The organism is Actinokineospora diospyrosa (genome assembly GCF_024171925.1).
Taxonomy (GTDB): domain Bacteria; phylum Actinomycetota; class Actinomycetes; order Mycobacteriales; family Pseudonocardiaceae; genus Actinokineospora; species Actinokineospora diospyrosa.
Map to the genome: position 1 here is coordinate 57,672 of NZ_JAMTCO010000021.1, position 57,671 is coordinate 115,342.

Here is a 57,671-nt window from a genome sequence, read left to right on the forward strand (position 1 = left end):
CAGGAGGGTGTTGAGGGTGCTGGCCTGCCACGGGGCGACCTGGTCGCCGGGGGTGCCGTCGAAGTGCGTCCAGTGGAAGGTGGCGGTGCCTGCCCACGACCCCGCGAACAGCACGGCGTTGGTGGCGACGTCGAAGAGGGTGGACATCATGTCGTCGTTGGTCACCGGGACTCCTCAGTGGTTCGTGGTCGTTACTGCTTCGTGGCGTTGATGCCATCGTTGACCAGCGGTCGACCGCGGGGCCTGGTGAACAACCGCCTCGCTCTCGGGTCGCACCCGGCCCGCAACCGGCGGACCGTTCAAGTCTCAAGTGGACAGTCGTGAAGGGACTGTCTAGCGTCGCGCAATGTCACTGGAGTGCGGAGTTTGGTGCCGACTGTCCCTTGTGGGTGACACACGATCGTGCCATCTGGGCTGCGCCGCGCGAGGTGGTTGACTACACCGGAGTGGGGACGGCACCGGGCTGGTGGACGAGACCGGCAGGCAGGAGGCTCGGGTGGCTCGGGTGTTGGTGGTCGACGACGACGCGGATGTGCGGGACCTGGTGGTCGGGTGGCTGCGGGTGGACGGCCACGACGTGGTCGACGTCGGTAGCGGGGCGCTGGCCCTGGGGTCGGTCGAGGACGGTGGCCTGCCGCAGCTGGTGGTGTTCGACGTCCTGATGCCGGGGATGGACGGGATCTCGATGCTCGGGCACCTGCGGCAGCGCGACGGCGACCTGCCCGCGATCGCGCTGACCGTGCTGTGGTCGAGCGCCGACATCGCCCGCGTCCGCGACGCCGGGGCGGTCTACCTGCCCAAGCCGTCGAACGGGGGCGAACTGCGGTCGGTGGTGCGGCGCCTGCTGTCGGCCGGGACCGCGGAGCCGGGCGGTAGACGATGACCGTGGCCGCCTCGCTCGCCCGCACGGCGGGGTTCGCCGCCCTGTTCGTGGCGGCGACCGTGGCCGGGCGGCTGACCGTGCTCGACTCGGCCAGCCTGAGCCTGGTGTGGCCCGCCGCCGGGGTCGCCGTGCTGTGGTTCTGCGCGCAGCGCGACTCCCCGGTCATGTGGGTCGACGTGCTCGGCCTCGCGCTGATCACCGTGCTGGTCAACTCCGCCACCGGCGCCACCCCGGCGCAGGCCGCCGTCTTCGTGGTGTCCAACCTGCTGCAGGTCTGGGTGTTCGTGACCCTCGTGGTGCGCTGGCGACCGGACATGTGGACCCTGGGCCCCGGGGGCGGCCTGAACGGCCTGCGGGACCTGTGGGTCATGCTGGTGAGCGCCTTCACGGCCGCCACCACCGGCGCCGCCGTGGGGCCGACCGCGCTGTGGTTGATCACCGGCCACTACTCGGGGATCACCACGGCGGTGTGGATGGCCCGCAACGTCGCCGGGGTGCTGCTCGTGGGCATCATCGGCCTGTGCGCCGCCCGCGCGGTCGCCGCCCGCCGCGCGGACGCGGTGAACAACCGCCGTGCGGACGGGACGAGCGGCTGGCGGGTGGTCGAGTACGTCGCGGTGTCGGTGTGCTCGGTGATCGGCTACCTCATCGCGTTCGCCAGGGACGAGAGCCTGCCGGTGGCCTCGATGCTCATCGCGCTGACCGTCTGGGCCGCCGCCCGCCTGTCCACCACCTACGTCGCGCTGCACACCGGCGTCGTGGCCACCATCGCCGTCGTGTTCACCCTGCACGGGCAGGGCCCGTTCGCCGTGGTGCCCGCGCACGCCGGTCGCGCGCTGCTGGTCCAGCTGTTCGTGATCATCGTCGCCGTGGTCGGCCTCGCGCTGGCCCTCGGCCGCGACGAGCGCGACCTGCTGCTCGCCGAACTGGCCGAGGAGAAGGAGCAGGCGGCGCTGCGCGCGCAGCTCAAGCGCGCCATCATCGACTCGATGGCCGACGGCGTGTCGGTGGTCGACTCCACCGGCCGGGTGAGCCTGCGCAACCCCGCCGCGGTGCACCTGCTCGGCGGCAAGACCAGCCCGGACGACATGGCCGCCGCGGGCGCCCACTACGGCGTGTTCAACCTCGACGGCTCCCCGCTCTCGGCCGAGGAGCTGCCCTACTTGCGGGTCCTCGCAGGCGAAGCCGTCGGCGACATGGATCTGCTGATCCGCAACGACGGCGTCCCCGAGGGCCGGATCGTGCAGGTCAAGGCCACTGCGCTGCCCGAACCCGACGGCGGCCGCAGCGCCGTGCTGGTCTACCACGACGTCACCGCCGAACGCCGCCAACGCGACGAACTGGCCTCCTTCGCCGGTGTCGTCGCCCACGACCTGCTCAACCCGCTCAGCGCCGTCGACGGCTGGAGCGATGCCGCCAACGAGGCGCTGCGCCAGGCCGGGACGGACCCGGCGGTCGAGCAGGCGCGCTCGGCGCTGGTCCGGGTCCTGCGCGCGTCGAGCCGGATGCGCGGGCTCATCAACGACCTGCTCGCCTACACCACCGCTCGCGACGCCTCGATCGCGCCGGTCCCGATCGACCTCACCGCCGTGGTCGCCGACACCGCCGCCGCCCGCACCGACGCCGCCGTGGCCGCGGCCGAGCCGGTGCCTGAGTTCAGCCACGACGCGCTCGACCCGGTCCAGGCCGACCGGGTGCTGCTGCGCCAACTCCTGGACAACCTCATCGGCAACGCGATCAAGTACACCGCGCCCGGGGTCGTCCCCGAGATCACCATCAGCACCACCCGGCGCGCGGCGGTGGTGACCATGGAGATCGCCGACAACGGCATCGGCATCCCCGCCGGACAGCACGAGCGCATCTTCGGCTCGTTCCACCGGGCCCACGTGGACACCGGCTACACCGGGACCGGGCTGGGACTGGCCATCTGCAAGCGGATCGTCGAACGCCACGGCGGCACCATCACCGCCACCGACAACCCCACCGGCGGTTCGCGGTTCATCATCACGCTGCCCGCGGCGATCGACGTCGACTACGCGCCGCCGGTGCCGCGCGCGAGCGACGCGTCGCGGGTGGCGGGCCGCTGAGCCGCTATCGAGTCTCGAACCGCGCGACCAGCAACGCGATATCGTCCTGGGTCGGCGCCGCGTCGACGAGGGCGTCCATCACCCGCCCGCACACCGCCTCTGGACGCTCCGGGGTCACCGCCTCGGTCAACCGGTCCAGGAACGGGTCCAGCGCCTTGCCCCGGCGCTCCACCAGATCGTCGGTGTAGAAGGCCAGCACCGCGCCGTCGGGCAGGTCGAGCACGGTGTCGCGCCGGGGGCGCCTGCTGTGCAGACCCAAGCCCACCGGCGGATCCGGGGTGATGGCGGCCAGCACGCTCGGGCGCCCCGGAACAGCCAGCACCGGCGGCGGGTGGCCCGCGGAGGAGACGGTAACGGTCCGGTCGGCCAGGTCGATCACGGCGTAGGCGACGGTGGCCATGCTGCTCTGCTCGAAGTGCGACACCTTGCCGTGCAGCTTGGTCAGCACCTGCGCCGGGCTGTCGTTCTCCAGCGCGTAGGCGCGCAACGCGCTGCGCAACCGCCCCATGACGACCGCCGCCCCCAAGCCGTGCCCGGCGACGTCCCCGATCACGACGCCGACCCGACCGCTGGGCAACTGGAACACGTCGTACCAGTCGCCACCCAGACCGGCCACGGCACCGGGGACGTACCGGGCCGCGAAGCTCACCCCGGCCACGTCGGGGAAGCGGGTCGGCAGCAGGCTGCGCTGCAACGCCGTGGTCGCCGCGCGTTCGGCGCTGGTCGTCTCCGCCTGGATCGCCAGCGCGACCCGGTCGGCGACCAGCAGCAGCAGGTGGGTGTCCGCCTCGGTGAACTCGCGCACGGTCAACGATCCGACGTGCAGCACCCCGATGAGTTCCTCGCGCACCAGGATCGGGACGCCCAGCAGCGCGCGCAGCCCCTTGCGCCACAGCGCCGGGCTGGCCACGGTGGTCTGGTCCACCCGGTCGAGGATGACCGGGCGCCTGGTCGCCGCGACCCGGCCCGCGAACCCGGCACCGAGGTCGATGGTCACCCCGTGCCTGATCTCTTCCTCGATCCCCAGCGTGGCCCGCACACTCAGCCGCTGCGTGGTGGCGTCGTAGAGCAGGATCGTGGCGGTATCCACCTCGAACAGCTCCCGCACCCGGGCGAGCAACGCGAGTAGTGACTCGTCCAGCTCCATGTGGCGCAACTCGACATCGGTGATCGCTTCGAGCACGCTCACGCGGTCGGTCGGGCTGGAGGTCGCGGACACGACGCGCAGCCTAACCGCCGACCGCCCGAACGACGCGCCGTGGATCACGCGCCACGCGGTCGGACCAACCACCGGTCTTCTTGCCGCGCCCCACTCGGCTCATACCGACACGGCCCGTGTCCGCATCCCGCCTGGCTGCTTGCCTGCGCCAGCGAGCACCCGCCCCGGCCGCGGCCTTGCCCCCACCACCGTCCCCGAGCCTCGCCGTCGTCGCCCCCGGAGTTGTCCACAACCCCTCGCGCTGTCCACAGCTCGCGGGCGAACCCCTTGACAGGCCCCGAAAAACGGTAGGCTGGAAGCGGGTGGCCCCCGGGTGGGTGGGGCTCTGCCGTCCGCCGGGGTGGGGAACTTTCGGGGTGGGACGGCGTCGGCTTGCGACAGTGGTTCCGGTGCGGGGACGGGGCGTGGGGGACTGGGTTCGGGGGGACGGGGTGTGTGGGGGACGGGGGTGGACTGGGGAGAGCCCAGGTGCGAGGCAGAGTGGGCCCGCGCGCAGGGCAAGGGCGTGGGCCCGAAGTCGGCTGATGGGCCTGCCGCAGGCGGATAGGGCCGCCGGTGGTGGGTGAGGCTACCGGCGGGGTGGGCGTTCGGTGGGTGGTTGGACCACTCGGGCGGGCTGACCGGCAGCGGGGGTCAGCGGGCCGGGTGGTGGCGGGGTAGGCGGACGGTCACGGTGATGCCGGGGTCGTGGTGGTCGAGGGTTATGCCACCGTGGTGGGCCTCGACGATGGTTTGGGTGATCACCAGGCCGAGGCCGGTGCCGGGGATGGTGCCGTGCCGGACGTTGCCCGCGCGGAAGAAGCGGGTGAACAGCTTGTCGCGCTCCTCGGTGGGGATGCCGATGCCGGTGTCGGCGACGCTCAGTTCCGCGGTGTCGTGGCGGTGGGCCAGCCGCAGGGTCACCGTGCCGCCGTCGCGGCTGTACTTCACGGCGTTGGAGACCAGGTTGTCCACGACTTGGCGCAGGCGGTGCGGGTCCGCCTCGATCACGAGCTCGTCGGGCAGGTCGAGGTCGATCCGCAGCTGTCTGGTGTCGGCCGCGGGTCTGGCCGCGTCGGTGGCGGCGGTGACGATGGTCGACAGGTTGACCTCGCTCAGGCACAGGGTCGCGTGCCCGCTCTGCAGCGCGGCCAGGTCGAGCAGGTCGTCGACGACCGCGGTGAGCGTGCTCGCGTTGCGGTGCACGACCTCCAGCATCCGCGGGGTGTGCTCGTCGGTCGGCCCGTCGAGCAGCAGTTCGCTGTAGGCCAGGATCGAGGTCAGCGGGGTGCGCAGCTGGTGGCCGACCAGCGTGATGAAGTCGTCGCGGGTGCGGTCGAGCTGCGCGGCCAGGCCCGCGGTGTGCCGGTGGGTGGCGAACCGGCCGATCTGGCTGCTCACCGCCTGCACCGCGTCGGTCAGGTCGGCCCGGTCCTGCTCGTGGGTGTCGGCGAAGCAGGTCAGCACGCCGACCAACCCGCTGCCGTGCACGGGAACCGCCAGCGCCGCGCACAACCGCGGGTGCCGCGCGTCGCGCACACTGGGGACCCACAAGGCTTTCCCGTCCGCCCACACCGAGCCGGTGATGCCTTGGCCGCGGAACACCGGACCGGTGAGCGACGCCCCTGGGGACAGGTCCGCCGCCGCCCACTGCCCGGCGAGGTGCAGCTTGTCGGCGACCGCGTCCACCAGCCACAGCTGCGCGTACGGCCACGCCAGCGCCGCGGCGACCGCCTCGGCGAGCGCGGGAGCCGCGTCCAGCAGGGTCTTGGCCGACGCGAGCGCTTCGGCCACGCGCAGCTCGCAGGCCCGGAAGCGCTCGGCGCGCCGCTGCCTGGTCACCTCGTGGAGCACGACCACCGCGCCCGCCGCCTGGTGGTTCTCGTCGCGGATCGGGGTCGCGTTGGCCAGGTAGGTGCGCGCGGGTGCCCCGGGCGGTTTGATGATCACGTCGAGGTCCCGGACCGGCTGGCCCGCCAGCGCCCTGGCCAGCGGGGTGTCGCCGGGGGCGAGCCGCACGCCGTCGCCGGAGTGCAGGGCGGCGCCCAGGTTGTAGATGTCGGCCTGGCGGCCGTCGTCGGGCAGCGCGATGGCCTGGTGCATGGCCTGGTTCATCAGGATCAGGGTGCCCCGCTGGTCGCAGGCGGCGACCGGGCTGTGCATGTTGTCGATCACCGCGTGCAGGAAGTCGCCAGGCGAGCGGGTGTGCTCGGCCGCGTCGAGCAGGGGCGCGGCGAGCTCGGCCGTGCGCAGCAGCGCGATCAGCTCGTCGTCGGTCCAGCGCCGCTCGCCGGTGTCGGCGACCGCGAGGGCGCCCACCGCCCGCCCGTCGCGGTCGCGCAGCGGCACCCCCAGGTAGGCCCGCACGGCGCCGCGCCGCACGGTGCGGAAGTCGGCGTAGTCGGGCGACCCGGTCGCGTCCTGGACGACCAGCGGGCTGTCCACGCTGACCACCACCGGGCACAGCGACTCGGTCAGCGGCGCCCGCCTGGTCGAGGTGAGCGGCTCGCCGATCCCGAAGCAGCCCGCGAAGTGCACGTCCTCGCCGCCGACCAGCGTCAGCATCCCCATCGGCGCGCCGACGGCTTGAGCGGCCAACCGGGCGATCCAGTCGGCGCGGCCCGAGTGCGCGGGGATCGCCAGTTCCACCCGCCGCACCGCGGCGAGTCGCTGCGTCCCCGTCAGTACCGCCCCGTCGATCGCACCGGCCACACCAACACCCCAAACGATGATCCTCGTGTCTGGCCGGTCCCGGACCCGCCACCGTCCGGCACAGCATCCCCCCAGGTGATCGAATCGGCCACTCAGCGGCGACCCCGCCCGGCAGCGGTCCCGCTTCCTTTACCGGCGGGCGGGCCGCGGCGCCCGGATTGTCCATTGTGGAGTGGGTGCGGGCGGGGAAGTCGGTGCCGGGTGGTAGTTTCCGGACATGGATCACGGGGTGGCGCTCACGGAGCGGGTCATCGAGTCGGTGCGGCGGGACCCGGGGCGCTCGCTCTACGACTACGTTCCCGTGCCGTGGGTGGTGGGTGAGCTGCGGCCGATGTCCCCGGCAGCCCTCGCGGAAGCCGTGTTCCCGTCCGGTCGGCCGCTGTCACCCAGTTTGCGAACCTGGCTCGCTTTCGACGTGGGCCTGTTGGCGCGGCACGGCTGGTTCACCCCCGACGGCGCCTTCGCCCCGCGCCCGCTGGACCGGTTGGTCGCCGAGGAGCTCAGCCAACCCTGGGCGGAGGACTTCGCCGCCCTCAACGACCGCTTCCCGGAGTGCTTCCTGCTGCCCGGCGGGTCGGATTCCCGGCGGCTGCTCGCCGTCGGTGAACCGGACTCGGTGGGGGAGTACCCGGTGCTGGCGCTGGACCTGGACGACCTGCCGTTCCTGGGGTTGATGTACCCGGGCTTCGACGTCTACCTCGGGCACACGGCCGGTTTCCTGACGATCCCCGGCCCCGGCTACACCGGGTTGTCCGAGGACCCCGTCCACGGTCGGCGGATGCGCGAGCACGCGGGCCACCGCTTCGACGGGGACCTGTACGTCCAGTTCCCGTTCTGAGTGCGGTGGCCCGCGGCCGGGCCAACACGACAAAACCGCGACAGCTACTCGGCAACCGCTTCCCGCGCCAGGCGGAAAGGGTGTTGGGTTGGCGGCGCTATCCGATCACCGTTCGTCGGAAATGAGTCGCCGGTTCAATGCGAGATCAGGACCCCGCCGCGTCACCGCGGGCTGTGCGGCGCTGCTGCTCGGCGCGTTCCCGGCAGCGGCGCAGGAACTCCTCGTCGGCCGCCGCGTCGGTCGCGGCGAACCGCCCCGGCCGGTCGTACTCGGGGAACCGCGGCGCGGTCCGCTCGTACGCGGCGGGGTGGCGGGACCGGTCCCGCGCCGACTGGATCCCCTGCGGGCGACCGGCGATCAACCAGAGCAGGGACCCGACCAGCGGGAGGACCAGCACGATCAGCAACCAGCCGAACTTCGGCAGGTTGCGCGGTGCGCCGTCCGGCGTGGTGATCACGTCGACCAGGCAGAAGATCCACAGGGCCAGCGTCGCGAGCCCGAAAACACCACCGAAGTAGAACACGTCTGCTACCCCCAAGTAGAAACGGACGGGCGCCATTCTAGGGGCACCCCGCGCGGGCGCCGGAACGCCCCCCGCCGTTGGTGAATTGCGGTCATGTTCCATTTCGGACCACGCCGAACATGACCGCCGCAGGCCGGAACACCGCCTTCGCTGACGGCCAAAGGGGCAGGACCGCGGACCGCGGTCAGGACGATCCTGACGCGCGCGGGGGTGGTGGCGCGCGAACTCAGGGCGCGAGAACAAGGGAGTCGAGTGCATGGCTGGAGACATCAACCTCAACGAACAACTGGTGGCTCGCGCGGACGGCGCGACGCACGCGGTGGCGCACGAGTACGGCGAACTGGTGGTGGCCGCGGTGCCCGAGGGCACGGTCGCCGCGCTGGCGGTGGACGAGGACGGGCTCGACGAACTGGCCTCGATCGGGCTCGCCGCGCTGCGGTTGCGCGAGTCCGACGACTACGCCGAGGCCAAGGCGCAGCGGCCGTTGGACGGGGCGAACTGGGGCGACGGCGACGCCCCCGACGCCCCGGACGGGGAAGTCGCCGCCGAGTCCTTAACGGACAGTGAAGCGGGTGCCGCGCTGTCGGCGCGGTTGACCGGCCGGGTGGCGGTCGGCATCGTGATCGTCAACGGTCCCACCGCCGACCTGCAGTTCACCGCGGCCGAGCGCACGAAGGTCGTCGCCGAGGTGCAGAACGGCCTCAGTTGGCTCGGCGCGCAGAGCAGTCCCGGCGGGGTCACCTGGGTGTACGACGTGCGCACGCCGTCGATCAGCACCCAGCCCAACCCGAGGGCGGACGACGGCGAGAAGGAGCCGCTCTGGCGCGACCCGGCGCTCAAGGCGATCGGGTTCGACACGGCCGCCGAGTACGCCGAGAAGTTGCGCGACACCAAGAACACGAACTGGGCCTACGTCGCCTTCTTCACCAAGTACCCGGTCCGCCACTTCGCCTACGCCTCCATCGGCGGCCCCCGGCTGGTCATGCAGTACAGCAACGACGGCTGGGGCGTGGACAACATCGACCGGGTGTTCGCCCACGAGACCGGTCACATCTTCGGCGCCCCGGACGAGTACGCCTCCAGCGGCTGCGACTGCGGCGGCTCCTGGGGGCCGTGGGGCAAGCCCAACGCCAACTGCGAGACGTGCGCGACCGGCGGCGGCGAGCCGTGCATCATGAAGGCCAACACGTGGGCGATGTGCCCGCACACCCCGTGGCACCTCGGTTTCCCGCAGGGGCAACGCTATTCCGGCGTGTTCACCGCGGGCACCGGCGGGCACGGGTTGTGGGTCAACGCCGACTGGTCGCACTTCGTGGCCAAGTGGCAGGAGTGGAGCGGCGCGGGGCTGCGGCTCGACGAACTGGAGATCAGCAAGCCGGGCGGCAACCTGCGCTACTCGGGCGTGTTCTCGGCGGGCGCGGGCGGACACGGTTTGTGGGCGCTGGTCGACTGGGACAACTTCGTCGCGAAGTGGCAGGAGTGGAGCGCGCAGGGGCTGCGGCTGGTCGACCTGGACATCACCGAGGTCGACGGGAAGCTGAAGTACTCCGGGGTGTTCCGCGAGGGCACGGGCGGCTATGGCTTGTGGGTCAACGCGGAGTGGTCCAACTTCGTGGCCAAGTGGCAGGAGTGGAGCGCCGCCGGGCTGCGGCTCGACGACCTCACGGTGACCTCGGTCAACGGGCAACTGCGGTACTCCGGGGTCTTCAACGCCGGTACCGGCGGCTACGGGTTGTGGGCCCTCGCCGACTGGGACAGCTTCGTGGCGAAGTGGAAGGAGTGGAGCGGCGCTGGGCTTCGGTTGGTGGACCTGGACATCAGCGAGGTCAACGGTCAGCGCCGGTACTCGGGCGTGTACCGGGCCGGATCGGGCGGCTACGGGCTCTGGGTCAACACCGACTGGTCCAGCTTCCTCGAGAAGTGGCAGGAGTGGAGCGCCAACGGCATCCGCCTCGTGGACTTCGACATCACCCTGACCGGCGTCGAGGCGTTCGCCGACACCAACGCGGGCCTGCTCATCGAGGCCGCCTCGGCACCGCACACCCCGACCGCCGCCGGGGTCGGGTTCAATTCGGTCTCCCTGGCCGCGGTAGGGGAAAGCGTCATCCACAACGCCCTGGACGACGGCACCGGCGACCCGGCCCCCGGCACCGGCTACCTGCTCACCCCGACCGACGCGGGCCAAGGCGGCCGCTCCGACCTCGATGACTTGGTCCTGCCGGTGACCACCGGCTTCGGCTCCATGTCGATCGACTGACACCCGCCGCCCGCTGCCGCGTCTCCGCTGCTGTATCTGCGGGCGCGGCAGCGGGCGTGTGTCTGCTTGGCAAGGAAGTGTCGCGGATTTGTCGAAAAGCCGGATGTGGTTGTGGGAGGTGGTGGAAAACGGACAGTAATGGACTCCGCGGGCTCCGCGATGCTCATGTCGGGACCGGAAGTGAGGAGTCCGACAATGGCCACCGCTGAAGCGCTGGGAAACGCCTTCTTATCGGCGTTCGAGAAGCTGGGTATCGATCCCGAGATGGCCCGCCGGGGCGTGTCCGAATACGCGACGGTGGAATCCTGGATCAATTCGCAGACCGCTCAGGCCGCGCTGGTCGGTGGGGCCGCGAGCGCCGTCCCGGGGGTGCACCACGCCGGGGTGTTCGTCGACGCCGCGGTGCTGATCCACAAGATGGCCATCATGACCTGGGGCATCGGGTACAAGGTGGGCGCCGGGGTCGACGGCAAGCTCGACCTGGCCAACACGCTGGCCCTGTGGTCGGGCGCGGTCGACGAGGACGTGCTCGTCGTGGCTGGACTGGCCGCGGTGGCCGTGGTGGGCGCGGCCGCCAGCGGCGGTGGCACGGCGTTCGCGTACGCGGTCGCCGCCAAGATCGCGGGCAAGGTGGCCGGTGCGGGCGCGGCGGCCGCGGCCACCAAGCTCGGCGCGAAGGGCGCGGCCAAGGGCGTCGGCATGATCGCGGGGAAGTTGGCGAGCACGACCATGAGCCATGTCGCGCCCCACCTCGGCGCGAAGATGGCGGCGAAGTTGGCCACCAAGCACGTGACCGGTTGGATTCCGGTGGTCGGCGCGGTGACGGCTGGTGGAATCAACGTGTGGGTCATGAAACGGCTCGCCGACTCGGCAACGGCGTATTACAGGGCGAAGGCGCGGTATTCCTAGCGGCCATTGATCTGATCGGCGCACGATCGGGTCAGCGGCCGGTGGTGCCGTCGACGAGTTCGCGGAGGATGTCGGCGTGGCCCGCGTGGCGGGCGGTTTCCTCGATCATGTGGGTGAGGACCCAGCGCACACTCGGCGCGGCGCGGGCGAGCGGCGCGCTGGGGTCGGTGCACTGGTCAAGGATCTCGTTGGCGCGCTTGACCGTGTCGCGATAGCCGGTGACGACGTCGGTCACGGTGTCGGTCGGGGCGGCGTGGAAGGTCGCGGGCCAGTCGGTGACCTTGACGCCGAGGAAGTAGGAGCGCTCGACCTGCGTGAGGTGGTTGAGCAGGCCCAACAGGTTCGTCCCCGATGGCACGGCGGCCGTGCGGACCTGCGGCTCGGGGGCGCCTTCGACCTTCGCGGCGATGGACGTCCGGAGGTAGTCCAGGAACCCGCGCAGGGTCTCGATCTCGGTGCCGCCCGTTCGCGGCGGCGGCGTGTCACGGCGGCGCATCGTGTTCTCCTCAGGCACGGCGGATGAGCAGGACGTGGTCGGTGACCTTGGCGGTATTGCCGTCCGGTCCGGTCGCGACCCGGCTGGGCGAGTCGGCCCGCTCGACCGACCACGTGGTCGGGTCCAGGGCGATGGCGTCGGCCACCTCCCGCGGACCGGGGAATCGGGCTTGGCGGTCCCACGACCACGGCGCGGCCGAGCCGTGGTCGACGACCAGCAGCAGCCCGCCCGGGCGCAGGGCGTGCGCGGCGGCCCGGAAGACGGCCGCGCGGTCGAGGTCGAAGGGCGTGTGCAGGTAGTGCGCGTTGACCAGGTCGAACTCGCCGGGTGGGAACGAGTCGCGCAGGTCGTGCCACCGGGTGGTGATGCCGCGGTCGGTGAGGCGCTCGAGCGCGACGGTCGAGATGTCGGTGGCGGTGACGCGCCAGCCGCGGCGGGCGAGCCACAGCGCGTCGCCGCCGTTGCCGCACCCGAGGTCCAGCGCGTCGCCGGGTGGCGTGGTCGCGACCGCCTCGGTGAGGCGGGGGTTCGGGCGCGGGTCGGCTGGTGCCGGGCGGGCGGCGTAGGTGCCGTCCCAGAAGGTGACCGCGTCGGGGCTCATCGGGACTCCAATCCTCTGGACGCCCCCAGTGTTGGCGCAGCCGCCGCGACTTGGCACGCGATCTTGCGGTTCTGGCAAGATGGCCGCGTGGACCACGACGACGTGCTCGACGCGGTGGGGCCGCGGTTGCGGGCACTGCGCCGTGAACGGGGCATCACCCTGGCCGACCTCGCGGCGACGACCGGCGTGTCGGAGAGCACCCTGTCGCGGCTGGAGAGCGGGCTGCGCCGGGCGACCCTGGAGTTGCTGCTGCCGCTGGCGCGCACCTACGACGTCCCGCTGGACGACCTGGTCGGTGCCCCGCGCACCGGTGACCCCCGGATCCACCTCAAGCCGATCCACCGGTTCGGGATGACGTTCGTGCCGCTCTCGCGGCGGCCGGGTGGGGTGCAGGCGTTCAAGATGATCATCCCGGCCGAGCTCCGCGAGCCGACCCCGCAGACCCACGACGGGTCCGAGTGGCTCTACGTGTTCAACGGGCACCTGCGGCTGGTCGTCGGCGAACGCGACCTGGTCCTGCCGCCGGGGGAGGCCGCCGAGTTCGACACATCCGTGCCGCACTGGCTGGGCAGCGCCGACGGCGGGGTCGTTGAGCTGCTCATCCTCTTCGGCCCGCAGGGGACGCGCGCACACGTACGCGCGGAGGGGAATACCGGGCGGCCCCGGCGCGCTGACCATGGGTGACATGCTTGGTGGACCGTCGTTGACAGATCGTCGTTGATTGATCGTCGTGGGAGGTAGGGCGTTGAACCCGGAAGAGCTGTTCGAGGTCGACTCGGACGTCCCGGAGCTGACCGGCGCCGTGCTCCTGCACTACTTCAGCGGCTTCATGGACGCCGGTTCCGCCGGGTCGACCCTGGTGGAGCACCTGCTGGAGACGCACGAGCACCGCGTCATCGCCCGCTTCGACATCGATGACCTGATCGACTACCGGTCCCGCCGCCCGGTCATGACCTACGACACCGACCGCTGGCAGGACTACGACGCCCCCGAGCTGGCCGTCCGCCTGCTGCACGACGCGGTCGGCACGCCGTTCCTGCTGCTCACCGGCCCCGAACCGGACCGCCGCTGGGAAGCCGTCGTCGCCGCGGTCCAGACCCTGATCGAACGCTGGGGCGTCCGCCTGGCCGTCGGCGCCCACGGCATCCCGATGGGCGTCCCCCACACGCGTGAGCTGTCGGTGATCTCCCACGCCACCCGGCCGGAACTGGTCACCGAGCGGTTCCCGCTGAGCCGGGTGCAGGTGCCCGGCAACCTGTCCGCGCTGCTGGAACTGCGCCTTGGCCAAGCCGGACACGACGCCATGGGCTTCGCCGCCTACGTGCCGCACTACCTCGCCCAGAGCACCTACCCGGCCGCCGCCCTCGGCCTCCTCACCGCGGTGACCGACGCCACCGACCTGGTGATCGGGGCAGACGCCCTGCGCGCGGCCGCCAAACTGGCCGACGCCGAGGTCACCCGCCAGGTAGCGGAATCAACCGAGATCTCCGAGGTCGTCGAGGCCCTAGAACGCCAATACGACGCCTACGCCGAATCCTCCTCGCAGAACCTCCTCGTACCCGAGGGCGAACCAGTCCCGAGCGCAGACGAACTAGGCGCTGAATTCGAACGCTTCCTCGCCGAACTACCCCGCGACCCCTGATCGACAATTCGCGCACTGACCGAAGATCGTGTGCGAATGGCGATCAAGAATGGCTCCATGTCCAGCTGATCATTGTGTGGCCTGCGACATGTGCCGATCTTTGATCGCTGGGTGCTAGCCTGCGCCCGGCATGGAACTGTCGGGCTAGAGGGGTGTCGCAGTGGGCGAGAATCAGGCCGTCTTCGTCACCCTCAAGTTGGCTGGTGGGCACTTCGGCTCGGATGACGAGCGAAAGGTGATCCGGGCTCTGGAGCACGACATCAGTGCCGCTATCGACGCCGCCGGCACCGGTGAGTACGACGGTGACGAGTTCGGTGGTGGTGAAGTGGTCCTTTACATGTACGGACCAGACGCCGACGCGCTGTTTGCCACGGTTGAACCGCTTCTCCGGCGGGAGCCGCGGTTCCCGGGCCACGCGATCGTCCGCTACGGCGAATCCGGTACCGCCACTCCCCGGCGGCAGGTCGACCTGTAGGGGCTTGCGCGTTGCTGGCGGAGGGTTACGGACACGGGGTTGATCTACCCGGGTGTCACCTGATCGGGGGAGTGGCTAGTCTCTGCGCGTGACTGCGCACCCCGAGGTCGACTGGGCCGAGCTCGAACACGCCTACGGCTCCGCCGAGGACACCCCTGAGTTCATCGAGGCCCTCCGCGGCGAGGACTGGGAAGACGCGATCGAGAACCTCTCGGCGTCGATCCTGCACCAGGGGACGGTCTACCCGGCCACCTTGCCCGCGGTGCCGCTCCTGGTCGACATCGCGTTGGACGCCGAGGCGCCGGGGCGGCACGGGGCGTTGTGGTTCGTCAGCGCCTACGCCGAGTCCATCTCGCAGGGGGCCAGCGAATCGTCGCACTTCCTGCCCGAGGACACCGACATGGAGGTGTTCGACCGGGAGGCCCGTGCGGCCCTGGCCGACGCGGCCGCTCGGCTCGCACCGTTGCTCGAGGACGAGGACCCCGAGGTCCGCGCTGCGGTCTACCAGTTCGCCGCGTACCTGGTGGGGGACCCGGCGGCGGAAGCGTTCATGCCGTTGGTGCGCGCCCGGTTCGAGCAAGAGGACGACAGCGCGGCATCCGTTGCGTTGATGGAGCCGTTGATGCGGCACGGCCTGTTCACCGCGGCCGACTTCGAGACTGTGCTGGAACGTGGCGATGACGCGCTGACCTTTGCGGCGGCGTGGGCGGCGGTCGCGGAGCGGTTGGACTACCCGGACGCCGTGGACCACGTGCTGCGGCTGTGGTCGGAGCAGGCGGAGGAGTACCCGGGCAACGGCGAGGCCGCCTCGCTCTCGATCCTCGCCAGCCACGCTGGGCCGGACGCGATTCCGGTGGTGCGCGGCCTGGTCGGCACCGTCGACGCCGAGGTGGTGATCGCGGGCTGGGTCGAGGTCGCGTTGGCCTCTCGGGCCGCGACGGGGGAGGCGGTGGACGGGCTGCTCGCGGTGAGCCCGCGTGACGCCGCAACGGTGCAGGCATTGGCCCAGGTCTTGCCCGGCGCTCCCGACCGATCCGCAACGGTGTGCGACGCGGTGGCCGAGTTGGCCGATAGTGACGACCTCGCGACCGTCGCCGCCGTCGCCGCGCTGCTGTTCGCGGCCAAGGACCCGCGCTGGGTCGCGCCCGCCATCGCCGTGACCGCCAACGCCGAGGAGCCCAGTGTCGACCTGGGGCGGGTCCAGTCGTCCTTCGCCTTCGCCCTGATCGGCTTCCCCGCCGAGAACCGGGAGCTGGCCTGGGCGGCGACCGACCTCACCGAGGTCGCCAGGGCCGCGCTCGCCGCCTGGCGGACCCAGTCCTGGGTCGAGGTGCTCGCCGCCCTGCCGCCGAGCCCCGAGGTCGTCTCGGCGGCCCTCCCGCTGCGTGACGAACTGCCCGAGACGGTCAGCGAATTGTTGGCGCGCATCGCCGTAACGAACCCCGAGCTGGTCGCCCCGCACGCACCGACCGGCGACGGCCCATGGGCGCTGACCGCGCGCGCAATGGTGCAGCCGGACACCGACCTGGACGCAACGTTCCGGCAGGCGTGGGCGGCCAACGGCGGCGACGACAACGCCGACAACGACCTGATCGACACCTGGGCACACCGGCCGTCCGAGGCCCTGCGCGAGGCCTGCCTGCGCGTGCTCGACGGCACCGCCCGGACCTCCTACCCCGAGCGGTTCGCCCAGCTCGCCGCCGCCAAGGTGGCCCCAGACGCCGCTTGGCCGACCGTGCGCGCGATCGTCGACGCCGCCGAGAACCCGCTCGCCGAGGCGGTCGACCTGGCCAAGGGCTACCCCGAGCACCGCGCCGAGCTGGTCGAGCTGCTCGCCGACATCGCGGAGAACGGCCGCGAGACCTGGTCCGGCATCGACCTGATGTCCATGGCCGTCGCCACCCGCGCCCTGGTCGAACTCGGCGAGGTCGACCCCGCTGACGCCGTCGACACCGCCGTCGACCTGCTGTTCGACGCCATCCCCGAGCACAGCGCCGCCCGGCTCGCCCCCGTCGTCGGCGACATCCTCGCGGCCTGCCCGGACGCGCGGGGCACCGCGGCCGAGCGGCTTGCCCTGCTGCTCGACGGCGACCACCGCGTGCCCACCGCCAGCGAGACCATCGCCGACGACGTGGCGATCGTCGCCGCGCTGCGCAAGGGGCTCTGATCCGCACGGTTGCGCGACGGGTGCGGAGCGAGGGCTAAGTCGGTGCGCACCGGGACACCGGGGTGGTCGCGGGTTGACGATTGCTCCATCAGGAACCGAGCAGCACCACCGCGAAGGAGCCCCCGATGACCGAGAACGAGATGTCGACGCTGCGTGACGTTGCCGACAACGCGATCCTGTTCCACAACGGCCTCTGGGGCGGCCCGAGCGGGTTCCGCTGGGCCGACAACGACGGCAGCGCCGCGGGCAGCGTCCCGCAGTGGGAGTCCGAGTCCCTGGAGTCCCTGCTGCGCCGCGGTCTGGCCCAGATCCACCCGTGCACCGGCGGCGGCAGGCTCGCCAAGGTCCGCCTGACCAACACCGGCGCCGACATGCTCGACTGGCAGATGGCCGCTTAAGCCGGACCGAACTTCGGCCACTCGATGGCCGGGCACCGGTCCTGCACGAACCGCAGACCGGCGTCGACCGCGCGCTGACCAGCGGCGTCGTCGACGACCAGCAGTTGGAACCAGACAGCCTTGGCGCCGATCGTGATCGCCTCGTCGGCGAACGCGCCAGCGTCCTCAGACCGGCGGAAGACGTCGACGCAGTCGACCTGGAACGGGATGTCGGCCAGCGACCGGTACCCCGGCTTACCCCAGACGGTCTCCGCCTTCGGGTGCACCGGAACGACGCGCTTGCCGTGCCGCTGCAGGAACCGGGCCACCCCGTGCGCGGGCCGTGCCGGGTTGTCGGCCAAGCCGATGATGGCCCAGGTGTCGCAGTTCGCGAGGATCCACTCGATGTCCCCGGGGTCAGCGGTGCTCATGCGCCCAGCCTCTCACAGCTGATACCGTCGCCCGCCGTGAGTGATCATGTGGTGACTGTCCTCGGCGCGACCGGCAAGACCGGCCGCCACGTGTTGACCCAAGCCGCCGCCCGGGGCTGGCGCGTCCGCGCCGCGGGCAGGCGCCCCGCCGAGTCCGGCGACTTCACCCCGTTCGACTGGGACGACGAGTCCACCTGGCAGCCCGCCTTCACCGGCGCCGACGCCGCCTACGTCGTCATCCCGTTCAACCACGCGGGCGCACCGGAGAAGGCTCCCGACGTCCTGCGCGCCGCTGCCGCCGCGGGCGTTCCCCGCATCGCCCTCCTGTCGACCATCGACGTCGACCACGCCCCGGCCGACGACCCGACCAAGGTCGCCGAGCAGACACTGCTGTCCCTGGGTGTCGCCGCCGCGCTGATCCGCCCCACCTGGTTCCTCGACAACTTCACCGTCGGCTCCTTCCGCGGCATGCTCGAGACCGGTGAACTCCGCCTGCCCGCGGGCGAGGCCCCGTTCCCGTTCGTCGACACCCGCGACATCGCCGCCGTCGCCGTGGCGGCCATGGCCCCCGACGGCCCGACCGGCCCGCTCCCCGTCACCGGCCCCGAATCGGTCAGCCACCACGTCGTCGCCGAGGCGTTGCAGGACGCTCTAGGGCGCCCGTTCCGCTACATCCCAGTGGAGCCTGCCGAGTTCATCGCACTCCTCGAGTCTCGCGGCTTCACCTACTCCTACGGGGACTTCCTCGCCGGAGCCCTCGGCAAAGTCGCCGACGGCACCTTCGTCATCCCCGTCGCCGACACGGTCGAGGTCCACTGCGGCAGGCGCGCCTACACCCCGGCTGAGTTCGCCAAACACTTCGCTCAGAGCTAGCTGGCCAGATCAGGCTGCGCTACTACGTGGATCCCACGCTTCAGGCCTATAGGACAGCGCCTAGTTGGGCTTAATCGCCGCGACCGCGGGGAGGATGGCGAGGGCGAGGATGCCGCAGGCGAGTGCGAGCACCGGGTAGCCCACGGTGCCGACCACGACGCCGGAGGCGAGGCCGCCGGAAGCTCCCGCGATGGCGACCGAGACGTCGATGGTGCCCTGGGTCTTGGCGCGGGTCGCCAGCGGTACGGCGTCGGTGATGATGGCGGTGCCGGAGACCAGGCCGAAGTTCCAGCCCAGTCCGAGCAGCGCCAACGCCAGGGCCAGGAGGGGAACGGAGTCGCCGGGGGCGGTCGCGGCGATGATCCCGGCGGCGAGCAGGGTGGCGCCCGCGCCGACGGCCAGGGTGATGCGGCCGTAGCGGTCGACGAGCCAGCCGGTCAGCGGTGAGGGCAAGTACATCGCGCCGATGTGGATGGCGATGACCAGGCCCGCCGCCGCGGTGCCGTGGCCGTGGTCGCTCATGTGCACCGGGGTCATGGTCATGATCGCGACCATCACCAGCTGGGTGAGCACCATGATCAGCGCGCCAGGCAGCGGTCCCGAGCGGTACCGCGGCCCCGGCTCGGTCCTCGGCTGCGCGGCGGACTCCGGCAGGGCCTCGGCCCGGGCGAGCAGCAGCGGGTCGGGGCGCAACCAGACGGCGAGCACGAGAGCGGCCAGGGCGTAGGCGATGCCGGAGAGCATGAACACCCCGGCCAGCTCCGGTAGACCGACGGCGAGCGCGAGGTGCCCGGTGGGCGCGGCCAGGTTCGGGCCCGCGACGCCACCGAGGGTGGTGGCGACCAGCACCGTGGACACCGCGCGACCCCGGTGGGCCGGGTCGGCGAGGTCGGCGCCCGCGTAACGGGCCTGCATGTTGGTCGCGGTACCGGCGCCGTAGACGAACAGGGCGATGAACAGCAGCACCGGGTTGCTCAACGCGGCCGCGATGATCACGCCCGCACTGCCGATCGCCCCGGTCAGGTACCCGATGGCCAGACCGGGGCGGCGCCCGCGGGCGTGCGAGACGCGGCCGATGGAGATCGCGGCGAGCGCGGACCCGGCGGTGGCCAGGGTGGTCGGTAAGCCTGCCAGGTTGGTCGACCCGAGCATGTGCTGCGCGAGCAACGCCCCGACGGTGACCCCCGCGGCGAGCCCGGCCCCGCTGAGGATCTGCGCGACGACCAAGACGGTCAGGACACGTCGCTGGGCACTGGCGCGCGGCGACGCCGCGGCGGCTGGGGTTGCGCTGGTCACGGTGTGTACTTTCCTGCGTGGCGGGGCCCGGTGATCGATTTCGTGGCGGAGCTCTCCACCCTGCCTGATCCAGTCGGACCACGCCGAACGGCACCGGACGCCCGGACTGTGTCCACAATGGCCTCGACGCACCCGGGCGAGATCTGCTCGCGCGGGTACCGAGGTGACCACGACCACTGAGATCTGTACTCCATATGGTCTATCGCTGGTAAAGTGGGAACCTCCGTGGCGGAGCTCCTCATGATCAGGCCAACCGCCGCCGGGCAGCCGGTGTGTGTCCACAGTGGTCTCGAATACTCGGGTGAGATCTGTCCGCGCGGACACTACGGTGGCGGCGAGAACCTGATGGGGGGAGAGATCGTGTACTGGACCGTGCGCCGTCGGCTGTCTGACTTCGCCACCCGCTTGAGCGTGTTGCGCGACCTCGATCGCCCACAGCCGGGCAAGTCGCACTACCGCGACAGCGACGGCAAGCACATGGACGGCTACGTGACTTTCGGTGCCGAGCGCCATCAATTCGAGTGCCAACCGCTCCAGCACGAGCAGGTGATCGCTCTGGAGCAGGCCATGGGTGTGCGGTTGCCCGAGCAGTTCCGCGAGTTCTTGTCGAGCATCGGAACCGGTGCGGGGCCGTACTACGGGATCGAGCCGTATGAAACGCTGCTCGAGTGCGCGCGTCCGGCATGTGCCCGACCGTTCCCCTGGGCCGAGGACGACACCTTCTGGCTGGACGAGTTCAGCGAATCCGATCCGGACGGCTGCTTGCCCATCGTCAGCTACGGGTGTGGCACCATCGTCGCCCTGATCACCGCTGGCGCTCACCGCGGCCGGGTGGTGTACCTCGGCTTGGACTTCGCGTGCGTCCCCGGACCGGATTTCCTCACCTTCTACGACAAGTGGCTCAACGAGAGTCTCGCAGAGCTCGAATCCGGAGAACGTAGCTGAACCGGGTGGGGAGAGAACGTGTACTGGAGCCTGCGGCGTCGGCTGGTGGAGATTGCGAACCGGCTGGGTGTGTTGTGTGAGCAGGATCGCCCTCAGCTGGGGAAGTCCGTCTTCATCGGCCGCGACGGTAGGCGGCTGGACGACTATGTGACGTTCGGTGCCACGCACCACAAGTTCCAGCGCCAGCCGGTGAAGCAGCCGCGGTTGCGCCAGTTGGAGAAGGCGATGGGGGTGCGGCTGCCCGAGGAGTTCCGGGTGTTCCTGGCCTGGCTCGGTACCGGTGCCGGACCGTACTACGGGATCGCGTCGTTCGAGAAGCTGCTCCAGGCTGCGGGCCCGGCGTGTGCCCGCCCGTTCCCCTGGGGCGAGAACGACACGTTCTGGTTGAACGAATGCAGTGACGCGGATCCGGATGGCTGTCTGCCCATCATCAACGCGGGCTGCGGCGACTACATTGCTCTGATCACCGCAGGCGCCCACCGCGGCCGCGTGGTTCACATCGGTTGGGACTTCGAGTGCGTGCCCGGGCCTGACTTCCTCACCTACTACGACCTGTGGATCATCGAGAGCCTTGCCAAGGTCAACTCCGGCGGGCACGTTGTGGGCGGTCCCGCGATGCCCAAGCGCAGATGGAGTGTCGACTGAGGTGTCCGAGCCGGTGCTGCCAGCTCGAGGTGTGAACGTGTCATCCACAGTGGATGGACGAGTGAAGACGTTCTGGTTCAACGACACGGTGGCCGGGCGGGCAGCGGCGGTACCTGTCCGGACACGATCGGGCCAGTCCCACGCCCAGGGGTGATGTCGGGATACCGCTAGCGCCACGGGCCGCCATCCTTTAGACCTACAGGTATGACGACCTTTCTCCGCCGTGGTCACCGCGGGGCGCGGCGCCTCGGCCACACCGACGGGTTCCCGCCGCCGACCGGCACCGCGGTGCCGACCCCATAACATCGTCCGGGGCGGTGGCAGGCGTCGCCGCAACCCCCACCTGATCGCCGCGGGCATGGCCCGAACCGGCGTACCAGAGCACGTCAACGGAGGAGAACACCCAGTATGGACAGCATCCAGCGGGGTCGCGCCGAGACCCTGCGCGCCCTGCACGACGGCACCCTCGTGCTGCCGAACGCCTGGGACGCCGCGAGCGCGGCGGTCATCGCCCAGGCCGGGGCCACCGCGATCGCCACCACCAGCGGCGGCGTCGCCTGGTCCGCGGGGCGCCCGGACGGGCACGGCCTGACCCGCGAGGGCCTGGCCGAGCTGATCGGGCGGATCGTGCGGGTGGTCGACGTCCCGGTGACCGCCGACATCGAGGGCGGCTACGGCGAGTCCCCCGAGGACGTCGCGGCGACGGTCCGCGCGATGGTCGCCGCGGGTGCGGTGGGGGTCAACCTGGAGGACTCGATCGCCCCCGGAGGGCCGCTGCACGCCGCCGCGGCCCAGGCCGAGCGGGTTCGCGCCGCTCGCGCGGAAGCGGTGGCGGCAGGGCTGCCGGAGCTGTGGATCAACGTCCGCACCGATGTGTACCTGTTCGGCATCGGCCCGGCCGAGGGACGCCTGGCCGACGTGCTGACCCGGGCGGAGGCATACGCCGCCGCTGGGGCCGACAGCCTGTTCGTGCCCGGTCTCGTGGACCTCGAGGTGCTGGCCGAGCTGGTGGCTGCCAGTCCGCTGCCGATCAACGTCATGGTCTGGCCCGGCGCGCCCACGGTGGCGGAGCTGGAGGCGGTCGGCGTCCGCCGGGTCAGCGTCGGTACCGCCATCGCGCAGTCGGCGTACGCGGTCGCGGCCGCTGCGACCACGGAGCTGCTGGGCAAGGGCACCTACGACGCGTTGGTGGGCGGCCTCGACTACGGCGCACTCAACAGTGCGGTGACGCGCTGACCCAACGAGGCCGTGCCGAGGATCGACTGCCCTTGGCGCGGCCTCTTCACATGTCCAGACAGGAACATCCGAACCCCAGACCGGACCGCGCGAACAGAACCGCCAAGCCACTCGCCGACGGCTTCCCCACCGCCCCCAACTGATCGGTTACGCGAACACCCCCGCCACCGATTGACCGATCATGACCGTGTCTGACGCCCCCGACTGGCCAACCTGCGAGTCGAACGAACCCTGCCGGGGCGCCCAAGTCGGGAAGTCGGGGATGTGCCTGTACCACTCCGACGATGAAGGGCGTGCGCTTGTATTGCGCCCCCGAACCACCCCGTACGACTTCAGCGGTACCCGAATCACCGGCGAGCTCGCGGAGGCGCTGGCGAAACTCCCGCTCGATGTTGGGATCTGGCTGCGCGAGGCCGTATTCGAGGTGGACGTCAACTTCGACAGGGTGGAGTTCGGCCGTGCGGACTTCAACGGCGCGGAGTTCCGCGGCCACGCCAGCTTCCTGGATTGCCAGTTCAAGGGGCTGGTGATGTTCGAGGGGACGCGGTTCCGCAAGGACGCGATGTTCGGTGGGTCGACCTACCACGACAACGCTGACTACTCCGGCACCCTCTTCGAGGCCAAGGCCAGTTTCACTGGCGCCACCTTCAGCAAGGTCGCCTGGCTGGGGCCGTTCGTCGCCGACGAGGTCGATCTCGAAGGGGCCCAGTTCGACGGCCACGTCGAGGTGGTGGCCGAGACAGCGCTGGTCCAGGCGCGGCGGGTGCGGTTCGACGACACCGCGATCTTCCGGCTGCGCTATGCCGTGCTGGGCCTCGAAGGCGCCACCTTCGGTGTCTCGAGTTCCATCTCCGGCAGCGACCGGCCGTTCGTCGCCCATCGCACCGGCCCTATCGCCGCCTCGGCGGAGGTCGTACAGGGGTGGTTGCACCGCCAACAGCGCGAGGACCCCGACACCGCGTGGAACCCGCTCCTGGTCTCGGTGCGCGACAGCGATGTCGGCAACCTGGTGCTCACCGATGTGGACCTCCGCTGGTGCCAGTTCGCCGGTGCGCGCAAGCTCGACCAGTTGCAGATGGAAGGCCGGTGTCCGCTCAACGAACCCCCGCACCGCCGCGGTCGGGCCCGCCGGGCAGTCTTGGCCGAGGAGCACTTCTGGCGTGCCGGGAGAGGATCGGGGACGTGGACCGCCGAGCACCCACTCGGCGAACAGACCAGTCAGATCCGTGCCGACCGGCTCGCCGCGCTCTACCGATCACTGCGAAAAGCGTTCGAAGACGGCAAGAACGAGGCGGGAGCGGGCGACTTCTACTACGGGGAAATGGAAGCCCGCCGCCACGCCACCACCACAACCCGGCCGGAGCGGTGGATCCTCACCGCGTACTGGGCCCTCTCCGGCTACGGCCAGCGCGCGTCCCGGGCCTTCGCCGCCCTGCTGATCCTGATCGCGGTCGTCACAGCCCTTCTCGTCGGCTGGGGTTTGCCCACCTCCGACCCGCAGCGGATCACCGGCGCGGTCCAGCCAACAGCCACCGTCCTCACCGTTGCCGAGCAGCAGACGAACCTGCCGCCCGGTGGGCAACGATGGACCTTGGCGCGCACCGAGAAGGCGCTGCAGCTCGCGACCGGCGCCGTGGCGTTCCGCGATGCCGGGCAGAAGTTGACCCCCGTTGGTACGTGGACGGTCACCTCTGCCCGGCTGGGCGGTCCGCTACTGCTGGCCCTCGCGGCGCTGGCCATCCGGGCACGGGTCAAGCGCTGAAAAGCCGCCCGTACCCGCTCACATCACGCGGCGACGTCCCGGCCGTGCGCAGGCTGTGCCACAGGCACGCCTGGTTCGACGTCACCACCGGCACACCCAGATCCGCCTCCAACGACGCCACCGCGTCCGCGCACCGGAACCCGTTGCCCGCCAACAGGATCCCGTCCGCCGACGAGGGGAAGTCGGCCCGCACCTGCCGGTAGACGTCGGCGGGTCGGACCTCCCACTGCGCGCCCGCGTCCCAGGTCTCCCAGGGCTTCAACGCGTCCCAGCCGCGGCCCAACCGGAACCGCTGGATGTCGACCGGCGGGTGCCCGGCCTCGGTGAAGTACGACCGGCCCACCTCGACGATCTCGTCCTTGAACCACGGTGGCACCACCACGTAAGGCCGCGAGACCCCGACAGCGGCAAGGGCCGCGGCCGACGACTGCGCCGCCGTCACCACCGGGGTCCCGCCCGCGGCCGCGCTCGCCCGGGCGGCGAACGAGACGTCGAACGCGGGACCGCCGAACAGGCTGGACGTGGTGAAGCAGACGCAGATCGCGTCCAGCTTCATCCCGCCGAAGAACTCCAGCCCCCGCGCGACGTCCGGCGACGACGCGACCAGCTCGGCCGGGTCGTCACCGTAGTCCGATGTGCCCGGTTTGCGCGGGCTCTCGAACCGGGCCGCCACGATGGACACCCCCGGGGGCGCCATCGACCAGAACTCCGACTCGGCCACCGGGTCCTTGTCGATGACCAGGACCCCGATCGCCGCGCGCCACCCCCACCGGTCCGACCGCATGTCAGGTCCGCGCCGGGGTGAGCGTGGACAGCCGGTTCTCGGCGAAGGCCAGGGCGACCAGCACCACCAGCGTGCCGACGACCATGTTCCAGGTGATGGGCTCGCCCAGGGTGATCAGGCTGACCAGCACCGCGGTGATCGGGACCAGGTAGTTGACCGCCGAGGCGTTGGCCGCGCCCATGTCGCCGATGAGCCGGAAGTAGATCAGGTACGCCAGGCCGGTGCCGACGACGCCGAGCAGCAGGATGCTGATGACCACGCCGGGGCTGAAGTGCGGCGTCTTCCACGGGAAGAACGGCGTGACGATCGCCTGCAGCACCGTCGCGGTGATCACCTGCGTCGTCGCCGACACCAGCGGCGGGACGCCCTTCGAAGCGAGCATCTTCTTCACGTACACCGTCTGCAGCGCGTAGCAGAGGGCGGCGCCGAGCACCGCGAGCTGACCGACCAGCGACCCGGACGAGGTCGACCACGGGCCGATCACGATGACCACGCCCGCGAAGCCGAGCACGAAGCCGACCCCCTTGCGCCACGTCGCGCGCTCGGCGGGCAGGGCGGCGGTCACCGCGGCCAGGGTGAGCAACGGGGTCGCGGCGATCAGCACACCGGCCATCGCCGCGCTCGTGCGTTGCTCACCCCAGGCCAACAGCAGGAACGGGGCCACCATGCCGAGTATCGCCGTCACCACGGTGTGCCCCCACACCGCCGCGTTCTTCGGTAACCGGCCCTTCGTGGCGGTCAGCACCGCGAACAGCACGATCGCGCCGAGCACCACCCGGCTCAGCACCAGTTGGGCCGGGGTCAGGCCGTCGACGGCGATCTTGATGAACGTGTAGCTGGCACCCCAGATGAAGGCCAACAGGATGAACAGGGCGATGTTCACTCGACTCATGGGTTACGCGGTTTCCCTACGGGATCAGACGAGAACGGGGGAGGGGATGCTGTCCAGGCCGTCCTGCAGCGCCTGGTCGCTGAGCGCGTCGTCGGACAGCGTCCCCGCCAGGTACTTCTGGTAGGCGACCAGGTCGAAGTCGCCGTGGCCGGACAGGCCGAGCAGGATGGTCTTGCCGACGCCCTCCTCCCGGCAGCGCAGTGCCTCGTTGACCGCGCCGCGGATGGCGTGCGTCGACTCCGGGGCGGGCACGATGCCCTCGGCCCGCGCGAACAGCACGCCCGCCTCGAAGCAGTCATTCTGGCGGACGGCGATCGCCTCCATAAGACCCGTCTCCACCGCGCGGCTCACGACCTGGGCGATGTTGTGCGCGCGCAGCCCACCGGCGTGCACCGCGGGCGGGATGAACTTGTGCCCGAGGGTGTGCATCCGGAACAGCGGGGTGAGCCCGGCCGAGTCGGCGTGGTCGTAGGCGATCCGACCCCGGGTCAGCGTGGGGCAGGCCGCGGGCTCGACCGCGATCAACCGGACGTCCTGCCCACCGGCGAGCTTCTTGCGCAGGAACGGGAACGCCAGACCCGCGAGGTTGCTGCCGCCACCGGCCGCCCCGACGACGATGTCCGGGTAGTCGTCGGCGAGCTCGAACTGCTTGACCGCCTCCTGCCCGATGACGCTCTGGTGCGCGCACACGTGGTTGAGGCCGCTGCCGCGGGTGTAGCCGTACTCGGGGTTGGCCATGGCGAACTGCAGCGCCTCGGACTTGGCCACCCCCAGGCTGCCCGGGTGGTCGGGCCGCTCGGCGAGCACCGCGCGGCCGGACTCGGTCTCGGTGCTCGGGCTCGCGGTGCAGATGGAGCCGTAGGTCTCCATCAGCGTCCGGCGGTACGGCTTCTGCTCGAAGCTGACCCGCACCATGAACACCTTGGTCTTCATGTCGAACAGCGCCCCGGCCAACGCCACCGCGCTGCCCCACTGGCCCGCGCCGGTCTCGCCGACCAGGCCCGTCTTGCCCGCCTGCTTGTTGTAGTACGCCTGCGCGAGCGCGGTGTTCGGCTTGAAGCTGCCCGTCGGCGCGACGCCCTCGAACTTGTAGTAGATCCGCGCGGGGGTGTCGAGCGCCTTCTCCAGTCGGCGCGCCCGGAACAGCGGGGTGGAGCGCCACTGCGCGTAGAGCTGGCGCACCGGCCCGGGGATCTCGAACTCGGGTTCGGAGCTCAGCTCCTGCTCCACCAGCGCGGGCGGCATCGAGCGGGCCAGCGCGTCCAGGCTGACCGGCTGCCGGGTCGCCGGGTCCAGGATCGGGGCGATCCCACCCACGTCGACCGCCGGGTTGTACCAGGTGTGCGGGATGTCGGCCTCGGTCAGCTCGTACTTGATGTTGTCCATGGTTGAGCGCTCCTAGCTGGCCTCGCCGGTGAGGGATCCCCCGGCCAGCTCGTCGTCGGATCGGAACAGCTTCGGGTGCGCGGCGCGGATGCCGTCCACCACGGTCTCGTACGGGAAGTCGTCGAACTCGCCGCGCATCCGCAGGAACTCCATGTGCCTGCGGCCGTTCTCGTCGTACGGGTGGTACAGGCTGTCGGACCGGCCGTCGAACTCCAGCGGCGCGATCTTGTACATCTTGCACAGCAGCTTGTTGAACACCGGGGTCGCCTTGACCCACTTGCCGTCCAGGTGCACGGAGGTGAGGCTGTGGAAGCAGAACACGTCCCCGCCGACCAGCTCGCGCAACCGCTCCGAGGACAGGTGGTTGCGCACGTCGCCGTAGACGATCCGGCTCGGCACGCCGACCGCGCGCACGGCCGCCGCGTACACAATGGACTTGTGCACGCAGAATCCCCTGCGCTTCTTGAGGATCGCGCTGGCGGTGAACTCCTCGCGCGTCATCCGGCTGCCGTAGACCTCGTAGTTGATGCCGTCGCGCACGGCGTAGTACAGCCGCACGGCCTTCTCCAGGTCGCTTAGCCCCTCCTCCGGGATGGCTTTTGCCACGAACTCCTGGACTGTGTCGGAGTTGTAGTCGAGGAACTCGGTCTCCCGAGTCAACTCGTCTCCCACGGTGTGTCCCCTCATAACCCCATCATCGCCGCGACGCGCTGCCGCTGGATCTCCGTGGTGCCCGAGTAGATCGTCCCGGCCACCGCGTTGCGCACGTCCTTCTCGACCCCGTACTCGGTCATGTACCCGTACCCGCCGAACACCTGGACCGCGGCCAGCGCCGAGGCCAGGTTCGCCTCGCTGACCACCAGCTTGGTGATCGCGACGTCGGTGGTGACGTTCTTGCGCGCCACCAGCTTCTCGGCCGTGTCGTAGAGCCACTTGCGCGAGGTCTCCACCCCGATCCGCATGTCCACCAGCTTGTTGGACACCGACTGGAACGACCCGATCGACTGGCCGAACTGCTTGCGGGAGCGGGCGTGGCGCACGCACTCGCGCAGTCGGTGCTCCATCTCGCCCAGGTTCACCACGAACGACAGCAGGATCTCCCACTTCATCACGTGGTCGAGTACCAGGAACCCGGCACCCGGCCTACCGACCGTGTTCGAGGCGGGCACCCGGACACCGTCGAGGAACAGCTCGCTCAACGGCGAGGTGCGCAGTCCCATCTTGCTCATCGGCGTGCCGAAGTGCAGGCCGGGGGAGTCGCGCTCCACCAGGAAGGTGGTGATCGCGTCCGGCGCCCCCGCGGTCCCGGTGCGGGCGTAGACCATGACCGTGTCGGCGATCGGACCGTTGCTGACGAAGGACTTCGACCCGTTCAGCACGTAGTGGTCACCGTCGAGCACGGCCGTCGTCCGCATCGCCATCATGTCCGAACCCGCGTCGGGCTCGCTGATCGCGTGCGCCCCGATCGCCGTGCCCGCGCACACCCCGGGCAGGTACCGCTGTTTGAGCTCGGCGGAACCGAAGCGCTGCAACGGGATCCCGGTGCTGACCACGTGCGTGGTCACCGAGAACGGGAACCCGCCGTCGCGGCAGCTCTCGCCCAGCCCCTCCAGCACGTACATGGTGGTCAGCAGGTCCGCGCCCAGACCGCCGTACTCGGCGCCGAAGGGCAGGCCGAGCAGCCCGGACTCGCGCACCAGCGCCCACCCCGTGCGGGAGAACTCGCCGGTCGGGTCGCGTTCCAGGTGGTCCTCGCCCGCCGCGGCGCCCAGCTCGGCCGCCGCGGCGCGCAAGGTCCGCTGCTCGTCGGTCCAGACGATCACGGGGAACACTCGTAATGGGAGAACCCGTCGGCGTCGAGGTTGTGCCGCTCGTCGCCGCGCAGCGCCGGGGTGAAGATGCTGACCAGCTCCAGGTCCTGGTCCGGGCCCGCGATCAGGAAGTGCGCGTCGTGCTCGTCGAGCGCGTAGAGCACGCCCGGTTCGAGCCGGTGCGTGATCCCGTCCGGGGTCTGGATCTCCCCGGAGCCCGCGATGCAGTAGCAGGCCTCCAGGTGCTGGCGGTACTGCAACCGGGACTTGGTGCCCGCGCGCACGGTGGTGTGCGCGACGGAGAACCCCATGTTGTCCGGTCTCAACAGGAACCGGTAGCTCAGACCGTTACCCCAGTCGACGCACGCGACCTCGGAGCGGCTGCGGACGATCATCAGGCTGGCCCTTTCACGAGAGCGGACTCAACGAAGGCGTCGATCGCGCGGATCGACCGGAACTGCTCTGGGGCCAGGTCGAAGTCCTCGACGGGCAGGTCGAAGCGCTCGCCGAGCCAGCCGATCAGCCGCAGCAGGTCGAGGCTGTCCACGACGCCGTTGGCCAGCAGGTCGTAGTCGGCGTCGAGTTCGTCGGCCCGGATGTCGGGGGCGAACTCGGCCACGACGTGGCGGGTGATCTCATCGATGCGGGACATCGTCTCTGGTGATCCCTTCCGTGCTAGACCCGGTCGGCCAGCAGCTTCTTGCGGTCGACCTTGCCGGTCGAGGTGCGCGGGAACTCCTCGGCGGCGAGCTCCACCGAGGACGGCACGGCGGTGCGCGGCAGCAGCCGCGCGCAGTGCGAACGCAGGGTGAGGCTGTTGGGCCGGGCACCGCCGACCGCCCGGACCAGCGCGTGCAACCGGTACCCCGCCTCGTCGTCTGGCAGGGCGAGCACGACGACGTCGGCGACCTCGGGGTGCGACTGCAGGGCCGCCTCCACCTGCCGCAGGTTGGTCCGCACACCGCGGACCTTCACCTGGTGGTCGGCGCGGCCGTCGAGGTGGAAGACCCCATCGGCGTCGCGGCGGACCAGGTCCCCGGTGCGCAGCCAGGTGTGCCCGTCGAGCTCGACCCACTTGTCGGTGATCGCGGTGTCGAGGTAGCGGCCCGCCTGGAACGGGGTGCGCACCAGCAGTTCCGCGCCGTCCACCCGCACCTCGACCCCGTCGATCGGGCGGCCGATCGGGACCGGGTCGGCGCTGCCGGGATCGGAGTCGTGGATGAGGCTGTCGTTGGTCTCGGTGCAGCCGTACACGTTGCGGATCCGGGCTTTGGGGAACAGTTCCGGCAGCCGCGCCAGCAGCGCGGGGGGCATGGCGTCGCCGGTGTGCACGAGTTCGCGGACGCCGGGGAACGGGCTGTCGGCGACCTCCAGCAGCCGCCGGTAGAACAGCGGGACCGCCTGCACCACCTCGACCGGCGCGTGGGTGAAGGCGCGCAGCAGGTAGCGGGCGTCGAGCGCGCGTTCCTGGTCGGTGAGCACGACGTGCCCGCCGACGCGCAGCGTCGTCCAGATGTCGAGCAGGCACAGGTCGAAGTTCAGCGGGGCGTAGTTGAACACCACGCTGCCCGCGGTGATGTCGAACGCCCCGGCCGCCCAGTCGGCGAAGCGGTCGATCGCGGCGTGCGGCAGCGGCACGACCTTGGGCAGGCCGGTGGAGCCGGAGGTGGTCAGCATCGGTCCGATGCCCTCGAGGTCGGGCACCTCGTCGGCGGGCTCGCCGGTGTCCACGGTGGTCAGGTCCGCGTGCACGACCTGCCCGCAGCCCGCCTGCCGGTAGAGCGCGGCGCGCGCGTCGGTGCCCAAGTCCGTCGGCGGCAGCAGGAACGGTCGCCGCTGCGCCCAGCAGGCGAGCACGAGCGCGACCGACTCGGGGGACTTGCGCACGTGCAGCCCGACCGGTCGCCCGGGGGTCAGCCCGTCGAGCACCCGCAGCGCGTCCTCGACCAGCGCGCGCAGCTCCCGATAGGACACATCGGCGCCATTGAACGACAATGATGTTCCTTTGGCGCCGCTGTCGATGAGACCGGATAAATGGTCTCCCATAAAGGCCCCCGATTGATATGCATTCTGCCTTTCCGAGACGCTAGCGACGACCGGTCGGGCCACGCAAACCGCCGAATGGGTGACGGACTTGGCGCTCCTATCCCAGATTGAACTACCTCGGGCTAGTGGTCGCTACTCCGAATGTGCCAGTCGCACCACCCGGTCCGCGCAGCGGGAATGGTGGTACGAGCGGTGTTCACTATTGAATTCCCGAACCCCTGTTAACGCATTGGTTCGCTTTACCGCTATACGAATGCGGGGAAGTGGTGTAGGTGCCGCCCGCGGCCCACCGGGTGGACGGTGTTGACAACGCGACTGTCCAGGGTGGACGTGCCAATCGGACGGCGAACGGTCCAGTCCCGGGCCGCGCGGTGGCGGGATTCGGCCGTGCGGCGCACGCCGGTGGTACGGTCTCGGCCCGGGCGGGCAGGCCATAGTGGACGGAGCAGTGCGCGCACCCGGGACCGCGCCAGCCGTCCGAGCCGCTACCGGCCGATGTGGTGGGCGGCCTGCCGCAGGTCGATCTCCTCGACGATGTCGCGGGCGACGTCCTCGGTCAGCTGGCGGCGCATGACCGCCTGGCCGACCGCGAACCGCTGGGCGTCGAACGAGGCGTCCGGGTCCCCCTCCGGCAGGCTCGCCGCCGTGGCGATCTTCCGGCCGTGCGCGCGCATCCGCGTGTACTCGGCGCGCTCGGCGGTCAGGTCGAACCCCAGCTTGCGGGTCAGCCAGCTGATCGTGGTGCCCTGGATGAGCAGGGTGCCGAGGGTGACGATCAGCGCGATCGCCTGGACCTCGTCACGACCCGGGAACGGCTCGCCCGCCGAGGTGAGCTCGGGGACACCCGCCGCCGCGGCCAGGGTGAGGATGCCGCGCATCCCGGTCCACCCGACCAGCGTGCTCTCCTTGGTCGTCGGCGGCGCCACCGGCTCGCCCCGCTTGCGGCGGCCGTCGCGGGCGGGCAGGAACCGGGGCGCGCGGACCAGCCGCCGCTGCGCCCGCTGGTGGTGCGCCTTCCAGCGTCCGAACAGGCCGAACACGGCCACGAACCGGAACACGATGGCCGCCACCAGCAGCACGCCAGCCGCGATGAGGGTCCGCGCCACCGCGGTGTCGTCGGCCACGTCGAGGTCGTGCAGGACGAACCGCAGTTGCAGGCCGATGTAGGCGAACACGAACGTCTCCAGCAGGAAGTCCATCACCTGCCAGACGCCGTCCTCCTGCAGCCGGGTCCGGTGCCCGCCGGGGTACTGGTGCCGCGGGTCGAGCGCGAGGTTGACGCTCATCGAGAACGCCGCGGCCACCACGGCCAGGATCCCCGAGGCGTGCGCCTGCTCGGCGGTCAGGAAGGCGGTGAACGGCAGCAGCATCACCAGCGCCGTCTCCAGCGTCGGGTTGCCCAGCCGCTTGCGGATCACCAGCCCGACCAGCGCGAAACCGGCCCCGATGGCCAGCCCTATGCCTGCGGTGCGGAAGAACTCGACGAAGCCGCCGAGCCAGGTCGCGTGTGCCCCGTTGACCGCGGCCACCGCGATGGTGAACAGCGTCAACGCGGTCGCGTCGTTGACCAGGCTCTCCCCGGTCAGGATCGAGGTCACCCGCTTCGGCATGCCCATCTCGGCCCCGTGCGACACCGTCGTGATCGTGTCCGGCGGCGCCAGCACCGAGCCGAGCACGAACGCGGCCGCCACCCCGATCGAGGGCAGCAGCAGCGAGGCCAGCCACCCCAGCACCCCCGCGGTGAGCACGACCGTGACGACCCCGAGGTAGATGATCGCCCGCAGGTTCGCCCCGAACCCGGAGATGGACGCCCCGCGGGTGGCCGAGTACAGCAGGGGCGGGATCACGTGCGCGAGGATCAACTCGCTGTCCAACTCCAACCGGGGCACCCCGGGGATGAACGACGCCCCAGCGGCCAAGACGACGATCAACCACCCCGGTTCGACGCGCTTCTTGCGCGCGATCGCGGTCACCGCGATGCCGAACCCGATGATGAGCAGCAGCTGAACGCCATTCACGCGGCCACTCTAGGTGCGGGCACCCCGTGTCGCAGCGGCGCCCGGCGCCCGCCAACAACCAGCGCCCGATCTGCCCCATTCAGGTAGTTATCGTGGATCTGGGGGCTGCGGCGGCGTTGGGCGGAGCAGGTGATCCGAGCGGCCCTGGCCAGGTTGCCACCGGGGCCGCGGGCTGCAGACAGCACCTGTGGCTTCTGGCGAACGCCGCGTCCCCGCCGCAGTGTGTGGACGAGGTGACGCGACCTCGCCCGCGAAGCTGATCTTGATGGCAGGCCGGAGGTGAACCCGAATGGCCATTCGTTGCCCCGCCTCGGTCTTGGCGGTCGGTCATCGGCGGAGTAGGCGGTCCCAGGGGCGCTCGCGGTCTCGGGCGAACGGGGTGTCCATTGCCAGGCCGCGCGGGATGAGGACGGCGGCCTCGCCTGCGAAGCTGATGCCGATGGCGAGTTGGTAGGGCCGGGCGCCGTCGTGCATGCCGAGCTTCACCGCCAGCAGCGTGTACGCGCCCGACACCACCACGCCCGCTACGACCAGGGCGAGGCTCCACTTGGTGTAGCGCTGCCAGAGTTCGCCGTTCTTCGTGTAGATCGTGGCGGTGGCCCCACGCGCTGCGCCGAAGGCGAAGCCGACCACGCAACTGCCCACCACCCAGGCGATGTCCGCGCCGGTCAAGTCCGGGAACCGCACCACCCCCCACACGCCGATGGCGCACAGCACCAGCGGCGGTGCCACGACGTCGCGCCAGTTGAGTGGTTCGCCGATGACGCGCAGCGCCACCACCACGATCGCACCGATGACGAAGACCGCGACCGGCCAGCTGTTCACCCAGACCCCCTCACCCGGGCGGGCACCCGCCACGGATTTAGCACGCTCATGCCAGGAACGAGCGTAGCACCACCGTGCTATAAAGGGTCGTGCCGAAGATCGTCGTGCCCGAGGAGCGCCGCGCGGCGATCAGCGACGCGGTGATCCGGGTGGTGCGGCGGGCGGGGGTCGAGGGGGCCACGCTGCGCACCGTCGCCGACGAGGCCGGGTTGGCGATCGGGTCCGTCCGGCACTACTTCGGCAGTCACGAGGACGTGCTGATCTTCACGATGCGCGAGCTCGGCCTGCGGATCGGGCGGCGCATCGGCACCCACGTCGACCGGCTGCTCGGCACCGACCCCGACATCGACCGGCGCGCTGCGGTCGAGGACCTGTTCGCCGAGTTCCTCCCGCTCGACCCGATCCGGTGGGACGAGGCCGTGGTGTGGCTGGCTTTCACCACCGCCGCACGCACCCGGCCGTCGTTGCGCGACACCGCGGTCGAGCAGCACGCGTTCATGCGCGGCCTGATCACCCGGGTCCTCCAGGAGGCGACCGCGCGCGGCGCCCTGCCCGACCGGCTGGACCTCGAGGTCGAGTGCCTGCGGCTGTCCGCCCTGCTCGACGGGCTCACCCTGCAGGCGGTGCTGCACCCCGAGAACACGACGCCCGACCTGCTGCTGGCCGCACTGCGGCGGAGCCTGACCGCGCTCCAGTCCTGACACCCCCGGCTGTCACTCGAACGGGGATCTCATTGCGCGCGACCGGCGTTCTCGGGCAACGCTGGTAACGGACCACTGTGGACCCGGCGGGGCCGGGCGAATCGGAGCGTGGTGACCGTGCCGAGGTCGGCGTCACTACGCGGGCGAAGGCGCGGGTGGCTGTCATGGCGGTATTGCTCTATAGGCTCGGGTTGTCCTCTGTGCGACGTCGCGTGCTTGTGGCGCTGGTGTGGCTATTCGTGTTCGTGGCCTCCGGCGTGGGTGCGGTGACGCTGTCGGGGGAGACGGTGACGACGTTCCGCATCCCCGGGCAGGAGTCCACGACCGCGCTCGAGCTGATGGGGGAGCGCTTCGGCGCGGCGTCCAGCGGCGGGTCCGCTCAGGTCGTGATCGAGGCGCCCGCGGGGCGCACGTTGCTGGAGACCGAGGTCGCCGAGCGGGTCAGCGGAGTGGTCACCGAGCTGAAGCGGCTACCGGGAGTCGTGGGCGTCAGCAATCCGGTGGACCCGGCCAACCCGGTCGTGTCGGCGGACCGGCGCATCGGCTACGCCACGGTGTCCTACTCGGTGCCCGCGCCCGCGGTGACCGAGGACCAGCGGACCGCGCTGCTGGAGGCGGTCGAAACGGCCCGGACCGACGGGCTCGTCGTCGAGGTGCGCGGTGACGTGTTGCAGGCCACCGGCCAACCCGGCGGTCCGGCGGAGGCCATCGGTGTCATCATCGCGTTGCTCGTGCTGGCGGTGACCTACGGCTCGCTGGTCAGCGCCGGGATGAACCTGCTCACCGCGGTCGTCGGCGTCGGCATTGGCGCGATGGGGATCATCACCCTCACCGGGTTCATGGACCTGCAGGCGACCACCCCGGTCCTGGCGGTGATGCTCGGCCTGGCGGTCGGCATCGACTACGCCCTGTTCATCGTCACCCGGTTCCGACACGAGTTGTTGGCCGGGCGCTCGGTGGAGGAGTCGGCCGCGATGGCGGTCGGCACGGCCGGGTCGGCGGTGGTCACGGCGGGACTGACGGTCGTGATCGCGCTGGCCGGGCTGTCGGTCGCGGGCATCCCGTTCCTCACCGAGATGGGCCTGGCCGCCGCGGGCACGATCGTCGTCGCGGTCCTGATCGCGGTGACCCTGGTGCCCGCGATGCTCGGCTTCATCGGCCGCAAGGCACTGCCGCGCCGCTCCCGCGAAGAGGGCTCGCCGGTGCACGTCGACCACGGCTTCTACCGCCGCTGGGCCAACGGCGTCACCCGACACCCGTGGCTGTCGCTGGTGGCCGCGGTGGTCGCGCTGCTGGTGGTCGCGATCCCGGTGCTGTCGCTGAAGACCTCCCTGGTGCAACACCCCGACCGCGACAGCACCCAGGCCAACGCCGAGCGGTTGATCGAGACCGGGTTCGGTCCCGGCTTCAGCGCGCCGCTGCTGGTCCTGATCGACGGCCCGGACGCGGTCACCCGAGCCCCGGCGATCCGCGACCAGGTCGCCGCCCAGGCCGATGTCGCCGTGGTCGCCGCCGCGCGGCCCAACCCGGCCAACACCGCCGCGCTGATCACCGTGATCCCGGCGTCGGGCCCGGACTCCACCGAGACCAACGACCTGGTCCGCGCCCTGCGCGACAACATCGCCGACACCGACGGCGCCCGCGTCTACGTCACCGGCACCACCGCGGTGAGCATCGACATCTCGCACAAGCTCGACCAGGCCCTGCCGCTGTACCTGGCGCTGGTCGTCGGCTTGGCGTTCATCCTGCTGATCCTGGTGTTCCGCTCCATCCTCGTCCCGGTGGTCGGCGTGCTCGGCTTCCTGCTGACGATCGGCGCGGTGCTGGGCGCGACCACCGCGGTCTTCCAGTGGGGCTGGCTCTCGGCGGTGGTCAACAGCAACTCGACCGGCCCGCTGATGTCCTTGTCCCCGATCATCATCGTCGGGATCCTCTTCGGACTCGCCATGGACTACCAGGTGTTCCTGGTGTCGCGCATGCACGAGGCCTACGCCCACGGCACCGAACCCCGCAGCGCGATCACCACCGGCTTCGGCCAATCCGCCCCCGTCGTGGTCGCCGCCGCCACCATCATGTTCGCCGTCTTCGCCGGCTTCGTCCCGGAGGGCGACGCGACCATCAAACCCATCGGCTTCGCCCTGGCCATGGGCATCCTGTTCGACGCCATCATCGTCCGCATGGTCGCCGTCCCGGCCGCCCTGACCCTCCTCGGCCACAGCGCCTGGTCGCTGCCCAGCTGGCTGCACTGGCTCCCGGAGTTGGACGTGGAAGGTGCCGCCCTCGAACGCGACATCCCGACCCAATCCGCCACGGAGCCCACACCTACCTCCACCCGCCCCCATTCCGACGTCCACCACTAGCCCCATGGTGGACAGGGTGGCCGGGTCCGGTTCAGACTGGCGGGCACATGAACCCGCTGCTGTTCCTCGACGTGGACGGCCCGCTGATCCCCTTCGGCGGCCGGGACTACGAGGTCTTCACCGACGCCGAGTTGGGCAATCCGTTGCTGGCCCGGGTCAACCCGGCGCTGGGGCCTCGCCTGCTGGCCCTGGGCTGCGACCTCGTCTGGGCCACGACGTGGTTGGACGAAGCCAACGAGTGCGTCGCCCCGCTGCTCGGCCTGCCCGCGCTCCCGGTGACGACCTGGCCGGACGAGGACGACACCGGGCTGCACTGGAAGACCCGACGCATCGTCGAGTGCGCCGCGGGCCGCCCCTTCATCTGGGTCGACGATGAGCCCACCGACGTCGACCGGGCCTGGGTGGCCGATCACCACCCGGAACCAGCGTTGATCCACACTGTCACCGCCGAGGTGGGACTGACCGCTCGCGACTTCGACACCATCTCGCAGTGGCTTGCACGTAGGTGAGGTCAGGGTTGCTCGTGCGGGCACCCATCGAGGCAGGCTCACAGCGGTCAACACGGTGATACTGGCGTTTGGACCCATGGCGTAGGGAGAGTGCGATGCGCAGAACACTCGATACCACGCATGACGAGTCGCCGGAGCACCGTCCAATGGCGAAGGCTCGCGAAGACATGCGGCCGGACTTGCGAGCCGCGCTCATGCTCCAGCGGACCGCGGGAAACCGCGCCACCAGTCGACTGCTCGACGCCCGGGCGGTCGGGGGTGAGGTCGAGGGCGGTGTCGTCGTGGACCAGCGTTCGGGTTCCGGCACGCCGACTGTGCAGCGGGATGGCGTGGAGGACGTGACAGTGGCGTTCGGTGGGCCGGTGCGCAGCGCGACGACGCCCGCGGGGATGGTCGACCGGATCGCGCCCGGGCGGTCGGTGCCGCTGGCGCTGACCGTGGGCAACTGGCACACGCCGATGGCACCGATCACGCTCAGCGTCACCGGTGTCGGCGCTGGCGGGGTCGCGACCGTCAACGGGGGTGCCACCGCGCAGGTCCAGGGCAACAGCACGGTGACGGTCGCAGGCGGGGACCAAACCGCCGTCGGGCACGGGGCCCAGCTGCGGGTCACGGCAACGCTGGGGCGTCGCACGATCGCCGCTTCGGCGCCGTTCGCGGTGTGCGCGATCCCGACCGACTGGACGGACACGCTGATCGGGCCGGTGACGGGGGACCGGCGCGGGATCAAGGTCCAGGACGGCTGGTCGTCGGACGGGGCCGGGGGCATCGGCGAGCTGGCCGAGACCGAGATCTCCGAGCAGGTCCAGTACTCCGGCGGGACGGGGTGCTTCACCGGGATCAACCGGGGCACCAACTCCGGCTACCTGCCCGGCCACCAGCTGACCGCCGACACCCACGCCATCGCCGCCTCGGCGCTGACCGGCGAGGGCCACCTGCTCGCCTCGCAGGTCTCCACCTTCAACGAGAAGCGCACCGGCGCCACCGACGTCCCGATGACCAACTCGGGGATGGAGGTCGTGCGCGACGTGCGCCCCAAGTCCGGCGGCACCCTGGAGATCGAAACCAGCAAACACGGCGCGGCCACCGCCGCCCGCGGCTTCAGCTCCGCCGCGGGCACCGCCGCCATCTCCCTCCGCCAGGACGTCTGATGCTCTACACCCGCGAAGGCGACAACCTGGTCCCCGCCACCCCCGCCGCCCAACAACTCGCCACCGACTACCCCACCTGGCCCGACAAGGGCCCAACCATCGACGGCACCCGCATCAGCATCAACTCACCACAATCGCACTACCGCCCATCCGACCCCATCCACATAGTCCACGCCGTAGAAATCCTCACCCCCGGCCAAGACCTCCACGTCATGGGCCCCAAACCCATCCACGGCGAATGGGTGGACGACGTACTGGCCACCGACCCCCCAACCCCCACCCCCCTAATCCCACCTCTCTACGACGGCCGCGTCCTCCCGTCCCCTGGTGTCGACACGAACTACGAGGTGACCACCTACACCTTCACCACCCCCGGCACCCACACCATCCAGTGGCGCCTCGGCCCACTCACCTCAAACCTGCTCACCCTCAAGATCAGCTAGCTAGCGCCCAACGGACCCTGCTGAGCAGGCCCGACGACGCACACTGACCAAGTGGCGCCCATCGGTGGCCAAGACCAACACCGCCGACTCCTGCCGTTGCTGCTTGTTTTGGCGGCGACCCAACCAGGCGCCGGAAGTCCTGCCGCTCGCTCGCGCCCAAGTACCGCCGGACGAGGTGGGCGCGTACTCGCTCGTCCAGCTCAGGACAGCTGACGGACGCATTGTTGCCATCGAGAGATCCGACCTGGCTCACTGATCCGATGCCGACCTACTGCATTCCGGCGTAGACCCAGTCGCCCAAGCCCAGCCCGCTCAACGTCAACTAGCGCACGGCCAGCGGCACCCGACTGGACTGTGGTCGATCGGCCCGCAACCGCTCCGGCCAGTCGAACGCCAACGGGTCTCGAGTCGACGTCCATTGCTCGTCCAGGGCCCGCAGCGCCCGGTAAGCCGCCGCGACCTCGGCATCCGTCCACGGAAAAGCGGACTCCGCCATCGACCCCCACGCCGAGCGCACCGCCGCAGTCGAGATCGGCTCGTTGTGCTCGACGAAGTGGTGGAACGTGCCCGCCATGATCTCCGCGATGTTGAGGGCTCGGCCGACTGACTTCAGCAACGTTGAGCTGTGGGCCTTGGCTGTGCGCTTCGGCCTCCCCGAGGCAACGGTCATGTTGTCGAACACGGCCCCTGCGGCTATGCACCCGAACACGCCCGTCCCGATGCCCAGTTCCCGCTCCGTCACCGCGTGCGCCAGGTCGTGCGGAACCCTCCACTTGCGACTGTAAGAAGGCAGCAGCAGGACGATCCCGTCGGACCGCGTCACCCGGGTCAACGACTCGCCCCGGGGGTCGTGCTGGAACTCGACGCGCATGGCCACGCAGTGTGGACCACGGCGGGCGCGCGGGCGAGTGAATATCGGCGAACCTCCATTGTGGACAGACAACCATGTACGCAGCGTGGCCGAAGAAGGGAAGGCGGTCTCGATCGGGTGGTGGACGGGCTGAGGAGGCGTGCCCGGGGCCCGCGCGGTGAATGCTCGCCTCGGAGTGTCACCGCAGGAGGTGGCGCCTGAGGTAGGAGGTAGTGCGGTGAAGAAGTGGACAGTGGCGGTGCTCGCCCTGGTACTCGCGACCGGGCTCGTCACGGCCCCGGCGGCCTCGGCCGAGCAGGTGAACGGCGGCCTCAGCGGTTACTGGGTGCTGCGCACCCCCGAAGGCGCAGGCCTGGTCGAGCGAGACGGTCAGATCGGGCTCGGTGCCCCGAACAGAGCGACCCGGTGGCGGTTCGTGCAGACCGGCCCCGGCCCGACCTACCTGATCCTGGACAACGACCGGCGCGGGTGGGTGCTCCCCGCGGCGACCCCGTCCGCGCCGGTCCGGGTCAGCCCGTTGGTGCTGCTGCCCACGGACCCGCGCGGCCTGCGGTGGACGATCCACACCAACCGCAAGGGCGGCGCCGTCGAGGTCACCATCAGCTCCGCGCTGAACGGCTGGCCGGTCGTGCCCAACGGCGGCTATGACCCGCGCCTGGTCGTGGTCCCGGAGACGTTCGCCCCGGTGACCTACCTCGCCACCAGGGTGGGCCGCTGACGCCACCCCGTCACGTCTGCCCGGCCGCCGACGATTGATCTTGGTCGGAGCAGGCTGGCGAGGTGGGAGAAGTCATGGCGGGCGTCATCATGGGGCACGGGTCGCACGTCGGGGACGACGTGGTCACGGTGCCCGCCGGGCTGCCGGTGCACTTCTTCACCGACGAGGGCTCCCCGCTGCTGATGGTCAACCTCCTGGAGCTGATCAAGCGGGACAACCCCAGGACGCCCATGCACACCGCGAAGCCGGGCGTGGCCGTGCTCAACTACCAGTACGCGCCGTTCCAGCCGCACGAGCTGCGCGCCATCGCCCAGGCCGACCAGCTCGACCTGCCGCACGTCGTCGTCGGCACGGAGGCCCAGCGCACCGCGCTGCGCCTGTGCGAGGACCCCAAGGGGTGCCCCGCGCAGGGACCGCACCGGTGCGCCGGGGTCTTCGGCCGGGCGGCGGCGGGCGGCTGGTCGGCGCTGCTGGTGGTGTCCTGCCGGATCCTGACCGGGCACACCCAGCCGCCGACCGTCGCCCTGATGACCCCCTCCGGCAAGCGCGACACCTCGGTGTTCGACGCGCTGTTCGCCTGGGTGTCCGGTTTCGTGCCGCAGGCCCCCGCCGCGCAGGACACCACCTGGGCGGCGCTGTCGGCGGCCGAGCGGATCCGCCTGATCGCCTCGGATGACGAGATCCGGCTGTGGGCCGACTGCCTCGACCTGCGCACCCGGATCGCCGCGGTGGCCCGGCCCGCGGCGCTCGCCCTGGTCAAGGCCGCCCCGGTCCTCGTCCGGTTCCGGCTGCTGCGCGACTACCCCGCCCACCGCGACCTGGTGCGCGACGGGACCACCCTGTCGCCCGTCGAGCTCAAGGCGATCGCGGACTTCCCGAAGGCGCCGTTCGACGACCAGGTCCGCGAGTGGCTCGACCTGGACCTGGAGGACGCCGTCCGCTGGATGGCCGACCCCGTCATGACGTCCTGGGCGACCGCCTTCAACGCGTTGGAGATGTTCGACGCGGGTCTGCGCGGACCGGGCTTGCTCGCCATGCTGGGCAGGCTGGACCCGGCGGGCAAGGCCTTCGCGCAGGGAGAGCCCGCCCTGGTCGAGTACCTGACCCGCAACTCGCTGCGGATCTGATCGCCCCAGGCGCTCCTCCCACTGAGTGGCGGGCAGGATGTGCGCCGTGGAGCACCTCGTTGACCTGGACGTCCTCGCGGACCGGCTCCGGCCGGTCATCGAGCAGTGGCGGCACGCGGCCACTGTCGGACCGCTGACCTGGCGCGACGAGACAGCCTCCTGGCCCCAACCGATCACCCCCGATCGCGCGGACATCCAGGCCCCGGAATCGCTGGGTCTCACGCTGCACCGCCACGATGACCTGTTCGAGATGGTGGTCTGGACAGGCGGCTGGGCCGACGTCGGCTACCTGCTCAACGACGAGATCCACAACTCCCGCCCCGAGTTCCACGACGTCGAAGCGGCCTACGCCGCCGTGGTCGAACAGGTCGAGATCTTCCTCGCCTAGGCCGTGCGCAGCGGATGACGACGGCCAGGGCAGCTCCCACACGACGGCGGCCGGGCTCGACTAGACACCCTGACCACCGCACCCAGCGGAAACGTTGCCCCCAGCTGGAGGTTCGGAGCGCAGCCCCGGTCGTCGTGCCCGTGCTGGTGATGATCGCGGTAATCCCTCTCGGCACTTCGGCACCGACGTTGCTGACCGTGGTCGGGAGGGATCTTCGCGGCGATGAGCCTTGGATTTCGGTGCGGGCCAGGTGCAGGCGGCGTCAGGTGCGCGGCGGCGTGGTCGGCGCGATCGAGGACCACTACGCCCGTGCCCGGCGCCGAGTACGAACCTGTCGCGGTCGACGTCGAAGGTGTGTTCCGGTACGTCGTTGCGGGTGCTCAGGGTGCGCGACTGGCAGAAGCTGACGACGGTGATCGGGTGGGTGGAGGCCTCCGCGCTGGCCGCGCAGGCCGAGGCGACGGTGTAAACACCAGCGCGGATCCCCGAAAGGGAGACCTGCCCTAACGCGGTGGCCGCACGCAGAACTCGTGGCCGTCGGGGTCGGTCATGACTGCCCAGTCGACGTCGCCTTGGCCGATGTCGGTCCGGGACGCGCCGAGGGAGATGAGCCGGTCGAGTTCTGCCTGGTCCGCGGCCAGGTCGAAGTGCAGGCGGTACTTGCCGGTCTTCGGGTCCAGTGGCGGACCGCCCCAGGTGATCTTCGGGCCGCCGTGCGGTGAGCGGATCGCGGTTTCCTCGTCTTGGTCCCACACCAGCGGCCAGCCCAGCGTCGCGCTCCAGAAGTAGCCGACCGCCTGGGAGCCGTCGCTCGCCACCGCGCCGATGAGCCCACAATCGGCGAGGAACTTGTTGCCCGGCTCGATCACGCAGAACTCGTTGCCCTCGGGGTCGGCGAGCACCACGTGCTCCTCATCCGGCCCCTGCCCGATGTCGATGTGCGCGCCGCCGAGCGAGATCGCCTTGGCCACCCGCTGCCGCTGGTCGTCGAGCGACGTGCTGGTGAGGTCGAAGTGCATCTGGTTCTGCCCGACCTTGGGCTGATCGCTCGGCACGAACCGGATCCGGAACCCGGTGTCGTCACCGGGCACCACCGCGACTCCGCCCAGCGGGTCGTCGGCTGTCTCCCAGCCCAGCAGGTCCGCCCAGAACCGGGCCAGCCGGGTGGGGTCGTGCGCGTCGAAGCACAGCGCGAGCAAGCGCGAGGTCATGTCCGCATCATCCCGATCGTCGGCCGCGCACGCCCAGTGCGCCGTTGGGCACGCTAGGAGCCGGGGGAGCACCACGCAACCGGTTTAGCGCCAACGGCGTGCGCTGGTGCAATCTGGACAGGAGTTACGGGATTGACGATGGGGGTTGGTAAAGAGATGGTCATCGAACGCGCGCGCACCAACGTGATCGTGGTCGGCGGGGGCCCGACCGGTCTGATGTTGGCGGGCGAGTTGGTGTTGGCCGGGGTTGGCGTGGTTGTGCTGGAGCGGCTGGCCGAGCGCACTGGACAGTCGAAGGCGTTGAACCTGCAGCCCAGGACGGCGGAGGTGTTTGACCTGCGCGGATTGATGGAGTCGGCGCGGCGGTATTCCCTCGGCACGTGGGCCAGCGGCCATTTCGGTGGGCGGCCGTTGAGCTACGAGGGTTGGCAGACCAGGCACCCGTACCAGGTGCACATCCCGCAGGCCGGGGTCGAGCGCACGCTGGAGGAACGGCTGGACCAGCAAGGAGTCCAGGTCTTGCGGGGCCACGAACTGCTTGAGCTCACCCAAGACGACGCGGGCGTCACCGCTGTCGTCCGCACCCCGACAGGGGAGGTGGAGTTTCAGGCGGACTACCTGGTCGGCTGCGACGGTGGCCGCAGCACAGTGCGTAAGCAACTCGGTGTCGAGTTCCCCGGAACCGACGCCAGCGTGTTCGCCTTCGTCGCGGACATCGTCCTCGAGGACGTGCCGTCCACGATCCCCACCCAGCTGCGGTCGGTGCGCGACGCGATCGCCAAGAACAGCGAACGCGGGGTCGGCGGGCTGATCCCGATGGGCGAACCCGGCCTTTTCCGGCTCGCCTTCACCGACCGGACAGCGACCGCAGACGTCCAGTCAACCCCGGTGTCCGACGCGGAAGTGGCCTCCGCGATGCGCCTCCTGTACGGGGATGATGTTGTGATCTCGAAGGTCCTCTGGGCCTCCAGGTTCACCAACGCCACCCGCCAAGCCGCCCACTACCGCGTCGGGAGAGTGCTTCTGGCTGGCGACGCCGCGCACATCCACTTCCCTGCGGGCGGTCAGGGGCTGAACCTCGGCGTCCAGGACGCGATGAACCTCGGCTGGAAGCTCGCCGCTGAGGTCAAAGGCTTTGCGCCGCAAGGACTTCTGGACACCTACCACGCCGAACGGCACCCCGTTGGTGAGCGGGTCTTGGACAACACCCGGGCTCAAACCCTCCCGCCGCGGCCGTCCCCGGAAACCCTCGCGATGCACCGCTTGATCACCGAGTTGGCGCACCTGCCAGAGGCCAACCGGCACCTGGCCGGCCTGGTGTCCGGTTTGGACATCCGCTACCCCGTCGAGGGCCCCGATCACCCCCTCCTCGGCGCCCGGCTCCCCGACATCGCGCTGACGACCGGCTGGGCCAGCACTCTCTTCCACTCCGGCGGCGGTGTCCTCCTCACCACCGATCCCAGGCACGCTCAGACCGCCCGCCCCTGGTCTACCCGCGTAGTGACAACAGTCGAATCCGACCTTGGTGACTTGGAAGCTGACGCCGTTCTGGTCCGTCCAGACGGCTACGTGTGTTGGGTTGCCCCGCTCGGTGGTGCACCCGACGACACCAACCGGTTGGAGCGCACGCTAAGCACCTGGTTCGGCCAGGCTCGAACCTGAAGAGTGTCCACTGTGGTCTGTTCACCGAAGCTGCCGCTCGGGAATTCGAGGCCCGAAGTACGGCTCGTGTGAGGTGGAACGGCTGGTAGGCCTATGGGCGGCAGGCGGCGATGGGCCGGATGGCGCAACTGTGGTGCGCAAACGGCGGATTGCGCCTGGAAGTGCGTGAGGTGAGTGTCTAACGCACCAACCATGCAGACTGTGGGGGCTTCTCGTGGTGTTGGTTCTGGGGCTTCGCCCCTGCAGTCAATCCGTGAAGGGGACGATTGCTGGTGTACTTGCGTAGAGGAGGGGTGGCGGTCCGGCGGCTTGCCGTGGGGACCGCGATCGCGCTGATGGTGGGTGGTGTGCTCTCGGTCGAAGCGCAGGCCGAGACCGGGGCGCCTGCCAAGCAGGCCGCCGACTCGGTGACCATCAAGAAGTTCGGCTCCGCTGATCTCAAGCGGGCGTCGAAGAAGGCAAACCAGCTCGCGGCGACCAACGTCCAGGGCCGCGGTCGCGTCAAGGAACACCTCGGTGACGCCGTCCGCGACGGGCGCCTGGTCGACGACAGCGCGCTCAGCGTGACCGAGTTGGCCGACCCGATCCAGGCGGGGAAGAACATCACCCTCGTCTGGGAGGATGACAAAGCGCCGGAGTCGTTGCTATACGGCCAGAACAAGCGCGCGGGCGGCCAGGGGGACTCCGTCGCGATCGAGCTGCAGATGGCCCGCCCGCAAGGCGCGCCCGCGCGGGCCAAGCGCGGTCAGGAGGCCAAGGGCGGGACCGGGTACGCGGGCGCGTTCGGCATCACCGGCAGCCTGGTCGAGGGCGATCACGGGTGCTCCACCGGGTGGTTCGCCCCTCAGTACCTGGCCGAGAAGGACCACAAGATCGTGTCCTGCTACCAGGTGCTGGAGCTGGACAAGACCCCGGTCTGGGTCTACAACCGCTGGTCGATCTGGACCCCCGCCACGCCGTCGGTCCTCTGGAGCACGGTCGCGACCCTGGACTTGGACGTGCGTTCCAGGCCCTGGAAGGGCCAGGAGGGCAAGGTCAAGCAGCTCGTCGACTGGGCACCGCGCAGTGCTGACATGATCAACAAGTGTGACCAGCCCAAGGAGTTCACCCTCGAGGCGACGGCGGGACCGTTCAAGGGCACCGCCAAGGTGAACGCCAACACCTGCCGGGAGTACATCGTCGACGTGACGGCGGGACAGGGGACCTCGAACACCATCGCGGTGAACTACATCGCCGACAGCTGGGGTTCCTCGCGCGAGGGCCAGATGTACGTCGACGTCGCGGGCAAGTACGACGCCGTCGACGCGACGGTGAACGTCGAGTGGGCCGACTACAACTACATGGAGATCGGCATCTGCGACGCGGATCCGTGCTTCTTCTCCCCGGACGCGAACGAGCGCTGGGTCAAGAAGGACCCGGGCTGGAACTGACGCGATAGTGGGTCGACGTTCTGGGTCGCGCCACTAGTTGTCGCTGAGTCCCGGGCGGGTGCCGTGCGTACCGCGGCACCCGCCCGGGCCGGGCTGTCGATGTGGATGGGGGAGCGGTGGTCAAGGGAGTGCGGTTGAGGTCGCGTCGAGCGTTGGTGTTCTTGAGCTGCCTGCTGGTCCTGGTGGTGGCGGGGATCATCACCGTCCGGTTGGCGCAGGGCGACGACAAGCCGACCGAAGTGGCGCGTAGCGCGGGCGAGTCCGCCTGCAGCGCGAGGAAGACCCGCGAACACTGCGACGAGATCCACCTGGACGGCCGGACCTGGAGGTACGCCTACCGGCCCGCGGAGAAGGCGACCGCGGATACCGTCCTGCTGGACTTCGGAGGTCCTGGGCTGTCAGCGTTGTCCGGAAGCCTTGGCCTGGGTCCGTTCCTCGAGGCCTATCCGCAGCTGTCGAAGCGCTACAACTTCCTCGTCATCGAAGAACCCTGGGTCATGCGCGCGCTGCCGGATGGCTGCGACGCCGCGATGTCGGGCTACTACCTGGCTTACCGGGACGCCACCGGTGGTGGGGTCGCCGCGACCAAGTCCATGGTGGACAAATGTGATCTGCGGGGCGGTGGATGGGGATTCGACCGCGAGTCCTACGGCAAGCTGGTCAAGGCGATCGCCCAGAAGCACGGCAGTCAGCTCAAGGGGTTCATCGGCCACTCGTGGGGTGCCACCCGCTTGGCGTATCTGGGGAAGGACGCCCCGGAATGGTCGATCCTGCTCCGTCCCTTCCCCGTTGGCGTTGACAGTGAGACACTCGTGCGGACGCGGGCCCAACTGACCGCCACGTTGTACCCGGCGGTCGCGCAGGTGACCGGGAGCAGGATCGACACCAGGTCGCTCGAGGTGACCCAATTCGACCAGGCGTCCGCCATCGTCGACCTCGGGTATGTGCCCAGCGAGTACCTGGCCGCGGAATCCGCGGGCGTGCGCGACGGATCCGGGTTGGCGCAGATCGGCAAACTGTCGGACGCGCTGTGGGGCCGCTACGGCACGGACTCGCTCTCCCCGGGCAACCTCGCCCAGTTCCAAGAGATCTGCGCGGTCGTGGGCCCGCTCGCCGCGCAACCCTTGACCATCACCACATCCGCCGACGCCCTGGCCGCCCGCTTCGCCCCCTGCGCCGGGTTCTCCAGGAATGGCCTCGTCGCGTCCGCCTCCCCGACGACCTGCGTGGTCACCTCGAAATACGACTCGGTCGCACCCGAGGGATTGGCCAGGTCGACCTATGGTACGTTGCCCGGCAACGTGAAGTTCGTTGACACCGACGAGAAGTCGCATTCCTCGTTCGCCGGTATGGAAGCGTGCCTGACCCATGTGGGAATTGCCAACTAGGCCGCGCCGGGTCGTGACTGCGACGCCTCGCCTGGGCGGGTGAAGGGGAACGGTACGTGGCAGTAGGGGGAGTTCTGGTGGCCGGGGCGCTGCTCTTGGCGGTCCCGGTGGCGGCCTTGGTCTACGGCGTGCGGAAGTTCCGGACCGAACCGCGGAGCTGGACCGTGTTCTGCCTCGGCTGTGTCGCGCTGATTGTTCCGTGGTGCCTGGCGTTGCTGGAAAAAGCGCGCATCGTGCGAATTGGCGGCACGCCGTCGAACGTTTTCGAGAAGGCCGTCAACGCGGCGATGGAACTGTTCTCCATCGCGAGCCCGGTGGGTGTCGTCCTGCTGGTGGTCGCGTTCGTGATGAGGAGCAGGGCGGCAGCGCCGGTCGACGAGCAGCACCCGGGTGAGCCCGCGGATCCTGGGGATCCAGCGCCGCGCAAGGCGACCACCGTGCGGTTGTGGCCCGTGCTGGTCATCGGGGCGTGCGCCACAGTGGCCGCAGCGGTCATCGGCTACTCCATCCCGGTCGACGACGCGTCCCCCAGCTTCGTCCAAGGGACCGTGGACCGGGTCGACGACCAGCTCTCCACGTTCGTCTTCAAGCGGGACGGCCTCGACCTGTCGGGGGTCGGCAACACCTACCCGCTCGACAACCCGATGTGGGTGGACCACACGGGGCAGAAGCACCTGAACAGCCGCCCCGAATGCCTGACCACCCCCCTGACCCACCCAGCGCGAGTAGAACTGGCCCTCCTGGACGTCCAGGGCAACCCGGACGCGGGCTTCGGCAACTACAGGCTCCTGTTCTCCGTCCGCTGCCTCGACCGCGTGGCATAGCCACTGCCCCCGCCGCGCAATGTCCTTAGTGGACCAAGTGGCCTCGGTGGATCCCTGGATCAGCCGATCCGGTCGACGACATGATCCCCGGTCCGGCACACCCACACCGCGATCCCGTCCCGCAGTTCGGGGTGCTGGCCGACCCGGTGCTGCGGACACACCGGCCACACGACGCGATCGCGCGAGGCGATGAGCGACTGCGCGGCGTCGGCGATCCAGACCAGGGCCAGCGCGCGGGTCACCGCCCACACCTGGTCGTGGCCGACGGTATTGCCATCCACCCGCATCTCCGGCCGGTGCCCGAGCGCCGCCTCCGCCTGATCGAGGACCACCGGCACCAGTTCGGCCACCAGCTCCCGCTGCCGCTGGGCGGCCAGTTCCTCGACGTACCAGGCAGGTGCGCTCCCGTGGCTGTCGAACACCTCTTCCAACCACGGGCGCACCAGCGGGTCGTGGACCTCGGACCCGAGCACGGGTTCGAGGTCCACGACCCAGGAACTCACCAGATCATCCCGACGTACCAAAAGCCGAACCTGCCGTAGAGGGTGAGAGTGCCGGACGCGGAGAACGTCATCCTGTCAAATGGTCCCAGATAGCAGGTCCAGAACGTCCAGCAGTAGTACCCGCCGCGGGCCCTGGACCCCAGGTTGGAGTACCAGCTCCCGTGGAAGGTGTACATCCCCAGCTCACCGTGGGAGTAGCTGCCACCGCCGATGCGCCACCCGTTCGCCGTGAACGAGTACCCGAACCCGGCGCGGATGTAGGCCCACGCCCACACGCCGTGGAACCGGAACCACCACTGCATCGAGCACCGGTTCCCGTCGCAGATCCGCTGCATGCCCGCGCACCCCGAGGCGTTGCACCTGCTGAACTGCCGTGCCCACAACCTGCCGTCGAGGTCCTGGTTGTTGACCGGGTCCTGGTTGGCGTAGTCGTAGGCGTTGGCCGAGCCGCCCGCGACCGGGTCGGTCTGCAAGAACCGGCCCAGCGACGGCGAGTACAGCCGGACCCCCATGAGCATCACGCCCCCGAGGGACTCGGCCGACCGCAGGTGCGTGCCGAGGTAGCCGTACCGCGCGCCGGAGGTCTGGTTGCCGAACTCGTCGGAGTTCCGCACCACCGGTGCCTGCCCCGCGGTCAGCGGGAGGGCCACCACGACGTCGTCGTGCAGGTTGGTCAGCTGCAGCACGGTGCCCGCGCTGCCCGTGGTCGCGGCGAGGCCCTCCGCTGGCGCCAGCACGTTGCGCGTGAGGTCGCCGTTGGAGCTCTCCACGATCCACCGGGGGCTGTCGCTGTCGCCGTCGTAGTGGTTGACCTTGGTGCCGGTCGGCTGCCACGTGCCGCCCACGTTCGACTCGGTTGCCGAGGTCCGCACCCGCGACCCGGTGTCCAGCGTCCAGGTCTGCCTGCGGTCGCCCACCGTCACCCGCTGCGCGAGGTCATTGGCGTAGTAGGCGAACGTGGCGCCACCGGGGAGCGTGGTGGTGCGACCGAACGCGTCGTAGGTGATCCCGGTGTCGACCAAGCGGTCGGCCGAGTCGTGGGTGTGCGTCTTCTGCGTGCCGCCCGAGGTAGGGCAAGGTGCGTTAGGCAGCGCCGCCGCGGTGGTCAACGACTTACGGTTCGAGTGCTTGTCGAAGGTGTAGGTACGCCGCGTGCACACCGCGTCGGTGGTGTCATCGACACCGGCGAGCCTGCCGACAGCGTCGTAGCGGTAAGACTGCGACGACACGCGGCCCGGCGAACCGACGTGACTGAGTCGTTCGCCGTGCACGGACAGGGTTGCCGAGTCGCTCAGCAGCACCGCCCCATCGGAGTCACGGGTGTAGACCCGCGATACCGCTTGCCCGGTGGGGTCGGCCGACTGCCGCATCGTGTAGCCGCCCGGCAGCCGCTGCTCGGACACGGATCCGTTGGCGTCGTACCGGGTGCCGAACTGGCCCGCCACCGAGTCCGTCCGCCCCGTGACGACCCCGCGCGCGTCGATGGCGGTGTCGTAGCTGGACACCGCGGTCGCCAGCGTGGACTCGGTCTCCCGGACCGGGCGGTTGAGCAGGTCGTACTCGGCGGTGGACACCCCGTTGTCGGCATCGGTGTAGGACACCTGGCGACCCAGCTTGTCCTTGACCCGGGTGATGGTCCCGCCGGTCGTCGACGTCGTGCTGGTGACCGCTCCCGTCGCCTGGTCGTAGGCGGTGGTCACGTCCGGGACCGCGGTACCGGCCGACCCGGTGATCGACACCAGGGTGGTCCGACCCGCCGCGTCGTGGGTCGTGGTCGCCGTGCGGGTGCTGCCGTTCGCGGTCTCGACCAGCTTGGTCACCTGGCCGAAGAGCCCGTACTCGGTGGTCTTCACCGGTAGCGCCGACGGGTTGGTGCCGCCGCCGGTGATGGCGCCACCCGGCCCGGTGGAGCACACCAGGCCCGACCACTCCGGGCGTCCGGCGCACGCGCCGGTGCCGGGTCCGGTGTAGTAGGCGGTCACCGTCGTGCCCGCGTCGGTGCCGGTCGAGTCGGGCGCCAGGGTCTTGACCACCCTGCCCTGCGCGTCGTACTGCGTGGACGTGGTGATCGCCAGGCCGCCCGGGTCCTTGGTGGTGGACGTGGCCAGCCCCTTCACCCAGTCGAACCCGGTGGCGGTGACCCGCGTGTCGGCGTGCAGCACGGGCTGTTCCCGCAGCTGGGCGCCGACGGTCACCGAGGTCACCTGGTCGCGGATGGTGGCCGAGCCGTCGGTCGGCCTGCCCGAGTCGTACTCGGTGACGGTCCTGGTCCGCGCGGCGACGCGGCTGCCCGCCGCGGCCACCGTGGTCGTGCCGTCGACGAGCGCGTTCACCAGCCCGATGTGGTGCAGGGGACCGAGCTCCTCGACCTTGCGGGTCCCGTCGGGGGAGTAGGTGACGCGGGAGGACAGCAGTTCCGCCCGCTCCGCGCTCGGCAGGCCCGCGATCCCGAGGGCGGTGAGCCGCGCGTCGGTGGACAACGCCAACGCCCGGTTCGCCGCGGTCAGGTCCCGCACCAGGTTGCCGAACTTGTCGCGCTCGCTGGTCGTGATGTTGCCCGCGGGGTCGGCGGTGTTGACGCGCTCACCCGAGGGGTCGAGGTAGTGCACCGTCGCCCGGCCGTAGCCGTTCGCGGGCAGGTCCGACCCGGTCGAGGAGGTGGGGACCGAGTCGGCCGGGAAGATCGCGGTCGCGTCGGTCGGTGCCTGGTGCTGGCCCCACGTCCGCACCTCGGTCGTGCCCAGTTGGCGCGGCGCCGCCGAGCCGGTGGTCGGCACGCCGTAGACCACGGTGGTGGTCGAGGTGCCCGAGACGACGTCCCGGCTGCCCTGCTGCAACGCGGGGCGGGTCACCTTGAGCAGCATGCCGTCGCCCGAGGTCGCCGAGCCGCCCGCTGAGCCGTAGACGAAGGTCCACGGCAGCAGCCCGGGCGGGGTCAGCGTGGTGACCCGACCGGCGGCGTCGTAGTCGTAGCCGGTCTTGAGCGCGGGGGAGACCCGCGGGTCCCACACCTCCCGCAGCCTGCCCTGGTCGTCGTAGGCGTACGCGGCGACGGCAGTGGCGACCGAGGCGGTCCCGCCGGGCGGGGTGGCCCACAGGGTCAACTGGCGCAGTTGCCCCGCGTAGTCGCCCAGCGTCGAGCCGGTGGCGGTCGTCGCGGTGGCGTAGCCGAACTCCAGGACACGGCAGCCCTGGGTGGCCGGGTCGCTCTGGCAGGCCGCCGCGGTCGCCGCACCCGGTGCGATGAGCCGCTTGGGCCGGGCGAGCGTGGTCCCGTTCACCACGACCTTCTCCGACACGACCACGGTGGTGCTGTCGGTGAGCCCGTTGACCAGCGAACTGGTCACCTGCCAGGTCGTGGCCGCCGGGTCGACCTTGCCGAACGCGGTGACCGTGCCGATGGTGTCGGTCAGGGTGAACCCGGTGCTGAAGCCGCCGGTGAGCGTCAACGACTCCGCGCCGACCTGCGGCACCCAACCGGTGCTGGTCGCGTTCGCGGTGAACGACACCGCCGAGCCGTCCTCCAGGACCACGTCGAGCGCGGTGTCGGTGGTGCGGCGCAGGTGGGTGTACTGCGACTTGCCCGACTCCGCGCTGATCCCGGACACCCACTCGTCACCGAGGATGGCCGCCTGCCCCTCCTGCGTGGACCCCGCGTGCGGTGCCCGCGAGTTGGCGGAGCGGGTGAAGGAGAGGCCGAAGAAGGAGGCGTCGGTGCCCTCGAGGGAGTGATTACCGGTCAGCAGGTTGACCGACCCGGGGCCGATCTCCTCGCTGGTGGCGCCGTCGGCGTCGCGGTCGACCACGAGCTTGAGCGGCCCGGTGGCGCCCAGGGCGCTGTTGGGGCCGGTGAAGTCGGCCTTGACCTGGATCGCGCCGTCCGGGGTGACCGTGTCGGTGGCGGTCCACACCAGAGTCGGCGTCCGGCCCGCGGTCATCGCGACCGGCCACGAGGTGAGGGCCTGGCCGTCCTTGGTGACATGGCCGGGCGGGACGGTCGTCCACGGGTCGGCGTCGGAGCGCCGCCACAGCAGGGTCGCCTGGTCGTACTTGGTGTCGGCCTCCACGGCCACCGCGACCCGTCGGGCGGTGTGGGTGCCCTCGGACGGGGTGTCGAAGCCACCGGGTCCGGCGTGGAAGGTGTAGTTGACCGCCTCGGACCTGTTGTCCGCGCGGTCGACCGACCGGACCTTGAGCGTGTGGGTGCCGTCCTTGGGCGGGGTAGCGGTGAAGGACACCGCGCCGGGGGCGCCGCCGGTGGGCACCTTGGTCCACGTGTCGCCGTCGAAGCTCCACTCCAGCCAGTGGTGGTCGGCCGCGGGTGGGGTGGCGGTGAACGTGCCGGACTGCCCGCCGCCCTTGACCCACTGGGTCGACGGGTAGTCGGTGGAGTTCAGGCCGGTGGGCGCCGACGGGGCGGTCGTGTCGACGACGAACGAGGTGAACGGCGACCACGTGGTGCTCCAGTGGGTGCCGTCGAAGGCGGTCGTGCGGAACTTGTAGGTCTGCCCGTTGGTGAGCTTGCCCGCGTCGACGGTCGCGGTGGCGACCTGACCGGCGGGCACGTTCTCCATGACCTGCGTGTCGACCACCGTGCCCGCGCTGTTCTGCACCTCGAACACCGCGCGCAGAGTGTCGTTGTCGGCGTCACCGGTGCGGTAGCGCAGGGTCGGGGTGGTGGTGTTGACGCGGAACTCGCCGCCGTAAGAGAAGAACGGCGGACCAGCCTGGGCGTCGGTGCCGTCCTTGGGGCGGTAGTTGTACGTCACCTCCAGCGTCGGGATCTGGTTGGCCGCCGCGTTGCCGGAGTAGAAGCGCTTCCAGCCGTAGGTGTCGGCCTCGTTGCCCGCGCGCAGACCCATGCTCGAGCGCGGCTGCCGGGTGCCCGCCCAGTACGCGACCAGACTGGTCGCGTCCACAGTGGAGTAACCGGGGTTGTTGCACGTCCCGCCCGAGCGGCGGGTCTCGGTGGGGCTCGCGTGCTTGGTCAGCATCGCGGGCTGGTTGGTCCACCGGGTCGCGCTGGTCGCCTCGTCGGCCGCCCAGACCTGCCACTCCCTCGGGTCGCACGACCAGGAGTGGTAGTTGAACAGCCGCAGCTTGGCGTCGGTCACCAACGCGTCGGCGATCGGCGCGGTGTCCCAGGTGATGAACGAGCGGGCCACCGTCTTGATCGTGTGCGCCGCGTCGTCGTAGGTGCCCGGCCAGCCGATCTTCAGGTCGACCGAGCCGGACTCGTCGGTGGTGACGTCGGACTCGACGAAGGTGTCGAACACGGTGCCCAGCCGGGTCGTGGACGGGTCGACGCGCACCGGGAAGGTGGTCGCCGGATCGGCCAGGAACGCCGGGTCTGGGCTCAACCGCAGCTCGATGGTCCCGCCGCGCTGCTGGATGTCCATCCGCACCGGCGCGCGGCGGGTGTGCTCGCCGGAGTTCTTGTCCACAGTGGAGTCCCACATGACCGGGGCGGGCATGGTCGCCACCGGCTTGCCGGACTTGCGGTCGGTGAACGCGACCCCACCATCGGCCTGGGCGGTCGCGACAAGCCCGTCCGCCTTGAGCGGCAACGTGTAGCTCACCGGCCCGGCAGGCCGCTTCTTTATGTCGACGAACTGCTCAAACCCGCCCCGCGTAAGCGAAACCACGACGTCGGCCCCCGGCACGGCGTCGGGGTAGGTGGCGGTCGGACCGTCCAGTCGCGGCGCGGGAAGCCCACCGGGCCATTGCAGGGTGATCGCCTCGGTACCGGACCCGAGGGTAACCAGATCCCTGACGGGTTCCACAGCTCCGAGCGCCTTGGCACGGATGCCACCAGCGCCCGCCAACCGGGCGCCGCGCGGATGTGCAGGCGCGGCAACGGAACCGTCAGCTTGCGCGCGCAGGGTGAGGTCGACATCGACCCACTTCCCGTCGCGCTGGAACCGCTTGGGCCCTGACGACAACTCCGAGGTCAACGTGCCACCCGGATTGGCCCACGTGGTCGTCGACTCAGACCGCTCGGACAACGCCTCAACCCGACGCCCGGACAACCGAGCGGCAAGCCGCGCCGACGGAATGTCCGGTGCCTCAGTGATGTGCTTGAGCTGCCCAACCGGCGCCGCAGCCGGCGCGGCCGCGGTTGGAACGGCGGTGAGAACCGGCAACGCCGGCGCGGTCAGCAGTAGCGAAAGGATGATGAGCGCGCGCGGACGCGCGCCACCGCGAGGTGGTGACATACAAAGACCCCCAGGTCAGGCCGGCCAGTCGACTCGGCCCAGCGAGCATCACCGCCACACCACCCCAGCGGCAATCCACCAAAAGGCCTATAGCCCCAACACCCCTGGTCATCCCCATTGCGGGCCTCCGGCAGTTCCCACCCCACACCGGCAGATCTCACACCCCCATGTCGTGTCCCGTCCAAACCCTCGAATCCCGCCTTAGACACCCGCCCAATCACCCATTCCCGCTCCCGGTGACGACGGCACGGATGATGCAACGAGTCATCGAGTAACCCAAGAGGCCACGCAGCGCCCAAGGTCGTACCGCCCCGACGTGCAGCTGCCTATGGACGGCCGATCGCCGCCAGCTCTGAAAGCTGGCCTGCTACGAACAAGCCAGCCACGCCATCCACGTGGACGGTGTTCCCCACCAACACCCCGGCCTGTCTCGCACAGTGCCCGTGGCAATAGCCGAGCCTTGGGTTCATCACGGCCTGCACCGTCCGCTGGTCGATCGTGTGGGCAGCCTGGTGCGGTCAGCGGTCGCGCCAGGCGAGTGGGGACACGTGGAGGGCCGCGTCGGCGATTCGTCGGGCGGTGTCGGTTTGGAGGTTGTTGTGGGCGGAGTTGATCCATCCGTCGACGCGCTGGACGCCGATCTCCCGGTATTCGACGGCTTGGAGCAGCATCTCCAGTTTGTCCGCGTCGGCGGCACACAGCGCCTCGCGCGTGTCGCGTGCCTCGTACTCGTCGACGGCGTGGCGCACCATGTCGCGGGCGCGGGCTGGGAGGGCGGCGGTCTGGTCAGCGGTGATCTGGCGTGGGTCTGGCTTGGAGAGGTATTTAGTGGCGGTGTGCGGGAGGTCCCCGGTCCGCGTCTCCTGGGTGTCGTGCCAGAGCGCGAGCAGCGCGGCGCGGGCGGGGTCGGCGTTCTCCTCGACGGCGATGATCGCGGCGAGTTGCGCGACCCGCATGGTGTGCTCGGCCACCGACTCCGGGTCTCGAACACCGGCGTGCCACCACCCGGTGCGCCTCATCCTTTTCAAGATCCCCAACTCATAGCCGAAGGCCGCAAGAGCGGTGGCATCGTCTGGCACGGTCACGGTTTCTCCTAGCGGCTGGCGAGACGAAGCGCGTAACGCAGCCCAGCGAGTTGGTCTCGACCCAGCGGGGTGAGCGTCGGGGCGGATGAGAGTTGGTCGAGTGCGGTGGTGACCTTGGCCCGGACGGCGACCGGTCCGGCGAGCAATGAAGGCCGAGAGGCGATCAGGGCGTGCAGTGTGTGGAGGTTGAGCGCCAGGTGAGGTGATCCAGGGACCATGCGGTCGGTCAGGTGGTGCAGGAGTCTGGCGCCGACCCAGGCTTGGGTGTTGCTGTCCGCCATGAACTCGTCGCTGGTCTGCTCGCTGGGGAGTTCACCGATCCAGTACGCCCAGTAGTTCAGGTTCGCGACCTCGGCGCCGCCGCCCACAGTGCGTTCGACGAAGTCGTGCAGGTGGGTGCCTTCGCCCATCGACGCCAACGCGACCGAGGCCGACCGCGCCTCTAGCAGATGGGTGATGTCGTGGTCTTTCACCGGCTGGCGCCCGGCACGAGTCCATTCATCCCGGAGCCAGTGCACGACTTGGGGCCTACTGTCGAATCCGAGCAGATATACCGCCTGCCGACGCAGGAGCGCCTCGTTGGCTCCCCTTCCTCGTTCGGCCACGGTCAGCAGGTGGTCGAAGAACCGCGCCACCTGTTCATTCGATAGCGCCGGTCGCTCGGAGAAGGTGCTCGTGGGCGCTTTCGATACGAACTCGGCAAGGTGCTGCGGCATGATCCCCGTGAGAGGCCAGGTGATGAGGTTGGTGATGGAACGGCGGTGCACGCTAGCCGCCAAGGGGTGTGTATCGGCATCCACCCACTGTCCGCCCGCCGTGATGGCGGTCGACAAGACCTGGTCAGCCTCAACCGCCTCCCGAAGATGGCGCCCCGTCGACGCAGGCGACCCCAGACGAGCCAGCCGAGCGCTCAGGCGAAGGAAAACTCCCGCCCGCAGCGTCCCCAGCGGCTGCCACCCCGACTCCCAGC

51 protein-coding genes (2 of these 51 cut by a window edge) are annotated in these 57,671 nt (G+C 70.4%); 27 read left to right on the top strand and 24 right to left on the bottom strand.

From position 1 onward, the window contains the following. A protein-coding gene (locus LV75_RS33055; RefSeq protein ID WP_253891393.1) for a hypothetical protein crosses the window boundary here: on the bottom strand, positions 1 to 165 show its 5' portion. 120 nt of this gene lie to the left of the window's left edge; only the first 165 of its 285 coding nucleotides appear in the window; its start codon is at positions 163 to 165; its stop codon lies beyond the left edge, outside the window. A gap of 331 nt (positions 166 to 496) precedes the next feature. Between LV75_RS33055 and LV75_RS33060 the strand changes: the two genes are divergently transcribed. Continuing rightward, positions 497 to 883 (top strand): response regulator transcription factor, encoded by a 387-nt coding sequence (locus tag LV75_RS33060; RefSeq protein ID WP_253891395.1) that lies wholly within the window; start codon positions 497 to 499, stop codon positions 881 to 883. Next, a complete protein-coding gene (locus LV75_RS33065; RefSeq protein WP_253891396.1) occupies positions 880 to 2,970 on the top strand; it encodes a sensor histidine kinase in 2,091 nt (696 codons plus the stop codon). Before LV75_RS33060 ends, LV75_RS33065 begins: the two co-directional genes overlap by 4 nt. A gap of 4 nt (positions 2,971 to 2,974) precedes the next feature. Here LV75_RS33065 and LV75_RS33070 read toward each other — a convergent pair whose 3' ends face one another. Next, positions 2,975 to 4,189, bottom strand: coding sequence for a PP2C family protein-serine/threonine phosphatase (locus LV75_RS33070; protein ID WP_253891398.1), 1,215 nt, complete (start codon positions 4,187 to 4,189; stop codon positions 2,975 to 2,977). Positions 4,190 to 4,822: 633 nt separating this feature from the next. Next, complete coding sequence (locus tag LV75_RS33075; RefSeq protein ID WP_253891400.1) at positions 4,823 to 6,880, bottom strand: sensor histidine kinase; 2,058 nt, start codon at positions 6,878 to 6,880, stop codon at positions 4,823 to 4,825. A 217-nt stretch (positions 6,881 to 7,097) separates the two neighbouring features. Between LV75_RS33075 and LV75_RS33080 the strand changes: the two genes are divergently transcribed. Beyond that, positions 7,098 to 7,718: a hypothetical protein gene (locus tag LV75_RS33080; RefSeq protein ID WP_253891402.1), complete on the top strand. Its 621-nt coding sequence runs from the start codon at positions 7,098 to 7,100 to the stop codon at positions 7,716 to 7,718. Between the two features lie 145 nt (positions 7,719 to 7,863). On the opposite strand, the gene LV75_RS33085 is transcribed toward LV75_RS33080, so the two are convergent. Beyond that, positions 7,864 to 8,241, bottom strand: coding sequence for a PLDc N-terminal domain-containing protein (locus LV75_RS33085; RefSeq protein WP_253891506.1), 378 nt, complete (start codon positions 8,239 to 8,241; stop codon positions 7,864 to 7,866). A 256-nt stretch (positions 8,242 to 8,497) separates the two neighbouring features. Here LV75_RS33085 and LV75_RS33090 point away from each other — a divergent pair, with 256 nt between their 5' ends. Then, positions 8,498 to 10,498 (top strand): metallopeptidase domain-containing protein, encoded by a 2,001-nt coding sequence (locus LV75_RS33090; protein WP_253891404.1) that lies wholly within the window; start codon positions 8,498 to 8,500, stop codon positions 10,496 to 10,498. Between the two features lie 195 nt (positions 10,499 to 10,693). Beyond that, the gene (locus LV75_RS33095; protein ID WP_253891405.1) at positions 10,694 to 11,407 is read left to right on the top strand and encodes a hypothetical protein; all 714 of its coding nucleotides are present in this window, start codon (positions 10,694 to 10,696) and stop codon (positions 11,405 to 11,407) included. A 31-nt stretch (positions 11,408 to 11,438) separates the two neighbouring features. Here the strand turns inward: LV75_RS33095 and LV75_RS33100 are convergent, their stop codons facing one another. Together LV75_RS33100 and LV75_RS33105 are read right to left on the bottom strand one after the other, a co-directional pair. Continuing rightward, positions 11,439 to 11,903, bottom strand: coding sequence for a DinB family protein (locus LV75_RS33100; protein WP_253891407.1), 465 nt, complete (start codon positions 11,901 to 11,903; stop codon positions 11,439 to 11,441). Positions 11,904 to 11,913: 10 nt separating this feature from the next. Next, on the bottom strand, positions 11,914 to 12,504 hold the full coding sequence (locus tag LV75_RS33105; protein WP_253891409.1) for a class I SAM-dependent methyltransferase: 591 nt from the start codon (positions 12,502 to 12,504) through the stop codon (positions 11,914 to 11,916). An 87-nt stretch (positions 12,505 to 12,591) separates the two neighbouring features. On the opposite strand from LV75_RS33105, the gene LV75_RS33110 reads away from it, so the two are divergent. The 5 genes from LV75_RS33110 (at position 12,592) to LV75_RS33130 (ending at position 17,186) form a co-directional block, all read left to right on the top strand. Next, the gene (locus LV75_RS33110) at positions 12,592 to 13,188 is read left to right on the top strand and encodes a helix-turn-helix domain-containing protein (RefSeq protein WP_253891411.1); all 597 of its coding nucleotides are present in this window, start codon (positions 12,592 to 12,594) and stop codon (positions 13,186 to 13,188) included. A 37-nt stretch (positions 13,189 to 13,225) separates the two neighbouring features. Then, entirely contained in the window at positions 13,226 to 14,146 is a 921-nt protein-coding gene (locus LV75_RS33115) for a proteasome assembly chaperone family protein (RefSeq protein WP_253891413.1), read from the top strand. A 160-nt stretch (positions 14,147 to 14,306) separates the two neighbouring features. Next, positions 14,307 to 14,621 carry a hypothetical protein gene (locus LV75_RS33120; RefSeq protein WP_253891415.1) on the top strand — a complete coding sequence of 105 codons (315 nt, stop codon included), beginning with the start codon at positions 14,307 to 14,309 and terminating at the stop codon, positions 14,619 to 14,621. Positions 14,622 to 14,709: 88 nt separating this feature from the next. Continuing rightward, positions 14,710 to 16,788: a hypothetical protein gene (locus tag LV75_RS33125; protein ID WP_253891417.1), complete on the top strand. Its 2,079-nt coding sequence runs from the start codon at positions 14,710 to 14,712 to the stop codon at positions 16,786 to 16,788. 125 nt (positions 16,789 to 16,913) lie between these two features. Continuing rightward, a complete protein-coding gene (locus tag LV75_RS33130; protein ID WP_253891419.1) occupies positions 16,914 to 17,186 on the top strand; it encodes a hypothetical protein in 273 nt (90 codons plus the stop codon). On the opposite strand, the gene LV75_RS33135 is transcribed toward LV75_RS33130, so the two are convergent. Beyond that, complete coding sequence (locus LV75_RS33135; RefSeq protein WP_253891421.1) at positions 17,183 to 17,596, bottom strand: CoA-binding protein; 414 nt, start codon at positions 17,594 to 17,596, stop codon at positions 17,183 to 17,185. The genes LV75_RS33130 and LV75_RS33135 overlap by 4 nt on opposite strands. Positions 17,597 to 17,632: 36 nt before the next feature. Between LV75_RS33135 and LV75_RS33140 the strand changes: the two genes are divergently transcribed. Next, positions 17,633 to 18,469: an NmrA family NAD(P)-binding protein gene (locus LV75_RS33140; protein ID WP_253891423.1), complete on the top strand. Its 837-nt coding sequence runs from the start codon at positions 17,633 to 17,635 to the stop codon at positions 18,467 to 18,469. Between the two features lie 60 nt (positions 18,470 to 18,529). On the opposite strand, the gene LV75_RS33145 is transcribed toward LV75_RS33140, so the two are convergent. Next, entirely contained in the window at positions 18,530 to 19,765 is a 1,236-nt protein-coding gene (locus LV75_RS33145; RefSeq protein ID WP_253891425.1) for an MFS transporter, read from the bottom strand. A 225-nt stretch (positions 19,766 to 19,990) separates the two neighbouring features. On the opposite strand from LV75_RS33145, the gene LV75_RS33150 reads away from it, so the two are divergent. The 4 genes from LV75_RS33150 to LV75_RS33165 all read left to right on the top strand — a co-directional run bounded on the left by LV75_RS33150 (position 19,991) and on the right by LV75_RS33165 (position 24,353). Further along, positions 19,991 to 20,710, top strand: coding sequence for an SMI1/KNR4 family protein (locus tag LV75_RS33150; RefSeq protein ID WP_253891427.1), 720 nt, complete (start codon positions 19,991 to 19,993; stop codon positions 20,708 to 20,710). Between the two features lie 18 nt (positions 20,711 to 20,728). After that, positions 20,729 to 21,355, top strand: coding sequence for an SMI1/KNR4 family protein (locus tag LV75_RS33155; protein ID WP_253891428.1), 627 nt, complete (start codon positions 20,729 to 20,731; stop codon positions 21,353 to 21,355). Positions 21,356 to 21,763: 408 nt separating this feature from the next. Then, entirely contained in the window at positions 21,764 to 22,591 is an 828-nt protein-coding gene (locus LV75_RS33160; protein ID WP_253891430.1) for an isocitrate lyase/PEP mutase family protein, read from the top strand. 304 nt (positions 22,592 to 22,895) lie between these two features. After that, the gene (locus tag LV75_RS33165) at positions 22,896 to 24,353 is read left to right on the top strand and encodes a pentapeptide repeat-containing protein (protein WP_253891431.1); all 1,458 of its coding nucleotides are present in this window, start codon (positions 22,896 to 22,898) and stop codon (positions 24,351 to 24,353) included. Here the strand turns inward: LV75_RS33165 and LV75_RS33170 are convergent. From LV75_RS33170 to LV75_RS33215, 10 genes are all read right to left on the bottom strand, one after another. After that, a complete protein-coding gene (locus tag LV75_RS33170) occupies positions 24,343 to 25,137 on the bottom strand; it encodes a maleate cis-trans isomerase family protein (RefSeq protein WP_253891433.1) in 795 nt (264 codons plus the stop codon). The two genes, LV75_RS33165 and LV75_RS33170, sit on opposite strands and share 11 nt — an antisense overlap. Position 25,138: 1 nt before the next feature. Further along, positions 25,139 to 26,029: a DMT family transporter gene (locus LV75_RS33175; RefSeq protein WP_253891435.1), complete on the bottom strand. Its 891-nt coding sequence runs from the start codon at positions 26,027 to 26,029 to the stop codon at positions 25,139 to 25,141. Positions 26,030 to 26,053: 24 nt separating this feature from the next. After that, positions 26,054 to 27,415, bottom strand: a complete 1,362-nt coding sequence (locus tag LV75_RS33180; RefSeq protein ID WP_253891437.1) for a TrpB-like pyridoxal phosphate-dependent enzyme — start codon at positions 27,413 to 27,415, stop codon at positions 26,054 to 26,056. 12 nt (positions 27,416 to 27,427) lie between these two features. Further along, entirely contained in the window at positions 27,428 to 28,075 is a 648-nt protein-coding gene (locus tag LV75_RS33185) for a transglutaminase-like domain-containing protein (protein ID WP_253891439.1), read from the bottom strand. A 23-nt stretch (positions 28,076 to 28,098) separates the two neighbouring features. Then, positions 28,099 to 29,238 (bottom strand): acyl-CoA dehydrogenase family protein, encoded by a 1,140-nt coding sequence (locus tag LV75_RS35730; protein ID WP_253891440.1) that lies wholly within the window; start codon positions 29,236 to 29,238, stop codon positions 28,099 to 28,101. Further along, positions 29,235 to 29,621: an ectoine synthase gene (locus LV75_RS33195; RefSeq protein ID WP_204452806.1), complete on the bottom strand. Its 387-nt coding sequence runs from the start codon at positions 29,619 to 29,621 to the stop codon at positions 29,235 to 29,237. Before LV75_RS33195 ends, LV75_RS35730 begins: the two co-directional genes overlap by 4 nt. Continuing rightward, on the bottom strand, positions 29,621 to 29,878 hold the full coding sequence (locus LV75_RS33200) for an acyl carrier protein (RefSeq protein WP_253891442.1): 258 nt from the start codon (positions 29,876 to 29,878) through the stop codon (positions 29,621 to 29,623). The genes LV75_RS33195 and LV75_RS33200 overlap by 1 nt, the downstream gene beginning before the upstream one ends. Positions 29,879 to 29,901: 23 nt before the next feature. Then, positions 29,902 to 31,221 carry an AMP-binding protein gene (locus LV75_RS33205; RefSeq protein ID WP_253891444.1) on the bottom strand — a complete coding sequence of 440 codons (1,320 nt, stop codon included), beginning with the start codon at positions 31,219 to 31,221 and terminating at the stop codon, positions 29,902 to 29,904. A gap of 536 nt (positions 31,222 to 31,757) precedes the next feature. Then, positions 31,758 to 33,290, bottom strand: coding sequence for a cation:proton antiporter (locus LV75_RS33210; RefSeq protein WP_253891445.1), 1,533 nt, complete (start codon positions 33,288 to 33,290; stop codon positions 31,758 to 31,760). Positions 33,291 to 33,617: 327 nt separating this feature from the next. After that, positions 33,618 to 34,115 carry a DUF1453 domain-containing protein gene (locus LV75_RS33215; RefSeq protein ID WP_253891447.1) on the bottom strand — a complete coding sequence of 166 codons (498 nt, stop codon included), beginning with the start codon at positions 34,113 to 34,115 and terminating at the stop codon, positions 33,618 to 33,620. An 89-nt stretch (positions 34,116 to 34,204) separates the two neighbouring features. Between LV75_RS33215 and LV75_RS33220 the strand changes: the two genes are divergently transcribed. From LV75_RS33220 to LV75_RS33240, 5 genes are all read left to right on the top strand, one after another. Beyond that, positions 34,205 to 34,816, top strand: coding sequence for a TetR/AcrR family transcriptional regulator (locus LV75_RS33220; protein ID WP_253891449.1), 612 nt, complete (start codon positions 34,205 to 34,207; stop codon positions 34,814 to 34,816). A 164-nt stretch (positions 34,817 to 34,980) separates the two neighbouring features. After that, positions 34,981 to 37,176, top strand: a complete 2,196-nt coding sequence (locus LV75_RS33225) for an MMPL family transporter (protein WP_253891451.1) — start codon at positions 34,981 to 34,983, stop codon at positions 37,174 to 37,176. Positions 37,177 to 37,223: 47 nt separating this feature from the next. Then, positions 37,224 to 37,685 carry an HAD domain-containing protein gene (locus LV75_RS33230; protein WP_253891453.1) on the top strand — a complete coding sequence of 154 codons (462 nt, stop codon included), beginning with the start codon at positions 37,224 to 37,226 and terminating at the stop codon, positions 37,683 to 37,685. A 95-nt stretch (positions 37,686 to 37,780) separates the two neighbouring features. After that, a complete protein-coding gene (locus LV75_RS33235) occupies positions 37,781 to 38,836 on the top strand; it encodes a hypothetical protein (RefSeq protein WP_253891455.1) in 1,056 nt (351 codons plus the stop codon). Then, entirely contained in the window at positions 38,836 to 39,279 is a 444-nt protein-coding gene (locus LV75_RS33240; RefSeq protein ID WP_253891457.1) for a hypothetical protein, read from the top strand. The genes LV75_RS33235 and LV75_RS33240 overlap by 1 nt, the downstream gene beginning before the upstream one ends. A 322-nt stretch (positions 39,280 to 39,601) precedes the next feature. Here the strand turns inward: LV75_RS33240 and LV75_RS33245 are convergent, their stop codons facing one another. Continuing rightward, a complete protein-coding gene (locus LV75_RS33245) occupies positions 39,602 to 40,150 on the bottom strand; it encodes a hypothetical protein (protein ID WP_253891459.1) in 549 nt (182 codons plus the stop codon). 217 nt (positions 40,151 to 40,367) lie between these two features. Between LV75_RS33245 and LV75_RS33250 the strand changes: the two genes are divergently transcribed. The 3 genes from LV75_RS33250 to LV75_RS33260 all read left to right on the top strand — a co-directional run bounded on the left by LV75_RS33250 (position 40,368) and on the right by LV75_RS33260 (position 42,383). Next, positions 40,368 to 40,868: a hypothetical protein gene (locus LV75_RS33250; RefSeq protein WP_253891461.1), complete on the top strand. Its 501-nt coding sequence runs from the start codon at positions 40,368 to 40,370 to the stop codon at positions 40,866 to 40,868. 74 nt (positions 40,869 to 40,942) lie between these two features. Then, complete coding sequence (locus LV75_RS33255; RefSeq protein ID WP_253891463.1) at positions 40,943 to 41,995, top strand: putative adhesin; 1,053 nt, start codon at positions 40,943 to 40,945, stop codon at positions 41,993 to 41,995. A 46-nt stretch (positions 41,996 to 42,041) separates the two neighbouring features. After that, positions 42,042 to 42,383 carry a hypothetical protein gene (locus LV75_RS33260; protein ID WP_253891465.1) on the top strand — a complete coding sequence of 114 codons (342 nt, stop codon included), beginning with the start codon at positions 42,042 to 42,044 and terminating at the stop codon, positions 42,381 to 42,383. Positions 42,384 to 42,886: 503 nt separating this feature from the next. Here the strand turns inward: LV75_RS33260 and LV75_RS33270 are convergent. Continuing rightward, positions 42,887 to 43,594 carry a VOC family protein gene (locus LV75_RS33270; protein ID WP_253891466.1) on the bottom strand — a complete coding sequence of 236 codons (708 nt, stop codon included), beginning with the start codon at positions 43,592 to 43,594 and terminating at the stop codon, positions 42,887 to 42,889. Positions 43,595 to 43,732: 138 nt separating this feature from the next. Between LV75_RS33270 and LV75_RS33275 the strand changes: the two genes are divergently transcribed. The 4 genes from LV75_RS33275 (at position 43,733) to LV75_RS33290 (ending at position 48,898) form a co-directional block, all read left to right on the top strand. Then, complete coding sequence (locus LV75_RS33275; RefSeq protein ID WP_253891468.1) at positions 43,733 to 45,256, top strand: FAD-dependent monooxygenase; 1,524 nt, start codon at positions 43,733 to 43,735, stop codon at positions 45,254 to 45,256. Between the two features lie 293 nt (positions 45,257 to 45,549). Further along, on the top strand, positions 45,550 to 46,686 hold the full coding sequence (locus LV75_RS33280) for a hypothetical protein (protein WP_253891470.1): 1,137 nt from the start codon (positions 45,550 to 45,552) through the stop codon (positions 46,684 to 46,686). A gap of 134 nt (positions 46,687 to 46,820) precedes the next feature. Then, positions 46,821 to 48,074 (top strand): hypothetical protein, encoded by a 1,254-nt coding sequence (locus LV75_RS33285; protein ID WP_253891472.1) that lies wholly within the window; start codon positions 46,821 to 46,823, stop codon positions 48,072 to 48,074. Positions 48,075 to 48,151: 77 nt separating this feature from the next. Further along, positions 48,152 to 48,898 (top strand): hypothetical protein, encoded by a 747-nt coding sequence (locus LV75_RS33290; RefSeq protein WP_253891474.1) that lies wholly within the window; start codon positions 48,152 to 48,154, stop codon positions 48,896 to 48,898. A gap of 59 nt (positions 48,899 to 48,957) precedes the next feature. Here LV75_RS33290 and LV75_RS33295 read toward each other — a convergent pair whose 3' ends face one another. The 4 genes from LV75_RS33295 to LV75_RS33310 all read right to left on the bottom strand — a co-directional run. Beyond that, positions 48,958 to 49,401 carry a hypothetical protein gene (locus LV75_RS33295; RefSeq protein WP_253891476.1) on the bottom strand — a complete coding sequence of 148 codons (444 nt, stop codon included), beginning with the start codon at positions 49,399 to 49,401 and terminating at the stop codon, positions 48,958 to 48,960. Then, positions 49,398 to 55,406 (bottom strand): DNRLRE domain-containing protein, encoded by a 6,009-nt coding sequence (locus LV75_RS33300; RefSeq protein WP_253891478.1) that lies wholly within the window; start codon positions 55,404 to 55,406, stop codon positions 49,398 to 49,400. The genes LV75_RS33295 and LV75_RS33300 overlap by 4 nt, the downstream gene beginning before the upstream one ends. 728 nt (positions 55,407 to 56,134) lie before the next feature. Continuing rightward, complete coding sequence (locus LV75_RS33305) at positions 56,135 to 56,701, bottom strand: HD domain-containing protein (protein ID WP_425547647.1); 567 nt, start codon at positions 56,699 to 56,701, stop codon at positions 56,135 to 56,137. A gap of 8 nt (positions 56,702 to 56,709) precedes the next feature. Then, positions 56,710 to 57,671, bottom strand: the 3' portion of a protein-coding gene (locus LV75_RS33310; protein WP_253891480.1) for a hypothetical protein. 427 nt of this gene lie beyond the right edge of the window; only the last 962 of its 1,389 coding nucleotides appear in the window; the start codon falls outside the window, past its right edge; the stop codon is at positions 56,710 to 56,712.

Coding starts and splice junctions, on each gene's coding strand:
- LV75_RS33065 (WP_253891396.1), top strand. CDS start 880: ATGACCGTGGCCGCCTCGCTCGCCCGCACGGCGGGGTTCGCCGCCCTG.
- LV75_RS33080 (WP_253891402.1), top strand. CDS start 7,098: ATGGATCACGGGGTGGCGCTCACGGAGCGGGTCATCGAGTCGGTGCGG.
- LV75_RS33090 (WP_253891404.1), top strand. CDS start 8,498: ATGGCTGGAGACATCAACCTCAACGAACAACTGGTGGCTCGCGCGGAC.
- LV75_RS33095 (WP_253891405.1), top strand. CDS start 10,694: ATGGCCACCGCTGAAGCGCTGGGAAACGCCTTCTTATCGGCGTTCGAG.
- LV75_RS33100 (WP_253891407.1), bottom strand. CDS start 11,903: ATGCGCCGCCGTGACACGCCGCCGCCGCGAACGGGCGGCACCGAGATC.
- LV75_RS33105 (WP_253891409.1), bottom strand. CDS start 12,504: ATGAGCCCCGACGCGGTCACCTTCTGGGACGGCACCTACGCCGCCCGC.
- LV75_RS33130 (WP_253891419.1), top strand. CDS start 16,914: ATGACCGAGAACGAGATGTCGACGCTGCGTGACGTTGCCGACAACGCG.
- LV75_RS33135 (WP_253891421.1), bottom strand. CDS start 17,596: ATGAGCACCGCTGACCCCGGGGACATCGAGTGGATCCTCGCGAACTGC.
- LV75_RS33160 (WP_253891430.1), top strand. CDS start 21,764: ATGGACAGCATCCAGCGGGGTCGCGCCGAGACCCTGCGCGCCCTGCAC.
- LV75_RS33170 (WP_253891433.1), bottom strand. CDS start 25,137: ATGCGGTCGGACCGGTGGGGGTGGCGCGCGGCGATCGGGGTCCTGGTC.
- LV75_RS33175 (WP_253891435.1), bottom strand. CDS start 26,029: ATGAGTCGAGTGAACATCGCCCTGTTCATCCTGTTGGCCTTCATCTGG.
- LV75_RS33180 (WP_253891437.1), bottom strand. CDS start 27,415: ATGGACAACATCAAGTACGAGCTGACCGAGGCCGACATCCCGCACACC.
- LV75_RS33195 (WP_204452806.1), bottom strand. CDS start 29,621: ATGATCGTCCGCAGCCGCTCCGAGGTCGCGTGCGTCGACTGGGGTAAC.
- LV75_RS33200 (WP_253891442.1), bottom strand. CDS start 29,878: ATGTCCCGCATCGATGAGATCACCCGCCACGTCGTGGCCGAGTTCGCC.
- LV75_RS33225 (WP_253891451.1), top strand. CDS start 34,981: ATGGCGGTATTGCTCTATAGGCTCGGGTTGTCCTCTGTGCGACGTCGC.
- LV75_RS33230 (WP_253891453.1), top strand. CDS start 37,224: ATGAACCCGCTGCTGTTCCTCGACGTGGACGGCCCGCTGATCCCCTTC.
- LV75_RS33235 (WP_253891455.1), top strand. CDS start 37,781: ATGCGCAGAACACTCGATACCACGCATGACGAGTCGCCGGAGCACCGT.
- LV75_RS33240 (WP_253891457.1), top strand. CDS start 38,836: ATGCTCTACACCCGCGAAGGCGACAACCTGGTCCCCGCCACCCCCGCC.
- LV75_RS33245 (WP_253891459.1), bottom strand. CDS start 40,150: ATGCGCGTCGAGTTCCAGCACGACCCCCGGGGCGAGTCGTTGACCCGG.
- LV75_RS33255 (WP_253891463.1), top strand. CDS start 40,943: ATGGCGGGCGTCATCATGGGGCACGGGTCGCACGTCGGGGACGACGTG.
- LV75_RS33270 (WP_253891466.1), bottom strand. CDS start 43,594: ATGACCTCGCGCTTGCTCGCGCTGTGCTTCGACGCGCACGACCCCACC.
- LV75_RS33275 (WP_253891468.1), top strand. CDS start 43,733: ATGGGGGTTGGTAAAGAGATGGTCATCGAACGCGCGCGCACCAACGTG.